The sequence below is a fragment of the Starkeya nomas genome, from assembly GCF_902703545.1.
Taxonomy (GTDB): Bacteria; Pseudomonadota; Alphaproteobacteria; order Rhizobiales; family Xanthobacteraceae; genus Ancylobacter; species Ancylobacter moscoviensis.
On record NZ_CACSAS010000001.1, the window covers coordinates 2,705,113 to 2,762,783 of the forward strand.

46 protein-coding genes (2 of these 46 only partly in view) are annotated in these 57,671 nt (G+C 68.3%); 28 read left to right on the top strand and 18 right to left on the bottom strand.

Annotation, left to right across the window (positions count from 1 at the left end):
- From STARVERO_RS13035 to STARVERO_RS13070, 8 genes are all read right to left on the bottom strand, one after another.
- Positions 1–327: the 5' end (the start) of an FGGY-family carbohydrate kinase gene (locus tag STARVERO_RS13035; protein ID WP_159599264.1), read on the bottom strand. Its footprint begins 1,176 nt before the window's first position; only the first 327 of its 1,503 coding nucleotides appear in the window; it begins with the start codon at positions 325–327; its stop codon lies off the left edge, out of view.
- Positions 328–395: 68 nt separating this feature from the next.
- Complete coding sequence (locus tag STARVERO_RS13040; protein WP_159599266.1) at positions 396–1,238, bottom strand: class I fructose-bisphosphate aldolase; 843 nt, start codon at positions 1,236–1,238, stop codon at positions 396–398.
- Complete coding sequence (locus tag STARVERO_RS13045; protein ID WP_159599268.1) at positions 1,235–3,013, bottom strand: glycerol-3-phosphate dehydrogenase/oxidase; 1,779 nt, start codon at positions 3,011–3,013, stop codon at positions 1,235–1,237. The genes STARVERO_RS13040 and STARVERO_RS13045 overlap by 4 nt, the downstream gene beginning before the upstream one ends.
- Positions 3,013–3,990 carry a sugar-binding transcriptional regulator gene (locus STARVERO_RS13050; protein WP_422802143.1) on the bottom strand — a complete coding sequence of 326 codons (978 nt, stop codon included), beginning with the start codon at positions 3,988–3,990 and terminating at the stop codon, positions 3,013–3,015. Before STARVERO_RS13050 ends, STARVERO_RS13045 begins: the two co-directional genes overlap by 1 nt.
- A gap of 10 nt (positions 3,991–4,000) precedes the next feature.
- Entirely contained in the window at positions 4,001–5,011 is a 1,011-nt protein-coding gene (locus tag STARVERO_RS13055; RefSeq protein WP_159599270.1) for an ABC transporter permease, read from the bottom strand.
- A 26-nt stretch (positions 5,012–5,037) separates the two neighbouring features.
- On the bottom strand, positions 5,038–6,570 hold the full coding sequence (locus tag STARVERO_RS13060; protein ID WP_159599272.1) for a sugar ABC transporter ATP-binding protein: 1,533 nt from the start codon (positions 6,568–6,570) through the stop codon (positions 5,038–5,040).
- Positions 6,571–6,650: 80 nt separating this feature from the next.
- Positions 6,651–7,673, bottom strand: coding sequence for a substrate-binding domain-containing protein (locus tag STARVERO_RS13065; RefSeq protein ID WP_144344530.1), 1,023 nt, complete (start codon positions 7,671–7,673; stop codon positions 6,651–6,653).
- Positions 7,674–8,165: 492 nt separating this feature from the next.
- A complete protein-coding gene (locus STARVERO_RS13070) occupies positions 8,166–13,541 on the bottom strand; it encodes an Ig-like domain-containing protein (protein WP_159599274.1) in 5,376 nt (1,791 codons plus the stop codon).
- A 348-nt stretch (positions 13,542–13,889) separates the two neighbouring features.
- Here STARVERO_RS13070 and STARVERO_RS13075 point away from each other — a divergent pair, with 348 nt between their 5' ends.
- Entirely contained in the window at positions 13,890–14,870 is a 981-nt protein-coding gene (locus STARVERO_RS13075; protein ID WP_159599276.1) for a LysR family transcriptional regulator, read from the top strand.
- Here STARVERO_RS13075 and STARVERO_RS13080 read toward each other — a convergent pair.
- From STARVERO_RS13080 to STARVERO_RS13100, 5 genes are all read right to left on the bottom strand, one after another.
- Positions 14,824–16,176, bottom strand: coding sequence for an HlyD family type I secretion periplasmic adaptor subunit (locus STARVERO_RS13080; RefSeq protein WP_159599278.1), 1,353 nt, complete (start codon positions 16,174–16,176; stop codon positions 14,824–14,826). The two genes, STARVERO_RS13075 and STARVERO_RS13080, sit on opposite strands and share 47 nt — an antisense overlap.
- Positions 16,176–17,882 (bottom strand): type I secretion system permease/ATPase, encoded by a 1,707-nt coding sequence (locus STARVERO_RS13085; protein ID WP_159599280.1) that lies wholly within the window; start codon positions 17,880–17,882, stop codon positions 16,176–16,178. Before STARVERO_RS13085 ends, STARVERO_RS13080 begins: the two co-directional genes overlap by 1 nt.
- Before the next feature lie 124 nt (positions 17,883–18,006).
- Entirely contained in the window at positions 18,007–18,702 is a 696-nt protein-coding gene (locus STARVERO_RS13090) for an amino acid ABC transporter permease (protein WP_159599282.1), read from the bottom strand.
- Positions 18,699–19,439 (bottom strand): amino acid ABC transporter permease, encoded by a 741-nt coding sequence (locus STARVERO_RS13095; protein WP_159599284.1) that lies wholly within the window; start codon positions 19,437–19,439, stop codon positions 18,699–18,701. The genes STARVERO_RS13090 and STARVERO_RS13095 overlap by 4 nt, the downstream gene beginning before the upstream one ends.
- A gap of 88 nt (positions 19,440–19,527) precedes the next feature.
- A complete protein-coding gene (locus STARVERO_RS13100) occupies positions 19,528–20,331 on the bottom strand; it encodes an ABC transporter substrate-binding protein (RefSeq protein ID WP_159599286.1) in 804 nt (267 codons plus the stop codon).
- A 352-nt stretch (positions 20,332–20,683) separates the two neighbouring features.
- On the opposite strand from STARVERO_RS13100, the gene STARVERO_RS13105 reads away from it, so the two are divergent.
- The 11 genes from STARVERO_RS13105 to STARVERO_RS13155 all read left to right on the top strand — a co-directional run bounded on the left by STARVERO_RS13105 (position 20,684) and on the right by STARVERO_RS13155 (position 33,879).
- Complete coding sequence (locus STARVERO_RS13105) at positions 20,684–21,889, top strand: acyl-CoA dehydrogenase family protein (protein ID WP_159599288.1); 1,206 nt, start codon at positions 20,684–20,686, stop codon at positions 21,887–21,889.
- Between the two features lie 28 nt (positions 21,890–21,917).
- On the top strand, positions 21,918–22,490 hold the full coding sequence (locus STARVERO_RS13110; protein ID WP_144344521.1) for a peroxidase-related enzyme: 573 nt from the start codon (positions 21,918–21,920) through the stop codon (positions 22,488–22,490).
- 23 nt (positions 22,491–22,513) lie between these two features.
- The gene (locus tag STARVERO_RS13115; RefSeq protein WP_159599290.1) at positions 22,514–23,134 is read left to right on the top strand and encodes a peroxidase-related enzyme; all 621 of its coding nucleotides are present in this window, start codon (positions 22,514–22,516) and stop codon (positions 23,132–23,134) included.
- Between the two features lie 464 nt (positions 23,135–23,598).
- A complete protein-coding gene (locus STARVERO_RS13120; protein WP_159599292.1) occupies positions 23,599–24,183 on the top strand; it encodes an NAD(P)H-dependent oxidoreductase in 585 nt (194 codons plus the stop codon).
- A gap of 37 nt (positions 24,184–24,220) precedes the next feature.
- Complete coding sequence (locus STARVERO_RS13125; protein ID WP_159599294.1) at positions 24,221–25,873, top strand: sugar ABC transporter ATP-binding protein; 1,653 nt, start codon at positions 24,221–24,223, stop codon at positions 25,871–25,873.
- Positions 25,873–26,871, top strand: coding sequence for an ABC transporter permease (locus tag STARVERO_RS13130; RefSeq protein ID WP_159599296.1), 999 nt, complete (start codon positions 25,873–25,875; stop codon positions 26,869–26,871). The genes STARVERO_RS13125 and STARVERO_RS13130 overlap by 1 nt, the downstream gene beginning before the upstream one ends.
- 29 nt (positions 26,872–26,900) lie before the next feature.
- Positions 26,901–28,289 carry an LLM class flavin-dependent oxidoreductase gene (locus tag STARVERO_RS13135; protein ID WP_159599298.1) on the top strand — a complete coding sequence of 463 codons (1,389 nt, stop codon included), beginning with the start codon at positions 26,901–26,903 and terminating at the stop codon, positions 28,287–28,289.
- Positions 28,290–28,324: 35 nt separating this feature from the next.
- Positions 28,325–29,662, top strand: a complete 1,338-nt coding sequence (locus tag STARVERO_RS13140) for a sugar ABC transporter substrate-binding protein (RefSeq protein WP_159599300.1) — start codon at positions 28,325–28,327, stop codon at positions 29,660–29,662.
- A gap of 75 nt (positions 29,663–29,737) precedes the next feature.
- Positions 29,738–31,078: a sugar ABC transporter substrate-binding protein gene (locus STARVERO_RS13145; protein ID WP_159599302.1), complete on the top strand. Its 1,341-nt coding sequence runs from the start codon at positions 29,738–29,740 to the stop codon at positions 31,076–31,078.
- Between the two features lie 9 nt (positions 31,079–31,087).
- A complete protein-coding gene (locus tag STARVERO_RS13150) occupies positions 31,088–32,470 on the top strand; it encodes an NtaA/DmoA family FMN-dependent monooxygenase (protein WP_159599304.1) in 1,383 nt (460 codons plus the stop codon).
- 38 nt (positions 32,471–32,508) lie between these two features.
- The gene (locus STARVERO_RS13155) at positions 32,509–33,879 is read left to right on the top strand and encodes an LLM class flavin-dependent oxidoreductase (RefSeq protein WP_159599306.1); all 1,371 of its coding nucleotides are present in this window, start codon (positions 32,509–32,511) and stop codon (positions 33,877–33,879) included.
- A 6-nt stretch (positions 33,880–33,885) separates the two neighbouring features.
- Here the strand turns inward: STARVERO_RS13155 and STARVERO_RS13160 are convergent, their stop codons facing one another.
- Both STARVERO_RS13160 and STARVERO_RS13165 read right to left on the bottom strand, forming a co-directional pair.
- Positions 33,886–34,296 carry a carboxymuconolactone decarboxylase family protein gene (locus STARVERO_RS13160; protein WP_159599308.1) on the bottom strand — a complete coding sequence of 137 codons (411 nt, stop codon included), beginning with the start codon at positions 34,294–34,296 and terminating at the stop codon, positions 33,886–33,888.
- Between the two features lie 40 nt (positions 34,297–34,336).
- Positions 34,337–35,686, bottom strand: a complete 1,350-nt coding sequence (locus STARVERO_RS13165; protein ID WP_159599310.1) for an LLM class flavin-dependent oxidoreductase — start codon at positions 35,684–35,686, stop codon at positions 34,337–34,339.
- A 192-nt stretch (positions 35,687–35,878) separates the two neighbouring features.
- On the opposite strand from STARVERO_RS13165, the gene STARVERO_RS13170 reads away from it, so the two are divergent.
- From STARVERO_RS13170 to STARVERO_RS13205, 8 genes are all read left to right on the top strand, one after another.
- Entirely contained in the window at positions 35,879–36,901 is a 1,023-nt protein-coding gene (locus STARVERO_RS13170; RefSeq protein WP_159599312.1) for a sugar ABC transporter substrate-binding protein, read from the top strand.
- Positions 36,902–36,965: 64 nt separating this feature from the next.
- Positions 36,966–38,495 carry a sugar ABC transporter ATP-binding protein gene (locus STARVERO_RS13175; RefSeq protein WP_159599314.1) on the top strand — a complete coding sequence of 510 codons (1,530 nt, stop codon included), beginning with the start codon at positions 36,966–36,968 and terminating at the stop codon, positions 38,493–38,495.
- A complete protein-coding gene (locus STARVERO_RS13180; RefSeq protein ID WP_159599316.1) occupies positions 38,485–39,561 on the top strand; it encodes an ABC transporter permease in 1,077 nt (358 codons plus the stop codon). The genes STARVERO_RS13175 and STARVERO_RS13180 overlap by 11 nt, the downstream gene beginning before the upstream one ends.
- Positions 39,558–40,538 carry an ABC transporter permease gene (locus tag STARVERO_RS13185; protein WP_159599318.1) on the top strand — a complete coding sequence of 327 codons (981 nt, stop codon included), beginning with the start codon at positions 39,558–39,560 and terminating at the stop codon, positions 40,536–40,538. The genes STARVERO_RS13180 and STARVERO_RS13185 overlap by 4 nt, the downstream gene beginning before the upstream one ends.
- Positions 40,539–40,550: 12 nt before the next feature.
- Entirely contained in the window at positions 40,551–41,939 is a 1,389-nt protein-coding gene (locus STARVERO_RS13190; RefSeq protein ID WP_159599320.1) for an LLM class flavin-dependent oxidoreductase, read from the top strand.
- A gap of 25 nt (positions 41,940–41,964) precedes the next feature.
- Positions 41,965–43,194: an acyl-CoA dehydrogenase family protein gene (locus tag STARVERO_RS13195; RefSeq protein WP_159599322.1), complete on the top strand. Its 1,230-nt coding sequence runs from the start codon at positions 41,965–41,967 to the stop codon at positions 43,192–43,194.
- A 37-nt stretch (positions 43,195–43,231) separates the two neighbouring features.
- The gene (locus STARVERO_RS13200) at positions 43,232–44,014 is read left to right on the top strand and encodes an HAD-IIB family hydrolase (RefSeq protein WP_159599324.1); all 783 of its coding nucleotides are present in this window, start codon (positions 43,232–43,234) and stop codon (positions 44,012–44,014) included.
- A gap of 195 nt (positions 44,015–44,209) precedes the next feature.
- On the top strand, positions 44,210–45,499 hold the full coding sequence (locus STARVERO_RS13205; protein ID WP_159599326.1) for a sugar ABC transporter substrate-binding protein: 1,290 nt from the start codon (positions 44,210–44,212) through the stop codon (positions 45,497–45,499).
- A 91-nt stretch (positions 45,500–45,590) separates the two neighbouring features.
- Here STARVERO_RS13205 and STARVERO_RS13210 read toward each other — a convergent pair whose 3' ends face one another.
- The 3 genes from STARVERO_RS13210 to STARVERO_RS13220 all read right to left on the bottom strand — a co-directional run bounded on the left by STARVERO_RS13210 (position 45,591) and on the right by STARVERO_RS13220 (position 48,939).
- Positions 45,591–46,784: a YeeE/YedE family protein gene (locus STARVERO_RS13210; RefSeq protein WP_159599328.1), complete on the bottom strand. Its 1,194-nt coding sequence runs from the start codon at positions 46,782–46,784 to the stop codon at positions 45,591–45,593.
- Positions 46,785–47,025: 241 nt separating this feature from the next.
- Complete coding sequence (locus STARVERO_RS13215; RefSeq protein ID WP_159599330.1) at positions 47,026–47,997, bottom strand: sulfurtransferase; 972 nt, start codon at positions 47,995–47,997, stop codon at positions 47,026–47,028.
- 138 nt (positions 47,998–48,135) lie between these two features.
- A complete protein-coding gene (locus STARVERO_RS13220) occupies positions 48,136–48,939 on the bottom strand; it encodes a MetQ/NlpA family ABC transporter substrate-binding protein (protein ID WP_144344500.1) in 804 nt (267 codons plus the stop codon).
- 428 nt (positions 48,940–49,367) lie between these two features.
- Here STARVERO_RS13220 and STARVERO_RS13225 point away from each other — a divergent pair, with 428 nt between their 5' ends.
- The 8 genes from STARVERO_RS13225 to STARVERO_RS13260 all read left to right on the top strand — a co-directional run.
- Entirely contained in the window at positions 49,368–49,571 is a 204-nt protein-coding gene (locus tag STARVERO_RS13225; RefSeq protein WP_159599332.1) for a hypothetical protein, read from the top strand.
- Positions 49,572–49,749: 178 nt separating this feature from the next.
- A complete protein-coding gene (locus tag STARVERO_RS13230) occupies positions 49,750–50,784 on the top strand; it encodes a methionine ABC transporter ATP-binding protein (protein ID WP_244616761.1) in 1,035 nt (344 codons plus the stop codon).
- Positions 50,774–51,439: a methionine ABC transporter permease gene (locus STARVERO_RS13235; protein WP_159599336.1), complete on the top strand. Its 666-nt coding sequence runs from the start codon at positions 50,774–50,776 to the stop codon at positions 51,437–51,439. The genes STARVERO_RS13230 and STARVERO_RS13235 overlap by 11 nt, the downstream gene beginning before the upstream one ends.
- 25 nt (positions 51,440–51,464) lie before the next feature.
- Positions 51,465–52,244: a MetQ/NlpA family ABC transporter substrate-binding protein gene (locus tag STARVERO_RS13240; RefSeq protein WP_159599338.1), complete on the top strand. Its 780-nt coding sequence runs from the start codon at positions 51,465–51,467 to the stop codon at positions 52,242–52,244.
- Between the two features lie 371 nt (positions 52,245–52,615).
- Positions 52,616–54,049 (top strand): basic amino acid/polyamine antiporter, encoded by a 1,434-nt coding sequence (locus STARVERO_RS13245; protein WP_159599340.1) that lies wholly within the window; start codon positions 52,616–52,618, stop codon positions 54,047–54,049.
- Between the two features lie 26 nt (positions 54,050–54,075).
- Positions 54,076–55,314: an arginine deiminase gene (locus STARVERO_RS13250; protein ID WP_159599342.1), complete on the top strand. Its 1,239-nt coding sequence runs from the start codon at positions 54,076–54,078 to the stop codon at positions 55,312–55,314.
- Between the two features lie 174 nt (positions 55,315–55,488).
- A complete protein-coding gene (locus STARVERO_RS13255; RefSeq protein WP_159599343.1) occupies positions 55,489–56,919 on the top strand; it encodes a basic amino acid/polyamine antiporter in 1,431 nt (476 codons plus the stop codon).
- Between the two features lie 91 nt (positions 56,920–57,010).
- A protein-coding gene (locus tag STARVERO_RS13260) for an Lnb N-terminal periplasmic domain-containing protein (protein WP_159599345.1) crosses the window boundary here: on the top strand, positions 57,011–57,671 show its 5' portion. 371 nt of this gene lie beyond the right edge of the window; the window shows 661 of its 1,032 coding nt (coding positions 1–661); the start codon lies at positions 57,011–57,013; its stop codon lies off the right edge, out of view.

Below are 57,671 nucleotides of genomic sequence, written 5' to 3' on the forward strand. Positions count from 1 at the left end.
GGCGATGGCTTCCGCCCGGCGGTCGATCGACTGGATGCCGAGCAGCCCCGTGCCGTCGCGGTCGAGGACATAGGCGCCGTTGCCGTGGCCGGCGGCGCCCACCGCGCGCACGTCGGCGGGGTCGATGCCGGACTTGGCGATGCAGCCGCGGATCGCTTCCACGGTGAAGCGGCGTATCTCGTCGATGCTGCGCTCGGCCTGGCCGGGCTCGGGATAGCTGGTCGACCCCGAGCGCTCCTCCACGGCGAGCTCATTGCCGGCGCTGTCGAACAGCACCGCCTTGACCATCGTGTTGCCGGCATCGATTCCGAGGAGATAGTCGCTCATGCATCCTCCCGATATGGCGGCAGGCCGATGCGCGCCGGCCTGCCTTGTCGTTGTGGCGGTCCCGGGTCTCAGGCCGCTTCGTAGATGGCGTTGGCCCGCTCGGCGTCGGCGCCGTCATGGATCATCGCCATCAGCGCCGCGACGACCCGGCTGGGGTTGTCGTGCTGGTAGACGTTGCGGCCGTAGACCATGCCGGCCGCGCCCTGCTGCATGAGCACGGCGGACTTCTGGAACACGCCCTTCAGCTCGCCCTTGCCGCCGCCGCGCACCAGCACCGGCACGCGCGCCGCCTCGACGACCTTGTGGAAGTCCTCGGCGACGTCGGTGGGATCGGCCTTGATGATGTCGGCGCCGATCTCCTGCGCGAGGCGCACGAGATTGACGATCTTGGAGGTGTCGCCGTCGACCTGATAGCCACCGGCCGCGCTGGGCGCCTGCATCGCCAGCGGCTCGATCATCAGCGGCATGGCGTATTTCTCGCACTCGCGGCGCAGCTTCGCGATGTTCTCGATGCACTGCTTGAACATCTCCGGCTCGTCCGGGATCATGTAGATGTTCACGACGACGGCGGCGGCATCCATCTGCAGCGCGGCGAGGATCGGCTCCTCGGCGTTCTGCAGCGTCGCCCACATGACGCGGTGACGGATGGTGTTGTAGCCATTGGCGATGTCCGTGCGCATCACCAGCGCCGGCTTCTCCTTGCCGTCGACGTTCTGGAGCAGATCGGCCTGACCGTAATTGACCTGGATCGCGTCCGGGCCGGCCTTCACGAGGTCGGCCATCACCTTGGTGATGTTCTCCAGGCCCGGATAGAAGGTCGGTTCGTTGGCGATGCCGTGGTCGATCGCCACGTCGAGGCAACGGCCGTTGCGGAACAGCCGGTTCATGCGGACCTTGTGGCTACCGCTCATGACACTCTCCTTTTCGCGTGAAATTCGTCCGCCGTCCGTTCCAGCCGGACGGCGTGATCGCGGGCGAGCCGCGTGATGAAGTCGTCGAGGCGCTGCTCGCGCTCGGCGCGGGACCAGCCCTTGGCGCCGGCGAGGACATCGGCCGCCTCCTCGGCGACGGACAGGCCGAGGCGCCCGGTGATGCCGATCGGGGTGCGGCGGAGCAGCAGGTCGGCCAGCGTCTCCACATCCTCGCGGCGGGCGAGATAGTCGAGCTCCTGCCGGCTGAATTCGGGAAGGCCGGCGAGCGGCGTGTCGCCCTGCTCGCCGAGTTCCTCGGCCATGGCGCGGGCGCTGGTGCCGTAGCGGTGCAGCAGCGCCTCGACGCGCGCCGGCGGCAGGCCGGTGGCGCGGGCGCAGGCCTCGATCCACGCGGCCCGCTCGCCGGCCGAGGCGGGATAGTGGCGCCCGCCGCCGATCGGCAGGTCGGCGGTCGAGACGCTGCGCGACAGGTGCAGCGCGTCCAGCACCTTGTCGGCGACCTGCTCGCCGAAGGCGCGGAAGGTCGTCCACTTGCCGCCGACCATGCAGTAGACGGGAAAGGGGCGCCCCGCCGTCGCCGGGACCACCGGGCAGGAATGGTCGCGCGAGATGCGGCCGACCACGCTGGCGTCGCTGGCGGGCAGCGGCCGGGTGCCGGCGAAGGTGTAGACGATCTCCTCGCGGCGGATCGGCAGATCGGGGAAGATCAGCCGCACCGAGTCGAGGATGTAGGCGATCTCGTCATCCTCGCAGCGCAGCCCATCGGGGTCGGAGACGGGAATGTCGGTCGAGCCGATGAGCACCCGGTCGAAATAGCGGAACAGGATGCAGACGCGGCCTTCCTGGTTCTCGTAGTAGACCATCTCGTCGCCGAGAGCGTCGTAGAGGCGCGGGTTGTCGACGATGAGATGCGAGCCCTTGGTGCCGCCGATCATCCGCGGGGGACGGGCGTTGGGGCGGGCCTCCGGCGGGGTGAGCGCCTCGTTGGCGAAGTCGATCCAGGCGCCGGTGGCGTTCACCACCACGTCCGGCTCGAGCGAGAACAGGCGGCCGGACAGCGTGTCGGCCAGCATGACGCGGCCGTCCTTCGTCCCGGTCATGCGGACATGATTGACCGCCAGCGCCTGCGGATTGGCCGCCATGGCGTCCGCGACCATCTCGAAGCCGAGGCGCTCGGGCTGGCTGATCTGCCCGTCGTAATAGGTGGCGCTGCAGGCGATCTCGCGATTGAAGTCCGGCCAGCGCCGGAAGGTGGCGGAGCGGCCGTGGAAACGGTGCTTCGGCATCGGCGAGGGCGCGGCGAAGATGTCGTAGAGCGTCAGGCCGATCTTCACGATCACCCCGCCGCGGCGCGCCTTCTTCTCGGTGAGGCGGAGAAAGCGCTGGAACGCGCTGGTGATGCCGGAGGTGTAGTCGAACAGCGGCACGGTGGTGGGCAGCGGCGAGACGAAATGCGGCGCGTTGGCCAGCAGCCGGTTGCGCTCCAGAAGCGATTCCCGCACCAGCGCGAACTCGCCGGTCTCCATGTAGCGCAGGCCGCCATGGATCATCCGCGAGAGCGCGCCGCTGGCCGCCTCGCACCAGTCGCCGCGCTCCACCAGCACGACGTCCAGACCCTGGAGCGCCAGCTCGCGGAAGGTCGAGATGCCGTTGATGCCGCCGCCGACCACGAGAACGGTGGTCCGTTCACGCCGGGCGAGTGCATCGAGCCTGGAAGCGCGGAGATCCGGCCTGGCGGCCTGCGAGGCGTTCATTACCTGTCCTTCTGGTCGAGACGGCCGACAATCTCGACGGCCGTGTGTTCGTCCGTCGCCAGCGCCTTGAGGTAGTGGCCCTTCAGCACGCTGATGATGGGAGAGACCTTGGCGCTGCCCGCCGCGACGCCGAGCGTCATCGGGATGCGGGCCAGCTCGTCCGGGGTCACGCAGACGAGGTGCCGGTTGAGCGCGTAGGGCGCGACCCGGCCGGCGCCGTCGAGCAGATGGGCGAGCAGCTCCGCCTCCGCCCGGGATTCGCGGATCGCCGCGATGTCGCCGGAGGCTTCCGAGGTGAGGTCGAAATAGCTGGAATCGACGGCGTGGATGGAGCCGATGCCGACCACCGCGACATCGGCGTTGCGGGCCCGGTCCAGCGCCTCGATGCAGGAGCGCACCTGCATCAGCGCGTCGCGCTCCTGCGGCGAGGCGGCGAACATCGGCACGTGGATCTGGTAGGCCCGCCCGCCCAGCTTGAGCGCCAGCTCCGAGGCGAGGTGGTTGACGTCGGTGTAGTGCTTGCCCTGCACGCCGCCGGTGGCCGGCACCACGCTGACGTCGAACTTCTGGTCGGTGTCGAGCGCCTCGACGAGCGCGCTCACGCCCTTGCCGCCGGTGACGCAGATGGTCTGCCCGTCGCGCAGGTGATCCAGCAGGAAGGACGCCGCCGCCTTGCCCGCCGCCTTCAGCCGCGAGGGATCGTCCAGCGTCGGGCACGGAGCGGCGACGACCTCGGCGAGGCCGGCGCGCTCCGCCAGCTTGCGGGCGGCGTCGAAGGCCGATTCGAACGGGCTGCGGATGGTGATCTCGACCATGCCGAGATCACGGCCCTGCTTGATGATGCGGTTGACGCTGGCCACCGACAGGTTGGTCCGCGTGGCGATGTCGATCTGCTTCATGCCCTCGATGAAGTGCATGGTCAGGATTCGATGCATCCGTCGGATGGCGTCGAAGCTTTCGCGGTCGGCCGTGCTCACCTTCGATCCCTTATTTCGCGCGATAGCGGTTGAGGAGATGATCGAAGGATACCGCTCCGAGCAGGATGATGCCCTTGATCATCTCCTGCCAGTAGGCGGACACGTTCAGCAAAATCAACGAGCTGCTGACGATGGACAGCAGCGCGATACCGAGCACCGCGCCGAAGATGGAGCCGGTTCCGCCCTTCAGGCTGGCCCCGCCGATCACCGCCGCGGCGATGACGTTGAGTTCCATGCCGACGCCGAAATTGGGCGTCGCCGAGCCGAGGCGGGCCATGTAGACGATGCCGGCGATCCCCGCCAGCACCGAGCACAGCACGGTGACGAGGAACTTCACCTTGTTCACCTTCACGCCGGAATAGGCGGCCGCCTTCTCGTTGCTGCCGGTGTAGAAGACCTGCCGGAAGGCGGTGGCGTTGCGCAGCAGGAAATCGAACAGCAGCGCGATGACCACGAACAGGATGATCACGAAGGGAATGTCGTAGACGCTGCCCTGCCCGATGAACTTGAACTCCTTGGGCAGCGAGAACAGCGACAGCGGCGAGCCGTTGGTGATGACCATGCACAGCCCGCGCACGATCACCATGGCGGCGAGCGAGGCGATGAAGTGGCTCAGCCCGATGCGGGTGACGCACAGGCCCATGCCCACGCCCACCGCGGCGGCGGCAGCGATGCCGCCCAGGCTCGCGAGCCACGGGTCCACCCCGCCGAGGAAGAGCTGGCCCGCCACCACCATCGACAGGCAGACCACCGCGCCGACCGAGAGGTCGAGCCCCCCGACGATCAAGAGGATCGTCATGCCCACCACGACGATGCCCTCGACCGAGAAGGAGAGCAGCATCGTCTTGATGTTGGAGACGGTGAGGAAATAGGGCGAGGCGAAGCTCATCACCGCGAACAGGATCACGATGATCGCCAGCAGCCCAATCTCGCGATGCCCGGTCAGCGTCACGAAGAGGGAGGGAGCCGGCGCGCGGGCGGTCTCGGTGGCGCCGCCGCTGGTCTGGTGTCCGATGGCCATGGGTGTTCTCTCGATCCTTCAGGGCGTCAGGCGGCCGCGCTCGCAGGGGGCTGCAGGCCGGAGGCAAGGGCGATGATGTGCTCCTCGGTCATCAGCGGGCCGTCGGCGACCTCGCCGGCGATGCGCCCCTCGTGGACGACGAGGATGCGGTCGCACAGCCCGATCAGCTCGGGCAGCTCGGAGGAGATGACGGCGATGCCGGTGCCGGCGGAGGCGAGCTCGCGCAGGATGTCGTAGATCTCGGCCTTGGCGCCGACATCGACGCCGCGGGTCGGCTCGTCGAGGAAGATGACGGAGGGGTTGACCGACAGCATCTTGGCGATGCCGACCTTCTGCTGGTTGCCGCCCGACAGCGAGGAGACGGGATCGGTGATGCGGCCCCGCTTCAACCCGACCTTGCGGCCGAGCGCGTCGGCGAAGGAGCGCTCGCGCGCCTGGTCGATGAGGCCGAAGCGCGAGACCAGCGAGGGGCGCAGCGCGGTGACGTTCTGCGCGATCGGCAGGTCGACGAAGACGCCGGAGGCCTTGCGGTCCTCGGAGAGGTAGACGACGCCGCTGCGGATGCTGCCGGCATAGCTTTGCTGGGTGAGCGGCACGCCGTTCAGCGCGATATCGCCGTGCGTGCGGGGACGCAGGGCGCACACCGCCTCGGCGATCTCGGTGCGGCCGGCGCCGATGAGGCCGGCGAAGCCGAGGATCTCGCCGTGGCGCAGCTCGAAGGACACGTCCTCGAAGCGCCGGCCGTCGGAGAGGCCGCGCACCGACAGCACGGGCGGCTTCTGCGAAAGGTCCTGCGCCTTGTGCGGGAACAGGCGGGACAGCTCGCGCCCGACCAGCCGGTTGACGACCGTCTCCGGCGACAGGGCGGCGATCGGGTCGGTGCTGACGTGGTTGCCGTCACGCATCACGGTGATGCGGTCGCACAGCGCGAAGATCTCGGCCATGCGGTGGCTGATATAGACGAGCGACATGCCCCGGGCGCGCAGGTCGCGCAGGATGGCGAACAGGCGCTGCGCCTCCGGCTCGGTGAGCGCGGCGGTGGGCTCGTCGAAGATGAGCACGCGGCAGTCGAGCGTCAGCGCCTTGGCGATCTCGACGAGCTGCTGCTCGGAAATGGACAGGTCGCCGACGCGGGTGTCGACGGGGATCGGCTGCAGCCGGTCCATCACCTCCTGCGCGCGGCGGCGCAGCGTGCCGAAATCCATGAGCAGCCGGCCGCTGGTGGCGGTCGCGCTCATGAACAGGTTCTCGGCGATGGACAGATCGGGGCAGAGCGCGATCTCCTGATGCACGAGGCCGATGCCGAGCGCCTGCGCCGCCGCCGGGCTGGCGATGGTCACTTCCTCGCCGTCGACGAAGATGCGGCCGGAGTCCGGCTGGAGGATGCCGTCGACGATGTTCATCAGCGTCGACTTGCCCGCCCCGTTCTCGCCCGCCAGCGCGTGGATCTCGCCGGGGCGCAGGTCGAACTGCGCGTTCTTCAGCGCCCGGACCGGGCCGAACGACTTGACGATGTTCTCCAGCCGCAGGCGCGGCGGAGCGGCCGTTTCGGAATCCATGCGAGCTTCCTCCGTTTACCGGCGGCTTGGCGCGGCTGCGGCATTCCGGGACGCGGCCCCGGAATGCCGCAGGGCACGGCTCAGTTCTGCGCGGCCTTCTCGCGGCGCGCCTTGTAGGCGGGCCAGCGGAAGTCGTCGGCGTTGTCCCGGGTGACGATGGCGAAGCCGTTGTCGATCACCGGCAGGGCGAAGGGGTTGGCGCCGGTGCGCTTGTAGTCGTTCATCGGGTCGATGAGCTCGGGATGGGCGGCCAGGAACAGGGCCATGAAGCCCATATAGCCCTGCACGCCCTGGTTCGGGTTGATGGCGCCGAACATGTCGCCGGCCTTGATCAGGTCGAGCACCTTCTCGTTGACGTCGACGGTCATGACCTTGATGCCCTTGTTCAGCTCGACGGCGGCCTGCGCCGCGCCGATGGCCGAGGTGGCTTCCGGCATGAACACCGCGCCGAGATTCGGGTTGGCCTGGGCGAGGCTGAGCACCGACTGATAGGCCTTGTTGGCGTCCTGGTTGGTGACCGAGCGGCCGACCAGCTTCATGTCGGGATGGGCTTCCTTCATGCGCTCGATGAAGGAGGTGACGCGCAGGTCGTGATTGCCCTGGCCGGGGTTTTCCAGCACGGCGTATTCGCCCTTGCCGCCCATCGCCTTGGCAATGGCGTCCGCGGCGGCGGCACCCTCGCGGCGGTTGTCGGAGGTGACGTAGGCGACGCGCGCGCTGTTCGGGGAGTCGGCGGCGAAGGTGACGACCGGGATACCGGCGTCATGGGCGCGCTGGATCGGCTCGATGAACGGATCGGCGTTCATCGGGTGCAGCAGGATGCCCTTGGGCTGGCGGGGCAGGATCTGCTCGAAGGAGGTGAGCTGCTTGGTCACGTCGTATTCCGGCGTGCCGCTGTACTCGGCCTTGCAGCCGAGCTGCTCGGCGGCCTGCTTGAACATCTCGAACACCGGCTGCCAGTATTCGATGCCGCTGACCATGACGTTCATGTAGTAGGTCTCGCCCGGCTGGCAGCGGAACTGCGGCTTGTCGGCCGCGAGGGCGGAGCCGGCGGCGAAGGGCAGCGCGATCGACGCCGCCAGGACGGCAAGTTTCATCTTCATTGGGCCATCTCCATGAGCGAGCCCGCCCGTGGCGGCTCAAGGCCGCGCCAGGCGCTGATTGTTTCATGGAAGCGGAACCGGACCCGGCATCGGCCGGACGGCACGCCTCCTCCCCACGACAGCCGCCGGACCCTGCCCGAAACGGCACGAGAAATTTTTCACAGTCTGATTTTTTTCTCGTGAGGCGCACGCTGATGGAGATCGGCGGTGATGTCAAGCGCCGCCTGCCAGCCCCCGACCGCTTGGAATGACTTCAGGGAAAGGAGCGGACATGCCTGAAGACACGGCCGCCATAGGCCGGCAAGGTCGGGGCAGGCGGAACCGTGCTGGCCGAGGCTGGCGGCCCAGTTCCGCCCGGCGCGACGCCGACAGGCAAGGGCTCGCCACCGGTGGACGCGCACCGCGCCTTTTCCGCCAATCCCAAAAAGAAAACCCCGGCAGGACATCGGTCCTGCCGGGGCTTCCTCGGCGATATCGGCGTGAGCCGTCGGGTCACACGAAGGTAAAGTCGTCCGCGCTCAGATGCGTCCTGACGATGCCTTCCAGCACCACGTAGTTGTCGCCGCTGTCGTCGAGCTGGATGGCCACGCCGGCCGCGGTGTTGACCATGGCGGCGACCACGTCGTCGAAGGTCTCGAAGTCGAGACCGTCGAACTCGATGGTGTCCTCGCCCGGCCGGAAGTCGACGATGATGTCCGCTCCGGAGTTGGCCGCGAACACGAAGGTGTCGTGGCCCGCGCCGCCCGTCATCACGTCATCGCCGGTGAAGCCGATCAGACGGTCGTCGCCCTGGCCGCCGTCGAGCTGGTCGTCGCCGACGCCGCCATAGAGGGTGTCGTTGCCGCCACCGCCGTACAGCACGTCGTCACCGGCGGCACCGCCGAGGATGTCGTCGCCCTGGCCACCCTGCAGGACGTCGTCGCCTTCGCCGCCGCGGAGCCGGTCATTGCCGGCGCCCCCTTCGAGAAGGTCGTCGCCCGCGCCGCCAGCGAGGGTGTCGTTGCCCTGGTGGCCACGGAGGACGTCGTTGCCGGCGCCGCCGTCGAGTTCGTCGGCGGCCATGCCGCCATAGATGACGTCGTGGCCGGCATCCCCGTAGATCTTGTTGGCCGCCACCGCATTGCCGCGCAGTTCGTCGTCACCGGCGGTACCACGGGTCCAGCCCTCATAGGGATCGACTTCCTTGACGTTGACGGTCACCGTCGCGCTCGACGTGCCACCCTTGCCGTCGCTGACGGTGTAGGTGAACTTCGCCTCGCCGGTGAAGCCGTCGGCCGGGGTGAACACGACGTGGTCCCCCTGCAGCTTCACCGTGCCGCCGGTGCCCGACTGCACCGAGACGACGCTCAGCGGGTTGGCATCGGCGTCGGTGTCGTTGGCCAGCAGCAGGGCCGTCGCGAGCGAGGCGGCGGCACCGGCATTGACCTCGAAGCTGTCATTGGCCGCCACCGGCGCCCGGTTCGGCTGCGGACGCACCACCACCGTCACGCTCGCCGTGTCCTGCCCGCCCTTGCCGTCGGAGACGGTGTAGGTGAACGAGGCCTCGCCAGTGAAGCCGGCCGCCGGCGTGAACACCGCCTTGCCGTTGACCAGTTGCACGCTGCCATGGGTGGCGTCCTGAACCGACACCAGCGTCAGCGTGTCGCCGTCGGTGTCGCGGTCATTGGCCAGCAGGCTGCCGGCGGCGATGTCCACCGGCTTGCCCTGCAGCACGTAGAGCCGGTCGTCCGTCGCTTCCGGTACGTGGTTGACCGGCGCGCCGACGGCGATCTCCACCTTCGCGGTGTCATGACCGCCCTCGCCGTCGGAGACGGTGTAGGTGAACGACGCCGCGCCGTTGAAGCCGGCTGTCGGGGTGAACAGCACGTTGCCCGCCGCGTCGAGCGTCGCGGTGCCGCCCACGGCATTGCCGACCGAGAGGATGCTCAGCGTATCGCCGTCCGCGTCGGTGTCGTTGGCGAGCAGCAGCGCCGCGCTCAGCACCAGCATCTGGCCGGCCTGGGCGGTGAAGCCGGTGTCGTCGGACGCCAGCGGCGCGGTGTTGTCGCCCGGCTGCGGGCCCGCGTCGTCGGCCAGCGACACCACGGAAACGTTGTCGAACGATACGCCCGCGCTGTCCCAGGCGAAGAGACCGACCGTGCCCTTGGTCTGGGCATGGTCCTCGATCGCGTAGGCGAAGAGTTCCATCCCGTCGACCGAGGCCTGGATCTTGTTGTCCTTCACTTCGACGCGAAGATCGAAGGCCTCGCCCGGCGTGTACTTCGCCGGGATCTGGGTGAGGTACTTCTCGACGCCGTCCTTCACCTGGATCAGCTGGAAAAGGCTGCCAGCGCCGTTGTAGGGGTTCCAGTCGTAGTCGCCGTTCGCGTCCAGCTCGAGCTTATAATAGTTGTTCTCGTCCTGGTAATAGAACAGCACGCCGACCGCGCCGTTGTCCGGTGTGGAGATGGTGGTTTCGACCGCGTAGTCGCTCCACCCCTTCGCGTCCGGGTCGTTGTAGAGGGCATAGGTGCCCTTGCGCAGCACGTTCACGCCGTCGCCGAGCGGGCTCCAGCCCTTGTCCCACGGGTCGGTGTTGGACGCGCCGTTCCACTCGAGCTGGCGGCTCTTCAGGTCGGAGAGCTGGACCAGCGCGCCGTTCCGCAGCTCCCACTGCGAGGAGGTGCCGTCCGCGCCGACGCCGCCGAACTCGCCTTCGTCGACGATGGTCCAGTCGGAGAAGTCGGTGCCGCCGAACGCGTCGGACAGCAGCACGCGGTCCTTGGCGACGGCGTCGACGGTGACCGTGTCGGTCGAGGTCTTGCCGGCGGCGTCGGTGACCGTCAGCGTCAGCACGTTGCGGCCGGTGCCCACGGTGGCGGACGCCGTCTTGCCCTCGGCGACGACAGTGCCGTCGGCGTCCTTCCAGACATAGCTGACGATGTCGGCATTGCCGTAGGAGCTGCCGGCGTCGAGGTCCACCGCGACCAGGCCGTCACCGTCGCTGTCGAGCAGGCGGACGTCGCTGCCGGCATGGGCGGTGAGCGCCACCTTGTTGACGCTGATGTTGTCGAACTGCGCGCCCATCTGGTTCTGCGAGTTCTCGTTGCTCGAATAGAGCCCGATCGTGCCGCCGGTGAAGGGGGCGGTATCGACGACCGCGCCGAACATGTCCTCGCCGTCGAGGAAGGCGCGGATCTCGCCGTCCGACACCGTGACCTTGAGCTGGAAGTCGCGGTTCCACGGCGTGCCGCCATGCTCGGTGGCGAGCACCGTGGCGACGCCGTCCTCGACCTTCACCACCGACCGGCTGTTGCTCTGGGATTCGAGCACCACGCGGTAGTAGTTCTTGTCGTCCTGATAGTAGAAGACGAGGCCGATATCGTCGCCGTCATTGACCTTGAGCGTCGCCTCGACGGTGTAGTCGGACCACGACTTGGCCTCGTCGGCGTTCCAGAACAGCACGTTGTTGGCGTTGTTGGAGCGCTCATAGGCGCGCCCTTCGAGGCCCGCCTGACCGTCCTCCGCGGTGTCGCGCGAGTTCGCCGTGCCCTTCACCATGTAGCTGCCGACACCGCCGCCGAGCGCACCGGCGCTGGCCGTGGAGTGGCCGAACGTGTCGGGCATGCCGGACGCGCCGAAGTCGATCTGCGTGGAGAACGGCGAGGGCGCGGTGTCGACGATGCCGCCGGCCTTGGCGCCGCCGAGGGCGGAGATCTCGTCGTCGGTGTAGACCTTGTCGGTGACGAGGAAGCTCGACACGTAGAGCGGCGAGACCTCCCGGTCATTGTCCGAGAACAGCAGCACGCCCTTGCTCAGGTCGATGGAGAAGCGGCTGTCGTCGATGGTCTGGACGCCGACCTTGACGCCGTCGACGTACTTGGAGAGCACGTAGCCGGCATCGGTCTTGTCGACGGTGATGGCGACGCGGTGCCATTCGTCATAGCTCATCGCGCCCTCATAGACGCCGCTGATGCCGAGGCCGGCGGTGCCGTCCGAATTGTTGCGCAGGAAGAACTCGGCGTCGGAGGCGTTGGCGGTGTCGGTCTGGAACAGCGAGGTGAAGCCGGACGCCGTCTCTTCCGGGATCAGCAGGTCGAACACCAGCGTGTAGCTGTCGAGCGAGGTCTGGCCGGGCGGCAGCTGGGTCGGCTGGACCCGCAGGCCCTGCGCGAGATCGAAGCCGGGAAGCTGCGTGACCGAGGCGCCCTCGCCGAGGGCGGCGATGCCGAACTCCTCGGTCGTGCCCTGGTTCACCTCGACCGAGCCGGGGGCCGACCAGCCGTCGAGGTTGCCGTCGTTGAAGTTCTCGACGAGCAGCGTGCCGGCGTTGGAGACCACGATGCGCACGTCGTCGCGGGAGACGTTGCCGGCACTGTCGGTGACGGTCAGGGTCAGCACGTGATCGCCCGCGCCGAGCGCCAGCGTCGGGGTGGCGCCGGTGGCGATCTCGTTGCCGTCGCGGTCGGTCCAGACATAGGTCAGGCCGGCGTCGTTGTTGGGATTCAGCGTCCAGTCGCCGTCGAGCGTCACCGAAGCCTTGTCCTGGCCGGCGGCGGCGCTCACGAACTGGTCGTTGCCGGCCTTGGCGATCGCCGGCACCTCGGGCGTGCCGAGATCGATGCCGGTGTAGGTCTCCTCATGGCCGCGATAGGGGCCGGTCAGGTCGTCGCGGTCGAGTTCCTCGCCGCGGCCGGGAACGACGTACTCGTCGAGCTCGGAGAAGTAGGTGGTGGTGTACATCGCCCCGTTGTCGGGATCGATGGTGATGAGGCGGATGGCGCCGTGGCCGCCGGTGTTGCCGTTGGCCGGATCGCCGTTGCCGGTGGTCTCGTCGGCGACGCCGTACTGGTAGTTGACCATCATCTGGTAGACGGGGTTGCCGAACTGGTCGTAGCTGACCAGCGTTTCCGCGCCGTCGCCGAAGATGTGGCCGGAGAAGGTGAAGGTGACGTTCGGGTACTTCTGCACCAGCGCGCGGTACATCGCCTCGCCGTCGCTCGCGCCCTCGGCCGAGTTGCCGAGGCCGTAATTGTAGCCCGTGCCCTCGTCATAGAGCGGCGAGCCGGTGGCGTCGTGGCGGCCGGCCCAGGTCATGTAGGAATGGGTGTTGATGATGACGCGGGCGTCGAGGTTGTCCTCGATCACCTCGCCGGCCCAGCGCACCACGTCCTCGCGCGCGCCGAATTCGAGGTTGAGCACCAGCCACTTCGTGCCGTCCGGCGCGGTGAAGGTCTGGTAGCTGTTGCGGGCGCTGTCCGGCTCCTGGTCGTAGACGCCGCCGAAGGTATCCGGATTGTTCGCCGCCTGCTGCTCGGGCGAGAAGTAGAGGTCGAGGTTGCTGGTGTAGTCGCTGGCCGAGCCGCCGGACGCCTGGTCGTGGTTACCGGGCAGCACGGAATAGGGGATCTTGCCGTTGAGGATGCCGAGCGCCTGCGCCGCGTATTCCCATTCGGCCACCGTGTTCGAGCCGGTGACGTCGCCGACATGGTTCACGAACTGGATGTTCAGGCTGTCCTTGTTGTCGACCAGCCACTGGGTCATGCCCTTGAAGGTGTCGATGGCCCAGGCGTTGGTGTAGTCCTGCGTGTCGGGCAGCACCGCGATGGTGTAGGCGTTCTCGCCGGCGACGCGCACGCGGACATTGTCGGTGACGCTGGTGCCGCTCGAATCCGTGGCGGTGATCTTCAGATCGGAATAGCCGAGCGTCTCCAGGAAATCGATCGTGAGCTGGCTACCTTCGACGGTGACCGCCGCGACCGAGGGATCGGAGCCGGAAACCGTGTAGGTGAGCCCCTCGCCGCTGAAGACGGTGTTCAGATCGATGACCCGATTTTCAGAACCGCGCGCGGTAATGAAATCGAGAATCGGCTTGGTAATGGTAACCATAGGTCATCTATTCCCGTTCGATGCGCCCGGTGCGGCGCTGTTGCCATGGCCGCCGTAGCTAGATGTCGTGGATGACAGGTTCTTGAAACCTGGGGCTTCACATCCAGTCTCATTCGCAATGCGGCCTATGGGTATTTTCGATGGCGGCAGATCGGGCGGGATTCATCGAGCGAATTCAGCGCTTTTGGGGTAACGCCGAACTGTCACAAATCCATCCGGGAGCCTGCGTTAATCCCCCCTTCGGGACCAGCCGGTCCGAGGACGAGCGCCGACGCCCTGCCCCCGCATGGCATGCCGGCTTCGCAATCGGAGCGGCGCCCGGCAGGCGAAGAAGCGATGGAGACACGCATGGTATCGGTCACGCAGCTGCGCGCGTTTCATTTCGTGGCCGCCGCCGGCGGCTATTCGCAGGCGGCGCGCGAGATGGCGGTCAGCCAGTCCACCCTTTCCGGCCAGGTGCGCCAGCTCGAGACCGCCTCGGGCGTCGCCCTGTTCGAGCGCAAGCCGCGCGGCGTCACCCTCACCCATGACGGCGAGGCGCTCTACAAGGTGACCTCGCGCCTGTTCGCCGCGCTCACCGAGGCCGGCATGCTGCTGAAGAGCCCGCAGGTGGAAGGCGGGCGGCTGAGGGTGGCCTCGGACGGCGTGGTCCACTGCCTGCCGATCCTGCGCCTTCTGAAGATGCGCCGGCCCAAGCTCGCCTTCTCGCTCATCGTGCAGAACTCCGACAGCGTGATCGAGCAACTGCTCGAATACCGCGTCGACATCGGCATCACCGCGCAGCTGCCGGCTGACGAACGGCTGCATGTGCGCCCGCTGACGCACATGAAGATCGGCATCTTCCTGCCCGAGCGCCATCCCTGGGCGGCGCGCCCGGAACTGTCGCTGGCCGATCTCGAAGGCTGCCCCTTCGTGCTGCGCGAACGCGGCTCGCGCACGCGGGCGGTGTTCGAGCAGAACCTCGCCCAGAAGGGCGTGACGCTCGGCCCGGTGCTGGAGGTCTCGACGCGCGAGGGCGTGCGCGAGGCGGTGGCCGCCGGCTTCGGCGCCGGGGCCATCTGCGATCTCGAGTTCGGCTTCGACTCGCGGCTGCGCTACGTGCCGCTGCGCGACGCCAGCATCTGCATCGACGAGTATGTGGTGTGCCTCGACGAGCGGCGGCGCCTGCCGATCATCGCCGACTTCTTCGCCTGCGCCGAGGCGGCGTTCGCGCTGCCGGCGGTCGCCGGTGCCGCGCTCACGGGACCGACGCCCGCGAGCCCGGCGCTCGCGGCTCCGGTGCTCACTCTTCCCGCATCGCCCGCGCGATCTGGTCCCGCAGCGGCTTGACGAGATAGCTCAGCGCCGTGCGCTCGCCGGTCTGCAGGTGCACCTCCGCCGGCATGCCCGGCATGAGCTGGAGCCCGCCGAGCCGGGCGATCTCCTCCGGCGGCAGCTCGACGCGGGCGAGATAGAAGCTGGTGCCGGCCTTCTCGTCCTTGGTCAGATCGGCGGCGACCCGCGCCACCGAGCCGTGCAGCTCCGGCGTGGTCTTCTGGCTGAAGGCCGAGAGGCGCACCATGGCCGGCTGGCCGATCGACACCTGATCGATATCGGCCGGCGAGATCTGGATCTCGACCACCAGCTTGTCCTTCTCCGGCACGATCATCATCACCGTCTCGCCCGGCGAGATGACGCCGCCGACGGTGTGGACCGCGAGTTCGTGCACGACGCCGGAGATGGGCGCGCGCAGGTCCACGCGGGTGAGCTTGTCCTGCGCGGCGATGCGGCGCTCCTGCAGCTCCGCCCATTTGCCTTCGAGCTCGCGCAGCTCCTTGATGACCTCAGCGCGCATGTCCTGATCGATCTGGATGATCTTCAGCTCGGTCTCGCTGGCGCGCCCCTGCGAGCGGGCGAGATCGGCCTGGAGCTGGCCGCGCTCGCCCTCGATCCGCACCTTCTCGCGCTGCAGGGAACGCAGCCGGGTCAGCGGCGTGAGGCCCTTGGCGTGCAGTTCCTCCGCGCCGGCGATTTCCTCCTCGATATAGCCCAGCTCGGCGTTCTTGGCGGCGATCTGCGCGGAAAGGCCCGCCGCCTCGTCGTAGAACTGGCCGATCTGCGCCTTCAGCTGTGCGACCTGCCCGTCCACCGCCGAGCGGCGCGAGACGAACAGGCTGCGCTCGCCATCGATCGCGCGGGCGACGTTCTCCTGCCCGCGCCGGCCGGCGAGATAGGACGGATCGTCCATGCCGGGGCGGCCGTCGCGCTCGGCCTCGAGACGGGCGCGGCGGGCGGCGAGCTCCACCATCTGCGTGTCGACGACGCCGAGATTGGCGAGGGTCACGGTGTCGTCGAGGCGCAGGACGACGGTGTTCGCCTCCACCTTCTGCCCGTTCTGGACGAGGATCCGCCCGACCACGCCGCCTTCCGGATGCTGGACGCGCTTGGCGTAGCTGTCGACCACCACCGTGCCGGCGGTCACGATGGCGCCGTTGAGCGAGGCCATCGCCGCCCAGCCGCCGCCCCCGACGACGAGGAACACCATGACGGCGATGCCGAGCCGCAGATGCCGGTCGACGCCGTCATCGGCGGTGCCGACCGGCGCCGGGCGCCGCGTGGCGAGGCGGCCCAGACGGGCGAGGAGCTTCTTCATCATCACGCGGCCACCGGCTGCTTGAGAACACGGCCGAGGATCTCGGCCTTGGGGCCGAAGGCCTGCTGCTGCCCGCCGCCCATCATCAGCACGAGATCCACGGCGGACAGGGCGCTGGGGCGATGGGCGACGACGATGACCACGCGCTGCGCCTCGCGCGCCCATTTGATGGCGCGGGTCAGCGCCGCCTCGCCATCCGCGTCGAGGTTGGAGTTGGGCTCGTCGAGCACGATCAGGAAAGGCTCGCCATAGAGCGCGCGAGCCAGCGCCACGCGCTGGCGCTCGCCGCCGGAGAGCGAGACGCCGCCCTCGCCGAGGCGGGTGTCGTAGCCGCTCGGCAGGCGCAGGATCATCTCGTGCACGCCGGCCCGCTCGCAGGCGGCGATCACCTTTTCCGGGGTGGCGTCGGGCTGGAAGCGCGAGACGTTCTCGGCGATCGTCCCGTCGAACAGCTCGATGTCCTGCGGCAGGTAGCCGAGGTGCCGGCCGAGGGCGTCGCTGTCCCACTGCTCCAGCGCGGCGCCGTCGAGCCGCACGCCGCCCTTCGAGACCGGCCAGGCACCGACGAGGCCGCGCGCCAGCGTCGACTTGCCCGAGCCGCTCGGCCCGATCACGCCGACGGCGCTGCCGGCCGGAACGGAAAAGCTCAGGCCGGCCACGGTGGGCCGGGGCTGGCCGGGCGGCGCCACGGCGAGCGCCTCGACATCGAGGCGACCGACCGGGGCCGGCAGCGGCATGGGCGTGGGCGCGGCGGGGAACTCGGCCGACAGGGCGGACAGGCGCGCATAGCTCTGGCGGGCGGCGACGAAGCCGCGCCAGTTGGAGATGGCGAGCTCGACCGGAGCCAGCGCCCGCGACGACAGGATCGAGGCGGCGATCATCACGCCGGCGGAAGCCTCGCCCTCGATCACCAGCAGGGCGCCGGCGGCGAGCATCAGCGACTGGAGCAGGAAGCGGAACACCTTGCTCATCGACGACAGGTCGCCGGAGACGTTCACCGCGCGCTGGTTGTCGTCGAGATAGGCGGCATGGGCCTCGTTCCAGCGCTGACGCAGGATCGCCTTCATGCCCATCGCCGCGACCGGCTCGACATTGCGGCAATAGCTGTCGGCGAGGCTGTTGCGCACCGCGGAACGACGGGCGGCGATGCGGGTCGGCCCCTTGGTGGAGAACTCGGTGATCAGCATCAGCGTGCAGAGCACCACGATGCCGGCGAGCCCGAGCAGGCCCAGAACGGTATGGAAGATGAACAGCACCGCGAGATAGAGCGGCATCCACGGCAGGTCGAAGATGGCGACCGGCCCCTGCCCCGAGAGGAACTGGCGGAGCTGGTCGAGATCGCGCAGCGGCTGCTGCGCGTTGGCGTCGCGCCCGCGCCGGAGCGCCAGCTGCGACATGAGATCGAAGGAGATGGCCCGCAGCCGGGAATCGAGGCGCATGCCGAAGCCCACCAGCACGCGCGCCCGCAGCAGATCGAGCAGGCCCTGAAAGGCATAGAGCCCGGCCGCCAGGATCAGCAGCGCAACGAGGGTGGGAACGCTGCGGCTGGCCAGCACGCGATCATAGATCTGCAGCATGAAGAAGGGGCCGGTCAGCATCAGCAGGTTGATGACGCAGCTGAGCGCGCCGATGCCGATGAGCACGTTCCGGCAGGACGCGAAGGCGGAGCTGACCGGCGACGCCGGATGGGTGCCGCTCGTCACTTTCATGGGGCAAGGACTCTTATAAGCTGTTCCGGGCGCGAACGGTCGCCCCGGCGAGCCGCCTCTCTAGTGCAGCGACCTGACAGCTCCATGACGGTGCGCGGGCCCCGGCGGGGAGACCCGCGGAAGGCTAGCCGGCCCCTTCGGCGGCGGCGCCGCGGCGGTTCGCCAGCGCGGTGGCGAAGCGGTCGAGCGAGACGCACAGGCACCAGTAGACGACGCCGACGAAGAGGAAGACCTCGGTCGGATAGACCATCGCCCGGTTGTTCACCTGCGCGGCGACGAAGGACAGTTCAGGAACGCCGATGACATAGGCGAGCGAGGTGTCCTTCACCAGCGAGGTCCACTGGTTGACGAAGGACGGCGCCATCGCGTGCAGCGCCTGCGGCAGCACGATCAGCCGCAGCACCCGCCAGCGGCCGAGCCCCAGCGCGAAGCCGGCCTCCCACTGGCCCGCCGCGATGCTCTCGATGCCCGCCGCCACGGCATAGGAGAGATAGGCGCCGCCGATCAGCGACAGCGCCACCACCACCGTGCCGATCTCCGGCACCGAGAAGCCGAAGAGGATGGGCAGCAGGAAATACGTCCAGAAGATCAGCATGATGACCGGGATGGCGCGGAAGAAGCCGAGCGCCACCACCAGCAGGCGCTTCGGCCAACCCGCGCTCATGGCGAGGCCGATGCCCAGCACCAGGCCCACCAGCCCCGAGGCGACCGCCGACAGGGCCGACAGGACCAGCGTGAGGGCGAGGCCGCCGACCGGCCCGTTCGGCCAGGCGCCGACGAGCAGGTAGTCCAGATTGTCGGAGATGACCGAGAAATTCATGGCCGTTGGGTCGCCCAGGCAAAGCGGCCGCTGCGTGCCACGGCGTGGCCGGCGGCCTCGGTGACGGCGACGGCGGCGACGTAGAGGATGGTCGCGATGCCGAAGGCCTGGAAGGTGAGGAAGGTCTCCGTCTCCACCTGCCGCGAGGCGTAGGAGAGCTCGGCGAGCCCGATCGCCATGGTCAGCGAGGTGTTCTTGATCGTGTTGAGATACTGGCCGACCACCGGCAGCCAGGCGATGCGCACCGCCTGCGGCAGCACCACCAGCCAGAAGACGAGAGCCGGTCTCAGGCCGAGCGCCATGGCCGATTCGCGCTGCGCTGGATCGACGCCGTTGATGCCGGCGCGGAACTCCTCGGCAATGTAGGCGCCGGCATAGAGCGTCAGCCCGAAGAAGCCGGCTATGGTCTCGAAGGCGGGCCAGTGCAGCGACACCAGCGCGATATCCAGCACATGCGGGGTGTTCAGCCAGGTCATCAGGCCGGAGGGCATCAGCGCCGAGGCGCCGAAGTACCAGAAGAACAGCTGCACCAGCAGGGGCGTGTTGCGGATGATGCTGACATAGGTGTCGGCGAGGATGACGAGCGGCCGGCGGCCGCTCAGCTTGAGGCCGCACACCGCGATGCCGAGCCCGGTCGCGGCGACGGAGACCGCCGCCGATAGCAGAAGGGTGACGGCGAAGCCCTCAAGGAGCCAGCTGAGATAGCGCAGGGCCATCGGCTCGCCGAAGACACCCATGTTCGCCTCGTGGACTGGAGATGGAAAAATGCCGCGCGGGAGCGCCGCGCGGCGTCCGGAAGGCCCTGCCGGAACGGCAGGGCCCGCCTCACTTCTTGTCGCCGATCTTGAACAGGCGCGGCAGCGACTGCTTGGTGTTCGGGCCGAACCAGGCGTCGTAGATGGCGGCCGCCTTGCCGCTCGCCTCCAGCTCCAGCAGCGTCTCGTTCACGACATCCGCCAGCCGCTTCTCGCCCTTGGGAATGCCGACGCCGATATAGTCGTCGGAGATGGTGAAGGGCGGGATCTCGTAGTTCTCGCGGTCCGGCACATTGGCCAGCAGGCCGACCAGCTTCGGACCGTCCTGGGTGATCGCCTGCACGTTGCCGTTGCGCAGCGCGGTGAAGGCGAAGGGCGTGTCGTCGAAGGCGACCACGACCGCCTTCGGGAAGTCGCGGCGCAGCACGATCTCGTTGGTGGTGCCCTTGTCGGCGCCGATGCGCAGGCCGTTGAGCTGGTCGGGCGAGGTCAGCGTGCCCTTCTTCGCCAGGAACTGCTGGCCGGAGGAGAAATAGGGAATGCTGAAGTCGAGCTGCTTGGCGCGTTCCTCGGTGATGGTGAAGTTGGCCAGCACCAGATCGACCTTGCCGGAGGTCAGCAGGGGAATGCGATTGGCCGGATTGGTCGGACGCAGCTCCAGCTTCACGCCGAGCTTGTCGGCGAGGACCTTCGCATAGTCCACGTCGAGGCCGACGATCTGCTTGCTGTCCGGGTCGACGAAGCCGAAGGGCGGGTTGCTGTCGAAAGCCGCCACGCGCAGGACGCCGGCCTGCTTGATGTCGTCGAGGCGGTCGGCATGGGCCGCGCCCGAGGCGAGGAACGAGGCGATCAGGAGGAGGAAAAGTCTGCGCATGGGGTGCGTGTCCGTCTGATGGGAACAGGAGTCACGCGCAGCCGGGAAAGGCGGATGGCGTGAGGCTGCCCGATTTCCAGGCTGCCATTGCCCATTCTTTGCTCATAATCTATAAAATCAATAGACTAAATTTGCATAGCACTACCGCAGTGTGGGCGTGGCTCGCCAGTTTCGGTTCGGAATGCCGCTCGACGTCGGGGCCCCCGGGCGCAGAAGAGGCAGGCCGACGGGGGGCGATCGACGCCTTCATCGAGGCATCGGACGATGAAATATAAAATCTATAGAATTTATATATTGCTTTTTGAGCCGATCGGCCGGATTGTGTCTCGATCCTATTCGAGTGGAGACGGCCATGGCGCTTCAAGACGCTGCGATACGGCTGGCCACCAAGGCCGCCCCTCTCAAAGAAGAACTTCTGCACAAATTCCATGATCGGGCCCCGGTCTACGACCGGGAGAATCGCTTCTTCTCCGAGGATTTCGAAGATCTCAGGGCGGCGGGCTATTTCAAGGCCGCCGCGCCGCTCGAATTCGGCGGCGGCGGACTGACGCTGCCGGATATACTTCGCGAGCAGGCACGCCTCGCCTATCACGCCCCGCCGACCGCGCTCGCCGTGAACATGCATCTCTACTGGGTGGGAACCGCCGCCTATCTCTGGCGCCATGGCGACCATTCGACGGACTGGATTCTCGAGGAAGCCGCCGCCGGCCGCATCTTCGCCGCCGGCCATGGCGAGCCCGGCAACGATGTCGGCCTCGCCGGCTCGAATGTCGAAGCGCGGCCGACGGGCGACGGCGGCTACAGCTTCCACGGCCGCAAGATCTTCACCTCGCTGTCGCCGGTCTGGGACTGGCTCGGGGTGCATGGCCTCGACAGCAGCGACCCCGCCAATCCAAGGATCGTCCACGCCTTCATCCGGCGCGAGGACCCCGGCCATCATACGGTCGAGACCTGGGACACGCTCGGCCAGCGCGCCACCCGCAGCGACGACACCGTGCTCGACGGCGTCGTGGCGCGCCGGGAGCACGTGACCCGCGTGCTTCCCGCCGGGCCGCCGGCCGACCCCTTCATCGACGGCATCATCTCCTCGGCGGTGCTGCCGATCGGCGCCGTCTACTACGGCATCGCCCGCCGGGCCTTCGACATCGCGGTGGAAGGAGCACGCCAGCGCGTGTCGCCGGCGCTGGGCGGGCGGACCTACGCCCATCATCCGCAGACGCAGGTCGAGATCGCCAAGGCCTCGGTCGAGCTCGACAGCATCTGGGCCTATCTCGACCGCGTCGCCGTGGAATGGGTGCAGGGCGTCGATCACGGCGCGCTGTGGCCCACCAAGCTGCTCGGCGCGAAGCAGCACGCCGTCGACGGCGCGCGGCGGGTGGTGGACCGCGCGACCAAGGTCGCCGGGGCGCAGTCCCTCACCAAGCGCAGCGAGCTGGAACGGCTGACGCGCGACGTTCGTTCAGGCCCCTTCCATCCGCCGAACAGCGACGCGACCCACGACCTCATCGGCCAGATCCATCTCGGCGTCTTTCCGCCGGTGGCGCAGGCCGCCGAATGACGCGCCCGCTTCCGCAAGGGACACTGCCATGCTCGACACCATCGCCCCGCGCCCCGACACCCCGGAATGGCGCCTGCCGCCCCCGCCGCCGACCGAGCTTGCGGACGACATCCGCGCGCTGGCGGCCGCGAACCACAACGAGAACTGGATACGCTCGCTCTCGGTGAACGGCGCCACCGCCAGGCGCTTCGTCGGCTATTTCGCCAGCCTGTTCGACGCCGGCACCGGCTTGCTGCCGCTCGCCGAGCGCGAGCTGATCGCGGTCGTGGTCTCGGCCACGAATGGCTGCGGCCTGTGCGAGATCCACCACACCAACGCGCTCGCCGACGCGCTGGGCGACGCGGAGAAGGCCCGGCGCATCGCGCTCGACCCGCATCTGGCGCCTCTGACCCCGCGCGAGCACGCGCTGGTCGACTTCGCCACCAAGGTGACGAAGGCGCCGAAATCGGTCTCGACGGCCGATCTGGACGAGCTGCGCGCCGCCGGCCTGAGCGACCCCGAGATCCTCGAGGCGCTGGAGACCAGCAGCTGGTTCAACCACACCAACCGCATCTTCATCTCGCTCGGCGTCCGGCCGGACGAGGCCTATTTCACCCGCTGACCGCCCGGAACCGGAGAGACGCCATGGCCACCGCTTCCCTCGCCGCGACCCGCCCTGAATCCGATGCCTTCTCCGCCGAAACCCCCGAGCCGATATCGCTCCTGGGCATTCGCGACGAGGCCAGCCTGCCGGCCCATCTGAAGGAGATCTACGACGATTTCCGCCGCCACTACGGCTTCATTCCGAACTGGCTGCGGGCGCTCTCCGCCAATCCGGACACCGCCTACCGGCTGGTGACCTTCTACAGGCACCTGTTCGACCCGGCGCGGAGCCACCTGTCGGCGGCCGAGCGCGAGCTGATCGCGGTGGTGACGTCCGCCGCCAACCACTGCAGCTACTGCGTGTTCAACCACACCCAGGCGCTGGCGGCGGCGACCGGCGACCCCATCCGGGCGCGCCGCATCGCGCAGGGCTATCATCACGTGCGCCTGTCGCACCGCGATCAGGTGCTCGCCGAGACGGTCGAGCTGCTGACGCTCGACCCGGTGTCGCTCGGCGAGAAGGGACTGGCGCGGCTCGGCAATTTCGGCTTCTCCGCCGCGGCGATCCTGGAGATTCTCGAGATATCGGCCTTCTTCAGCTACGCCAACCGACTGACCATCGCGCTCAACGTCGTGCCCGACGAACGCTTCTTCGCGAACTGACGGCGCCACCGGCGCGCAATGGACGGCTCGGCCGGCGATCCGACAGGCAACGGCGCCCGGATCGCCGGCTTTCACGCAACAGAGGGGATGATTCGAGATATCGAATTCTTCGACGATACGTCGCCGAATTGCACGCTAATGTTGCATAAATCTCCACTAAACAACCGATATACGCCGGTACCTGGATCAGATTACTGACGCCCTCCGCCCCGATACCCGGCATTTACGTCACAGGGCGCATCTTAGTTATTGACTCAGTCTATGTATTTTATATTTTATCGAACCCGTATCGTCCGCCCCGCCGGGGATGGCGGGACCGCAACCGACTTACGCGCGATCGGCCCTCGCCCGCTCCAAGGGGGGAGTAAGGCGAGGCGCCACGCGCGGCCTGCACGCATCCGACACCAGACGGAATGACGGCCGCGAACGACCGCCGTGCCGCCACCCTTCAGGGAGACCACCCCATGGCCCATGCCAGTTCCGCCCCAGGCATCGTCGTCCTCTCCGCCAGCCCGAATGTCGCCACCTCGACGACGCGCCGCGCCGTATCGCGGCTGTTCGACCATGTGGCCGCGCAGGGCGGCGGCGCGGGGCACCGGATCATCGACATTCCGCTGCTGCCGGGGCTCGCGGCGCCCGACCGCGCCTCCGCCGGACCGGAACTGGAAGCGGCCCTGCGCGCCACCGAGACGGCGAGCCTGATCCTCGCCGCGACGCCGGTCTACAAGGGCTCCTACCCCGGCCTGTTCAAGCACTTCGTCGACCTCCTGGACTACCGGGCGCTGGTTGGCGTGCCGGTCGGCCTGCTCGCCAGCGGGGGCAGCGACCGCCATGCGCTGGTCATCGAGCACCAGCTCCGCCCGCTGTTCAGCTTCTTCCAGGCGCAGGTGCTGGCGACCGGCGTCTTCGTCACCTCGCGCCACGTCGAGGCGGACGGCCGCGTCGAGGCGGAGATCGACGAGCGGCTGCGGCGCCTCGCCCACGAGATCGTGGTCGCCCTCGGCTACGCCCCCGCGCTGACCGCCCACCGGGTGCGCGACGCCGCCTGACGCCACCCCGCCCCTTCCCCGCACCGAGAGAGCCGCGATGAACACCCATGCCGCCGTCCCGCACGTTCCGCCGCGCACGGGCGTGACCTTCGAGGCCGCGGGCATCTCGAAATCCTACGGCCCCAACGTCATTCTCGACGACATCGGCTTCGAGGTTCCCGCCAATCAGGTGGTGACGCTGGTCGGCGAGAACGGAGCCGGCAAATCGACCATCTTCAACATATTGAGCGGCCTGACGGCGCCGAGCACCGGCTCGATGCGGCTCAACGGCAGGCCCTACGCGCCGCGCAGCTATGGCGAGGCCGTCGACCACGGCGTCTCGCGCGTGTTCCAGGAACAGGCGCTGATCCAGAACGTGCCGGTCTACGAGAACCTGCTGCTGGGCCAGGATCATCGCTTCCTGCGCTACGGGCAGATCGTCGACCGCGCGGCCATGATCGAGGTCGCCGAGCGCATCGTCGACGAGGCCGGCATCGATGTCGACGTCCGCCGGCGCACAGGCGACTACGATTTCTCCAAGCGGCAATCGATCGAGATCGCCCGCGCCTGCCTCGCGCCGACCATCGTCGGCGGCGTGCGCACGCCCCTCGTCCTGCTCGACGAGCCGACCTCCGCGCTCGACCGCCGCGACGAGGAAGCCTTCTTCCGGCTGGTGAAGCGCATCCGGCAGTTCGGCTCGCTGCTCTTCGTCTCCCACCGCCTTTCCGAGGTGCTGGAGATTTCCGACCTGATCTACGTCCTGAAGGACGGCAAGCTGGTCGCCAAGCTGGATCCCCGCACAGCCGACGAGCCGCTGCTGCACAGCCTGATGGTCGGCCGGGAGCGGGCGACGGACTATTATTACGAGCGCCGCCAGCGCGATGTCGCCACGCAGCCGGTGGTGCTGGCCGCCGAGGGCATCGACATCGACGGCAAGGGCGAGGTGCTCGATATCGAGGTGCGGGCCGGCGAGGTCGTGGGCATTGGCGGCCTGCTCGATTCCGGCAAGTCCGCGCTCGGCAAGGCGGTCGCCGGCGTCGTCCCGCCGGCCGCCGGCAAGGTGGCGCTGGCCGGCGCGCGCGGCCGTACCCCGGACATCCGGCGCTTCGTCGGCAAGGGGCTCGGCTATATCCCGGCCGAGCGCCTGGCCGAGGGCATCATCCCCTCCTTCAGCGTGTCCTGGAACCTCTCGACCGGCAGCGGCGGCGACCTGTTCAGCGGGCCGCTCGGCTTCTGGCGCCGGCGGCGGGAGGTCGCGATCGCGCGGCGCTACATCGACAGCCTCGCCATCCGCTCGGCGACGCCCGACCTCTCCTGCCGCCGCCTTTCCGGCGGCAACCAGCAGAAGGTGGTGCTCGCCCGCTGGCTCGCCCGCACGCCGAAGGTGCTCATCCTCGACAACCCGACGCGCGGCGTCGACGCGGGCGCCAAGCAGGAGATCTACCGGCTCATCCGCGAGCTTACCGAGGCGGGGGTCGGCATCGTCCTGATCACCGACGAGCTGCTCGAACTGATCGGCCTGTCGAACCGCGTCCTGATCATGCAGCGCGGCCGGATCGTCGCGGAGGTTCCCGCGCCGGCCGACGCCAAGCCCACCGAGCACCAGCTCGTCGTGCAGATGCTGCCGCAGGGCTCGTCGGGCGAGGCTCCGTCCAGGGCGCCCGCTACCGCCCCTGCCCCCTTCCACCCCGCCGCGCTGGAGACGGTGTAATGAGCCTCGCAGTCCCTTCCGAGAACGGCAAGCCGCTGCGCGGCCTCCTCGATGCGTTCCGCAGCGTCGAGAAGAGCCTGTGGTTTCCGATCGGCGTCGTCCTCTTCCTGTTCGTCTTCTTCTCGCTGGCGACGGATTCCTTCGCCACCATCCGCAACTTCACGGCGATCAGCGGACAGGCGGCGACGCTGCTGATCGTCTGCCTCGGCGCCACCTTCGTGGTGCTGATGGGCAGCATCGACCTGTCCGTCGGCGCCATCGTGCTGCTGGTCGGCGCCGGCAGCGTGCAGATCCTCAACAGCTTCGGCATCGGCTACTGGGTGCTGCCGCTGGCCGCGCTGCTCGGCGGCCTGCTCGGCTCGATCAACGGCGCCGTCTACGCCTATGGCCGCATCCCCTCCTTCATCGTGACGCTGGGCACGCTGTCGGTGTTCACCGGCATCGCGCTCACGCTGCTGGACGGGCGGGCGATCCAGTTCACCGCGCCCGGCTTCGAGCAGATCGCCATCGGCCAGTTCATCCCGCGCCTGCCCAACATCGCGCTCTGGTCGCTCGTCGCCTGGGCCATCGTGGTCGTGGTGGCGGTGCGCACGCGCTTCGGCCGCTACATGTATCTGATCGGCGGCGGCGAGCAGGTCGCGAGCACCTCCGGCCTGCCGGTCCGTCGCTACAAGATCTACGCCTTCGCGATTTCCGGCGTGCTGGCCGGGCTCGGCTCAATCCTCGCGGTGGCGCGCCTCGGCGCCGCCGGCCCCTCGCTCGGCTCCGACCTGCTGCTCAACAGCCTGGCGGCCATCGTGGTCGGCGGCACCTCGCTCGCCGGCGGCGTCGGCGGGCCGCACCGCACGCTGATCGGCGTCCTCATCATCGCGATCCTCGACAACGGCCTGAACCTGATGGGCGTGTCCCAGTACCTGCAGATGATCATCAAGGGCCTGGTCGTCATCGCCGCCGTTCTCGTCAGCCGCAACGCCACCCAGGAAGCCGTGGTCAAGTAGACCGCCAGCATCGCCAGGAGATTTCACGAATGGCCAAAAGGCTCGTCTTCAACGGCTTCTCGATGAACGCCGTGTCCCATGTCTTCCATGGCCTGTGGCGGCGCCCGGACACGCGGCAGACCTCGTTCAACGAGCTGGAAACCTGGGTCGACCTCGTCCGCATCCTCGAAAAGGCGAAGTTCGACGCGCTGTTCGTCGCCGACGTCATCGGCGTCGATCCCGCCTACAAGGGAAGCTGGGACACCTACATCAACGAGGCCGTGCAGATCCCGATCAACGATTCCGGCGCGCTGATCGGCGCCCTGATCGGGGCGACCGAGAATCTGGGGCTGACCCTCACCAGCTCGATCCTGCAGGAGCACCCCTTCAACTTCGCGCGCAAGCTCTCCACGCTCGATCATCTCAGCAAGGGGCGCATCGGCTGGAACATCGTCACCAGCGTCAGCCACAACGCCGCGCAGAATTTCGGCCTCGACCGCATCGTCCCCCATGACGAGCGCTACGCCTGGGCCGACGAATATGTCGAGGTCCTCTACAAGCTCTGGGAAGGCTCCTGGGACGAGGGCGCGGTGATCAACGACGCCGCCGCCAACCGCTACGCCGACCCTTCCAAGATCCATCGCATCCACCATGAGGGCCGGCGCTACAAGGTGCTCGGGCCCCATCTGAGCCAGCCGTCGCGCCAGCGCACGCCGGTGCTCTTCCAGGCGGGAGCGTCGCGCGCCGGCCGGGCCTTCGCCGCCCGCAACGCCGAGGGCACCTTCATCGTCGCGGTCAATCCCGAGGGCGCCCGCCGGCAGATCACCGAGACCCGCGCGCTGGTCGCCGCGGCCGGCCGCGATCCGCACGACCTGCTGTTCATCCAGGGGCTGAACGTCGTCGTCGGCGGCACCGAGGAGGAAGCCCGGCGCAAGGCGCGCGACTATGACGAGGACGTCAGCGTCGACGGCCTGCTCGCCCATATCAGCCGCGACCTCGGCATCGACCTCGGCCGGCTCGACCCGGACCGGCCGGTGGAGGAACTGGAGATCGACGGCGTGCAGGGCGTGATCCGCGCCTTCGAGGAAGGCCACCCGGGCCAGAAGGCGACGGTGCGCGACCTCGGCCAAGCCTACGCCCATGCCTGCCGCATCACCGGCACGCCGGAGACCATCGCCGACCAGCTGGAGGAATGGCAGCGCGCCGGCATCGACGGCGTCAACCTCATCTACAGCACCACGCCCGGCTCCTTCATCGAATTCGCGCAGGAGGTCATTCCCGTCCTGCAGGCGCGCGGCCTCGCCCAGAAGGACTACGGCCCCGGCACCTATCGCGAGCGGCTGTTCGCCGGCAGCGGCGCCCGCCTCAACGCCCGGCACCCGGCCGCCGCCTACCGCAACGCCTTCGCCGAACAGCGCCTGCGCGAGCCGGCCGAATAGGCCCCGCGCCCCTCGATCACCAGAAAGGACCGATCATGCCGACCTTCAACCCCCGCTGGCTCCGCACGCTCGACGAGCGCAAGACGGTCGACGAGCTGATGGGGCGGCTCGACACGCACGGCGTCTCGCGCCGCGATTTCCTGGCGCTGGCCTCGGCGGGCGTCGCCGCCTCCACCTGGGCGGCGAGCATGGGGCTGCCCTCGGTCGCGGTCGCCTCGCCGAACGGCAAGCTGGCCTTCCTCTCGGCCTTCCTCGCCAACGAGTACAACGTCATCCTCAACAAGGCCTTCGAGAAGGCGACGGGCGACCTCGGCTTCAGCTATGTCGGCCTCGACAGCCAGTTCGACAGCCAGCGCCAGCTCAACCAGTTCGAGCAGCAGGTGGCGGCCGGCTCGCAGTCGGTGATCTTCAACCTCGCCGACGGCAGCGCCATCAAGGGCGCCTCGCGCATCGCCGGGGATTCCAAGGTCTATATCGGCAATGTCTGGGACTCGCTGCCCTGGTTCACCCCCTTCGAGGCGAACGACTACTACACGCTCTACGCGGTGCCCGAGGAGTTCGACGCCCACAAGGCCGTGACCTCCGAACTGCTGAAGGCGGTCACGGAGAAGTTCGGCGGCGGCAATATCGTCGGCGTCACCGGCACCAACGGCAACCTGACCGACCGCCAGCGCAGCGCCGGCCGCGACGCCGCCTTCAAGGATTTCCCCAAGACCAAGCTCGTCGACCAACTGCCCGGCAAGTGGAACCGCGAGGACGCGCTGAAGGCGACCGAGGACCTGCTGACGCGCAACCCCAACGTGGTCGGCGTGGTCGCGCAGAACGACGATGTCGGGCAGGGCGTCATCGCCGCGCTGAACGCCGCCGGCCTGCGGCCGGGCGAGGACGTGCTCGTGGTCGCGGCGGACGGCACCAGCCTCGGCGCCAAGTCGATCGCCGCCGGAACCCAGCTCGCGACCAGCGGCAACAGCCCGGCCTATGCGGCGGCGCTGTTCGCCGCGCGCATCTACGACGTGACGCATGGCTGGCAGCCGCGCGCCTCCGAGCGCCTGCTCAACTGGCGCTCGCTCACCATCACCAAGGACAATGTCGGCGCCTATATCGAGCGCTACGTCGACAATGGCGGCGTCGAGCCCTTCGACTACCGCCGCATCTCCAAGGTGCTCCACCCCGACGACTGGGACCCGCAGGCCGAGGTCTTCCCGCTCGACATCGACAAGGCATGGGCCGGCATCCCCAAGCCGGAAGGCTGGACCTATCCGCAGGCCTATCTCGACGCCAAGTCGAAGGGCGAGTGGGAGGTCGTCGCCGAGGAATATCGCGACCACTACAAGATCAAGTTCGACGGCCCGTCCCCGAACAGGAAGTCGTAACCCGCCAAGCAGGCTGCGCTGTCGCCGGGCGCTGCCCTGTCGATGCGTCCCGTACAGGATCCGAGGACACCTACCGTGAACAAGAAGCATGTTTCCCGGCTGTTCCCCGACTTCACCGACAAGAAGGTGGTCGACAGCCATATGGGTCGGCTGGATACGCACGGCGTCAGCCGGCGGGACTTCCTTGCGCTCGCCTCGGCCGGGGCCGCCGCGAGCCTCGGCGCCGCGAGCCTGGGGATGCCGACCGCCGCCGTGGCCTCGCCCGACGGCAAGCTCGCCTTCCTGACCGGCTTCATGTTCAACGAGTGGAACACGACCTTCGATCGCACCGCCAAGACCGCGGCGGCGGAGTTCGGGATCGCCTACACCTCGCTGGACAGCCAGTTCGACGCCCAGCGCCAGCTCAACCAGTTCGAGCAGCAGGTGGCGGGCAATGTCGGCTCGGTGATCTTCAACCTCGCCGACGGCAGCGCCATCAAGGGGCTGGCCAACACGGCGAAGGAGAACAAGATCTACATCGCCAACATCTGGGATTCCCTGCCCTGGTTCACCCCTTTCGACGCCAGCGAATACTACACGATGTTCGCCGTCTCGGAGGAGGTGCGGGCGCATCGGGAGGTGACGGAGAAGCTGCTCGCGGCCGTCACCGAACGCTTCGGCGGCGGCAACATCATCGGTGTCACCGGCAGCAAGGGCAGCCTGCTGGAGCTCCAGCGCAATCGCGGACGCGACCAGGCGTTCGCCAAGTACCCCAAGACGCGCCTCGTCGACGAACTGCCGGGGCTGTGGAACCGGGAGGATGCGCTGAGGGTCACCGAGGACCTGCTGACCCGCAACAAGGACGTCGTCGGCATCGTGACGCAGGACGACGACATCGCGCAGGGCTCCATCGCGGCCCTCAACGCCGCCGGCCTCGTTCCCGGCAAGGACGTCCTCGTCGTCGGCGCCAGCGGCACCGGGCTCGGCTCCAAGGCGATCCAGTCGGGCACCTATCTGGCGACCAGCGGCAACGCGCCCGCCTTCGGGGCGGCGCTGTTCACCGCCCGCCTCTACGACGTGACGCATGGCTGGCAGCCGCGCGCCTCCGAGCGCCTGCTGAACTGGAGCACCGTCACGCTCACCCGCGACAACATAGACGGCTGGATCGCGCGCTACGTGGACAACGGCGATGTGGAGCCGTTCGACTACAAGCGCATGTCCAAGGTTCTGCACCCCGACGACTGGGACCCGCAGGCCGAAGTGTTCCCGATGGATATCGACAACAACTTCCACGGCACGCCCAAGCCGCCGGGCTGGACCTATCCGGCCGCGTATGTCGCGGCGCGCGATCAGGGAGAGCACGAGAAAGTCGCGGCGGAATATGCGGCGCACTACAAGATCAAGTATGACGGCCCGTCGCCGAACAAGAAGGCGTGAGGCCCGGCGATGACGAAACGCCTGATCTTCAACGCCTTTGCCATGAACAGCCCGTCGCACGTCTATCACGGCGTGTGGCGGCATCCGCAGACGCGCCAGACCGAGTTCAACGACTTGTCCACCTGGGTGGAGCTGGTCCGGGTCCTCGAGAAGGGCCGCTTCGACGGGCTGTTCCTCGCCGACGTGATGGGCATCGACGAGATCCATCGCGGCACCTCCGACATCTATGTCGAGCAGGCGATCCATTTCCCGGCCAACGATCCGGCCATCCTGTCCGCCGCTCTGATCGGCGCGACGGAACATCTCGGGCTGATGTTCACCAGCTCGATCCTGCAGAGCCATCCCTTCGAATTCGCGCGGCGCGCCTCCACGCTCGATCATCTGAGCCAGGGCCGGGTCGGCTGGAACATCGTGACCAGCACCAGCCGCGCCGCCGCCCGCAACTTCGACTTCGAGGACCGGGTTCCCCACGACGAGCGCTACCGCTGGGCCGAGGAATATGTCGAGGCGGCCTACAAGCTGTGGGAGGGCTCGTGGGAGGACGACGCGGTGCTCGCCGACAAGGCGCGCGGCGTCTACGCCGATCCGCGCAAGGTCCACCGCATCAACCACCGCAGCGAGCGCTACCGCATCGACGGGCCGCATCTGTGCGTGCCCTCCCCGCAGCGCACGCCGCTGCTCATCCAAGCGGGATCGTCGGTGGCCGGACGCCGCTTCGCCGCGCGCAACGCGGAAGCCACCTTCATCGTCAGCCTGACGCCGGACGGAGCACGGGTGGCGGTCGACGACATCCGCCGGCAGGCCGTCGCCTTCGGCCGCGATCCCTCCGACATCCTGTTCTTCCAGGGTCTGTCCTTCGTGATCGGCAGCACGGAGGAGGAAGCGTGGCGCAAGTCGCGGGAGCTCGACGACTACATCGACACCGACGCGCTCGCCGCCCATGTCGGCCGCGACCTCGACGTCGATTTCGGCCTGCTGGACCCCGACAGGCCGGTGGCCGATTTCAACATCCAGGGCCTGCAGGGCTTCGCGCGCTTCGTCGAGGAGGCGAACCCCGGCAAGGTGGTGCGCCTGCGCGATCTCACCACCGCCATGTCCTATAACGGCCGCATCGTCGGTACGCCCGAGACCATTGCCGACCGGCTGGAGGACTGGCGCGCCGCCGGCATCGACGGCGTGAACGTCGCCTACCAGCGCACGCCCTCCGCCTTCATCGAGTTCGCCGAGCACGTCATGCCGGAACTGCGCCGGCGCGGCCTGGCGCAGGAGGATTACGCCGACGGCACGCTGCGCGAGAAGCTGTTCGCCGGCCGCGGCGCACGGCTCACCGAGCGCCATCCCGCCGCCCGCTTCCGCAAGCTTTCCGCTCCCGTCGCGGAACCCGCGCTGTAGCCGCTCGCGGCGCCCCTACGTCCTCGAAAGGAAGAGCCATGCCCAAGGCCCAGACACCGCGGCAGATGAAGCTGGGGCTGTTCATGATGGCACCCGGCCACCATGTCGCCGCCTGGCGCCAGAAAGACGCGCAGGCCGACCTCGGCGCCAATTTCAGAGCCTATGCGCAGCTTGCGCGGCAGGCCGAGGCGGCGAAGTTCGACATGATCTTTCTCGATGACGTCGTCGCGGTGAAGGACATCAGCGCCGACACCGGCACCCGCGTGGCCCGCGTGGCCTATTTCGAGCCGACGACGCTGCTCTCGGGCCTTGCCGCCGTGACCGAGCGGATCGGCCTCGTCGCCACGGCCTCGACCACCTACAGCGAGCCCTATGCGCTGGCCCGCCGCTTCGCCTCGCTCGACCTGATCAGCGAGGGGCGGGCGGGATGGAACCTCGTCACCTCCAACACCGAGGCGGAGGCGAAGAACTTCGGCAGTGCCGGCCACCCCCGCCACGACCACCGCTACGATCGTGCCGAGGAGTTCATCGACGTCGTTCTCGGCCTGTGGAACAGCTTCGCCGACGACGCCTTCCGGCGCGACAAGGAAAGCGGCATCTATTTCGACCACGAGAAGCTTCGCGTTCTCAACCATCGCGGCCGGCACTTCTCGGTGCGTGGGCCGCTCAATGTCGCGCGCTCGCCGCAGGGCCACACGGTGATCGTGCAGGCGGGCTCCTCGGAGCCCGGCAAGGAGCTCGCCGCGCGCACCGCCGAGGTGGTCTTCACCGCCCAGCAGACGCTGGCCGACGCGCAGGCCTTCTATGCCGACCTCAAGGGCCGGCTGGCCCGATACGGGCGCCGCGAGGACCAGCTCAAGATCATGCCCGGCATCTTCCCGGTGGTCGGCCGCACCCGCGCCGAGGCACAGGCCAAGTTCGACGAGTTGCAGGAGCTGATCCACCCGGCCGTGGGCATCAACCTGCTCTCCGCCATGATCGGCGACTTCGACCTCTCGCAGTATCCGCCGGACGGGCCGGTGCCGGAGCTTCCCGAGACCAATGGCGGCAAGAGCCGGCAGCACCTGCTGTTCGACCTCGCCCGCAAGGAGAACCTCACCATCGGCCAGCTCGCCCGCCGCATCGCCGGCGCGCGCGGCCACTGGCAGGTGGTGGGGACGGCTGGCGACATCGCCGACCTGCTGGAGGAGCGCTTCCTCAACGGCGGCGCCGACGGCTTCAACATCATGCCGCCCACCCTTCCCGGCGGGCTGACGGACTTCGCCACGCTGGTGCTGCCCGAGCTGCGCCGGCGCGGGCTGTTCCGCACCGAGTACGAAGGCACGACGCTGCGCGAGCATCTGGGGCTGGACGTCCCGCGCTGGCAGCGGCAATCGGCCTCCACTTCGGCCTCGACCGCCGCCGAGTAGGCACTGTCATCCGGCGACGAGGAACGCCTCGTCGACCGGCACCTGCAGCGCCGTCACCAGCGCGTTGGTCTGGGCGGCCATGCCGATGATCGCCACGAGATGGGCGTGCTGGTCGTCGGTCATCCCCTTGGCGCGGGCGGCGGCGGTGTGCGAGTGAACGCAGTAGGAGCAGCCATTCGCCGTCGACACGGCGATGTAGATGAGTTCGCGGGTCAGCGGATCGAGCGGCCCCTCCGCCACCATGATCGCCTTCAGGCTTTCCCAGGTGCGCTTCAGCGCCGCCGGGTCATGGGCGAGAGCGCGCCAGAAATTATTGATGAAATCGGATTTCCGGGTCGCGCGGATGTCGTCGAACACCGCCTGCACCGCCGGGTTCACCGCTGCTTCCTCGTCGCTCAGCAGCCGGACCGTCGCCATCGTCTTCGCCTCCATCCATGACCCTGCATCCCTAGCACCTTCAGCCGTGAACGGCCTCCCGCGCAGCGGGGAAGAAGCGGTTCTCCGGGCGCGGCAGCCCGAGATGCTCGCGCAGCGTCGTGCCCTCATATTCACGCCGGAAGATGCCGCGGCGCTGGAGCTCGGGCACCACCTTGTCGACGAAATCGTCGAGACCGGCGGGAAGGAACGGGAAGGTGATGTTGAATCCGTCCGAGCCCTCGGTCTCCAGCCATTCCTCCATCTCGTCGGCGATGGTCTGCGCCGTGCCGACGAAGGCGAGGCCGGAATAGCCCCCGAGCCGCTGGGCGAGCTGGCGCACGGTGAGGTTCTCGCGCCGGGCCATCTCGATCACCCGCTCGCGGGCGCTGCGGCTGGCATTGGTCTCCGGCACCTCGGGCAGCGGCCCGTCCGGGTCGAAGCGGGAGGCGTCGTGGCCGAGGGCGATGGAGAGCGAGGCGATGGCGCTGTCGTAATGGACGAGGCTGTCGAGCCTGGCCCGCTTCGCGCGTGCCTCCTCGACGCTGTCGCCCACGACGACGAAGGCGCCCGGCAGGATCTTGAGGTGCTCACGCGGCCGCCCGAGCCTGTCGAGCCGGCCCTTCACGTCGGCATAGAAGGCGCGGCCGGTCGCGAGATCCGGCGCCGCCGCGAAGATCGCCTCGGCGGTCTCGGCGGCGAGCTGGCGGCCCGGTTCCGACGCCCCCGCCTGCACGATCACCGGCCAGCCCTGCACGGGACGGGCGATGTTGAGCGGCCCGCGCACCGAGAAATAGGGGCCCTTGTGGTCGAGCATGTGCAGCCGCGACGGATCGAAATAGAGGCCGGACGACGCATCACGCGGGAAGGCATCGTCGGCGAAGCTGTCCCACAGGCCGGTGACGACGTCGTAGAACTCGCGCGCGCGGACATAGCGCTCGTCGTGCTCCATATGGTCGTCGAGACCGAAATTCAGCGCTGCGTCGGGGTTCGAGGTGGTGACGATGTTCCAGCCGGCCCGGCCGTTGCTGATGTGGTCCAGCGAGGCGAAGCGACGGGCGAGGTGATAGGGCTCCTCGAAGGTGGTCGAGGCGGTCGCCACCAGCCCAATCCTCGTCGTCACCATCGCCAGCGCCGAGAGCAGGGTGAAGGGCTCGAAGGAGGTCACGGTGTGGCTGCGCTTGAGCGCCTCCACCGGCATGTTCAGCACGGCGAGATGGTCGGCCATGAAGAAGGCGTCGAACCTGCCCTCCTCCAGCTTCTGCGCCAGCCGGACGATATGCCCGAGATTGAAGTTGGCATCCGGCCAGGCGCCCGGATAGCGCCAGGCGCCGGTGTGGAGGCTCACCGGCCGCATGAAGGCGCCGAGATGAAGCTGCTTGCGTGTCGTCATGCCGATGATGATCCCCGTGAGGCTGCGATCGGCGCGGGAGGCGAGCACCACCACCGCGAACTGCTGGCGGCAGATGGGAAGCCGGGCGGCACAATGCCAGTTCGCGGCCGGCAGCTTTTATGTTGATTTAGTCTATGGATTTTATATTTTGATCATAACACCATTCCACACGGCCAGTCAGGTTGAGAATCGATGGAAAGCTCCGCTCCCGCCCGCATCGCGCGCCGCTCGCTTCTCAAGACGGGCGCGGCCCTAGCCGGCGCCCTCACGCTTGGCGGCCCCGCCCTGGCGCAGGCGGCCGCGCCGGCCGCCGCGGATGCTCCCGTGCCCTCGCTCAAGGGCAAGACGATCGCCATCAGCGTCGCCGGCACCGATCATTTCTTCGATCTCAAGGCCTATCAGGCGCAGATCGAGACGGTGAAGGAGCTGGGCGGCACGCCGATCGGGCTCGACGGCGGACGCAACGACAAGGCCATCGTCAGCCAGCTCCAGACGCTGCTGACGCAGAAGCCGGACGCGGTGATCCAGACGCTCGGCACGCTCACGGTGGTCGATCCCTGGCTGAAGAAGCTGCGGCAGGCCGATATCCCGGTCTTCTCGGTCGACCTGCCCTCCACCAACGTCATCAACACGGCGACGTCCGACAATTTCTCGCTCGGCGCCCAGCTCGCCCTGCAGCTCGTCTCGGACATTGGCGGCAAGGGCAACATCGTCGTCTTCAACGGCTTCGCCGGCGTTCCCGTCTGCGAGATCCGCTACAACCAGCTGCGCCATGTGCTGAAGTACTATCCCGAGGTGAAGATCGTGCAGCCGGAGCTGCGCGATGTCATCCCGAATACGGTGCAGGACGCCTACGCGCAGATCACCGCGCTGCTGAGCAAATACCCGGAAAAGGGTTCCATCTCGGCCATCTGGTCGGCCTGGGACATCCCCCAGCTCGGCGCGACGCAGGCGCTGATCGCCGCCGGCCGCACCGAGATCCTGACCTATGGCGTCGACGGCACGCCGGAAGTGCTGGCGCTGGTGAAGGACCCGAAAGCGCCGGCCAGCGCGGTGGCGGCCCAGCAGCCCTCGTTGATCGGGCGCACCGCCGTGCTCAACGTCGCCCGCTATCTGAACGGCGACACCTCCCTGCCGTCGCAGACCTTCCTGCCGGCGATCGTCGCCAACAAGAAGAACGCCGCCGACGTGCAGAAGCAGCTCGGCCAGGTCTGAGGCAGCCGCCTCGCTCCGAGGCGCATGGAGCCGGAGGCGGCAACGCCTTCGGCCACCGGGCAGCATGATGACAATTCTCGCTCCTACCCTCGCCATGCGCGGGCTGGTCAAGACATTCGGCCCCACCCGGGCGCTCGATGGCGCCTCGCTCACCGTCGCGCCGGGAACGGTGCACGGGCTCGTCGGCCAGAACGGCGCCGGCAAGTCGACGCTGATCAAGGTCCTCGCCGGACTGGTCGCGCCCGACGCCGGCGACATCGAGGTCGGCGGCACGCCCCTCGGCCCTCTCACCCCGCGGCGCGCCGAAGAGCTCGGCATCGCCTTCATCCATCAGGACCGGCTGCTGGTGCCCACCGCGACGGTGGGCGAGGCGCTGTTTCTCGGCCAGGAAAGGCTGGGCTCGCGCCACGGGCTGTGGCGCGGCCGGCTGGAGCGTCGCGCCGCCGGGCTGCTGGATCGCTTCTTCGGCATATCACTGCCGAAGGGGGCGCTGATCCAGGACCTGACGACGGCGCAGCAGCAGATCATCCAGATCACCCGCGCCCTGCTCGCCGACCCGAAGATCATCGTCTTCGACGAACCCACCGCCTCGCTTTCCCGGCGTGAGGTGGACCATCTGTTCGACGCCATCGGCCAGCTCAAGGCGCACGGCCTGACCAGCATCTACATCTCGCACTATCTCGCCGAGATCGAGCGCATCTGCGACGCGGTGACGGTGATGCGCAACGGGCGGGACGTCGCCCATGTCGACCCGCGCACGACCGGCACCGCGGAGATCACCCGGCTGATGGTCGACCGCGACGTGAAGGACCTGTTCCCCCGACACAATGCGACGCCCGGGGCGCAGGCGCTGAGCGTCTCCCGCCTTGCCGCGCCGCCGGCCTTCCGCGACGTGTCCTTCACCCTGCACCAGGGCGAGGTTCTGGGCCTGACCGGCCTGCTCGGCTCCGGCACCAAGGAGCTGGTGCGCAGCCTGTTCGGCCTCTCGCCCGCAAGGGCCGGGCGGATCGAGGTCGACGGCCGGCCGGTGCGGCTCGGCAGTCCCGGCGCGGCCGTCCGTCAGGCCATCGCCATGGTGCCGGAGGATCGCCGCGCGCAGGGCGTCGCGCTCGCGCTCGGCGTGCGGGAGAACACGACGCTCGCCAGCCTTCCGGCCTTCAGCCGCTTCGGCTTCATCGACCGCGCCCGCGAGCGTCTTCGCGTCTCGCAGCTGATCGACGAGCTGAAGATCAAGACCTCCGGGCCGGAGGCTGCCGTGCGGACGCTGAGCGGGGGCAACCAGCAGAAGGTGGTGATCGCCAAATGGCTGGCGCGCCAGTCCCGCATCTATGTGCTGGACGAGCCGACAGTCGGCGTCGACGTCGCCGCCAAGGCGGAGATCTACCGGCTGATCGCCCGCCTCGCCGAACAGGGCGCGGCCATCCTGCTGCTCTCCGCTGATCTCGACGAACTGCTCGGCGTCAGCGACCGCATCCTGGTGATGTATCGCGGCGAACCCGTCTCCGAGCACATCCCGTCGGAGACGACGAGCGCACAGCTGCTGGCCGCCTCCGTCTCCGGCACCCGAGCGGAAGGCACCGCCCATGTCGCTTGAATCCTCGTTCGAATCCTCGCTCGCCGCCTCGCAGGCGCTCCATTTGCCCCGCGCGGGCAGGCAGGCCCCTCCGCCGGAAGCGGCTGCGTCGGCCCCGGGGCTGTCGCGCGGCGCGCTCGCCGGCCTGCTGCGCTTCGCCGGCCTGCTGGCCCTGCTCGCCGTGGTCGCCTTCTTCGCGGTGCGCGTTCCCTCGTTCCTGACGCCCGGCAATATCGGGCTCATCCTCTCGCAATCCGCCGTGCTCGGCATTCTCGGCCTCGGACTGACGCTGGTGCTGATCACCGGCGGCTCGGACGTAATCCGCGGCGGCATCGACCTGTCGCTGGCCGGCACGCTCGGGCTCGCCGCCGCGGTCTTCGCAACGCTCAACCAGGCAGGCTACGGGGATGCGGCCTGCGTCGCCGCGACGCTCGCCACCGGCCTCGCGGTCGGCGCGCTGAACGCGCTGTCGGTGACGTGGCTGCGCATCCTGCCCCTGCTGGCGACGCTGGCGGTGATGAACATCTGCGCCGGGCTGGAGCTGGTGCTCACCGAAAACACCACCGTTCCCGCCGCCTCGCCGCTGATCGACGCGCTGAACCTCGCCGGGCCGTTCGACCTGCCGGTCATCGGGCTGGTCCTCGTCGCGGCGTGGCTGGTCCTCGCCGTCACCCTGCGCTTCACGCCGGTCGGGCTGCGGGCCTATGCGGTGGGCGGCCACCCCGAGGCCGCACGGGCGGCGGGCATCGCCCTCAACCGCTATGTCGCCGGCTCGTACATCGTCGCCGGCCTGTTGGGCGGGGTGGCGGGCATCCTCTCCGTCGCCTTCCTCAACGCCGCGACCTCCGGCTCCGCCGACATGCTGCTGCCGGTCATCGCGACCGCCTTCCTCGGCCGGATGTTCTCGCGCCGGCTGGTGCCGAGCGTGACGGGAACGCTGCTGGCGGCGGTGTTCCTCGGCGCCCTCGCCAACGGTTTCCAGCTCCTGCACGTCTCGTCCTACTGGGTGAACGGCATCGAGGGCGCGCTGATCCTCGCCGTCGTCGGCGTCACCTCCGGTCTCGCCCAGCGGGGAGCGCGCCCATGAGCCTCGATATCCTCGACAGCCGGCGCACCGCCGCGCCGGACCTGCTGCGCTTCGGCGTACCGCTGGCGCTCGCGCTCGTGCTGGTGGTGTTCTCCCTGCTGGCGCCGGGCTTCCTCACGCTCTCCAACATCGTCGGCGTGCTGGTGAACAATGTCGCGCTGGCGGCGATCGTCTCCATCGCCATGACGCTGACCGTCGCCTCGGGCGGCACGGACCTTTCCGTCGGCACGGCGGTGGATCTCGGCAGCCTCGCCTTCGTCTCCACCATCATCGCCGGCCAGCCGGTCTGGATCGCCGCCCTCATCGGCGTGCTGGCCGGCGTCGGCACGGGACTGTTCAACGCGCTGCTGATCGCCGGTCTGTCGATCACGCCCTTCCTGGCGACACTGGGCACGCTGTTCATCGGCCACAGCCTGCAGCAGCTCACGACCGATGGCGGCAATCCGGTCTATGTGCCAACCGGAAGTATCCCGCCGGCGCTCGCCTTCATCGGCCACGGCTCGGTCCTCGGCGTACCGCTGGCGCTGTGGCTGGTGGCGGTCCTCGCCATTGGCGCCTGGCTGCTGCTGGCGAAGTCGCGCTTCGGCCGGGAGGTTCTGGCGGTGGGAACCGAGCCGCAGGTGGCGCTCTATTCCGGCCTGCCGGTGCGCTCGGTGCTGGCCTTCATCTACATCGCCAGCGCGGCCATCGCCTCGATCGCCGGCATCCTCATCTCGGCCAACGTCAACGCCTACGTGCCCTATTCGGGCAACGCGTACCTGCTCAACAGCATCGGCGCCGCCTTCATCGGCACCTCGCTCAGCCGCACGCGGCGCGCCAACATCCCCGGCACCCTGCTCGGCGTGCTGCTGCTCGGCTTCGTCTCCAACGGGCTCCTGCTGATCGGCTGGAACTTCTACTGGCAGCAGGTCGGCAGCGGGCTGCTCATCTTCCTCGCCCTGCTGCTCGCCTTCACCGGCCGCCGCGACACGGCCTGAAGGCGCTCCACTGTGTCCAGACCGATCCTCCTCAACGCCTTCGTGATGAACACGCCGAGCCATCTGTCGCCCGGGCTCTGGCGCCATCCCGACGACAGCTCCACCGCCTATACGCGCCTCGACCACTGGATCGGGCTCGCGCAACTGCTGGAGCGGGGCCGCTTCTCCGCCATGTTCCTCGCGGACACGCTCGGCACCTACGAGGCGTTCGGCGGCTCGATGGCACCGGCCTTCCGGCACGGGTTGCACGCTCCGGTCAACGATCCCCTGCTGCTGGTGCCGGCGATGGCCGCCGCCACCCGGCACCTTTCCTTCGGCGTCACCTGCTCGGTGAGCTACGAGCATCCCTTCAGCCTCGCCCGCCGCTTCTCCACCCTCGACCACCTCACCGGCGGGCGGATCGGCTGGAACATCGTCACCTCCGCCCTCGACAGCGCCGCGCGCAATTTCGGCCGCCCCGAGCAGCTTCCGCACGACGCGCGCTACGAGCGCGCCGAGGAGTATCTCGAGGTCTGCTACAAGCTGTGGGAGGGCTCCTGGGCCGACGACGCGGTGCGCCGGGACAAGCATGGCGGCCTCTATGCCGATCCCTCGCGCATCCGCCCCATCGACCACCACGGCGCGCATTTCGACGTCGCCGGCCCACATCTGGCCGAGCCCTCGCCCCAGCGCACGCCCGTGCTCTACCAGGCCGGCGCGTCGCGGCGCGGGCGGGCCTTCGCGGCGCGCCACGCCGAATGCATCTTCGTCGGCGCCCCGTCGAGGGTCGCGCTCAAGAGAACCGTCGACCATCTGCGGGCAGCACTCGCGGAAGCCGGGCGCGATCCCGCCAGCGTGCCCATCGTCGCCGAGCACACCGTCATCACCGCGCCGACCGCGGCCGAAGCCGAGGACAAGCGGGCCGACTACGCACGCTACGCCTCGGAGGAAGGCGCCCTCGCCATGATGTCGGGCTGGATCGGCGTCGATCTCAGCCGCTACCGGCTGGACGATCCGTTCGAGCATGTGGAAAGCAACGCCATCCAGTCGGCGGTGGAGGCCATGAGCGCCGCCGATCCCGGCCGGGTCTGGACCATCCGCGAGATCGCCGCCTGGTGCGGCATAGGCGGGCTGAGCCCCGTCACCACCGGCACGCCCGCAGCGGTCGCCGACGAGCTCGAGGACTGGATCGTCGCGACCGGCATCGACGGCTTCAATCTCTCCTACGCGGTGATGGATGGCGGCTTCCGCGACTTCGTCGAGCTGGTCGTGCCGGAGCTAGAGCGGCGCGGGCGCCATCCGGCACGCTACGCGCCCGGCACCTTCCGCGAAAAGCTCTTCGGCAACGGCCCGCGCCTTCCCGCAACCCATCCCGCGGCCGCCTTCCGCTTCGGCGTCGAGCCGGCCCGGCGGACGGCCTGACCCCGATCACATGAGAGATGACACGATGACAGCGACGCAGATCGAACAGGCCTGGGGCGCCGGACCGAGCCCGCGCTACGAGACCCTGGCGGCGCGGTTCCGCCCGCTCTTCGAGCGCATCCGGGCAAATGCGGTCGAGCGCGAGCGCAGCCGCACGCTGCCCCATGCCGAGATCGGCTGGCTGAAGGAAGCCGGCTTCACCGCCGTGCGCCTGCCGGAGGCCGAAGGCGGCGCGGACGCGAGCCTGCCGGAATTCTTCAACCTGCTGATCGAGCTCTCCGCCGCCGATTCCAACCTCACGCAGGCGCTGCGGGCGCATTTCGGCTTCGTCGAGGAGATCCTCCACACCGACGTGCCGGGGCGGCGCGAGATATGGCTGCCGCGTCTGGCGCGCGGCGAGACCGCCGGCAGCGCCCGCAGCGAAGCGGGAGACGCGGCCCAGGCGGCGTTCGAGACGACGCTGCGCCGTCGCGAGGACCATTGGCGGATCGCCGGCCGCAAGTTCTACACGACCGGTTCGCTCTATGCGGAATGGATCCACGTCGCCACCACCCGCGCCGAGGATGGCGGCTCGGTGACGGCGGTGGTGCGCCGCGACGCGCCCGGCGTGCAGGTGGTGGACGACTGGGACGGCTTCGGCCAGACGCTGACCGCGAGCGGCACCGCGCTCTTCGACGAGGTGGACGTGCAGGATGCCGATCTGGTCGAGGACGCCTCGATCTTTGGCTACACGCTGCCTTTCTACCAACTCGTCCACCTGTCGACGCTGGCCGGCATCGCGCGGGCGGCGGCGCGCGACGTCGCCGAGGCCGTCGCCCGGCGCCAGCGCAGCTACTCCCACGCCGCCGGCCCCCTGCCCCGGCTCGACCCACAGGTGCTGCAGGTGGTCGGACGCGTTCGTGGCGCCGCCTATGCGGCGGGAGCCATCGTCATCAAGGTGGCGGAGGCGGTGGAGCGGGCAGCGAACTCCGGCGACGGGAAGGCCACGCTCGATCCGGCCGCGCTGGCCGTCGCCGAGCTCGAATCCGCCCAGTCCGTCAGCGTGATCACCGACCTCGTCTTCAACGCCACAACCGTGCTGTTCGACGCGCTCGGCGCCTCGGCGACGCTGCGCAGCGCCGGGCTCGACCGGCACTGGCGCAATGCCCGCACCCTCGCCTCGCACAATCCGCGTATCTACAAGGACCGCATCGTCGGCGACTTCGCGGTGAACGGCACGCTCCCGCCCCAGTCGTGGCGGATCGGCCGGGTGTAGCTTCCCGCGTCCAATCATGGGGGAAGGAAAGACGGACATGCGGCCCATCGACAGCGCCGGAGCCGGAGAGTTTGCCGAGGTCGGCTTCGTGCTGACGGACATGGACGAGACGCTCACCTTCCACGGCCGCCTGAGCGCGCGGACCTATGCCGCGCTCGAACGGCTTCAGGCGGCGGGGGTGAAGGTGATCCCGGTGACGGCGGCGCCCGCCGGCTGGTGCGACCAGATGGCGAGGATGTGGCCGGTGGACGGCGTCATCGGCGAGAATGGCGGCTTTTTCTTCCAGCGGGACGAAAATGGCCACGGTCTCGACCGCCATTTCTGGCACCCGCCCGAGGAGCGCCGACGGGTAACGCGGGAACTGGAGCGGATCGCCGCGCGCTTGCAGGCGGCGCTGCCGGCGGCGCGCTTCGCCGAGGACCAGCCTTTCCGGCTGACCAGCATCGCCTTCGCCCAGCCGGACGACCCGCAGCAGCGCGCAGACATCGTCGACCTCCTCCGCCGGGAGGGAGCGGGCGTCACCGTGAACAATCTCTGGGTGCTCGGCTGGCTCGGCGGCTACGACGAGCTGGCTGCGGCCCGCCGGTTTCTGGAAAGCCGCTACGGCCTTTCCATCGAGGCCGACCGCCGGGCGGTGGCCTATGTCGGCGATTCGACGAACGATGCGCCGATGTTCAGCTTTTTCGAGCACAGCTTCGGCGTCAGCACGGTGCGAAACTATCTCGCCGAGATTCCGAAGGCGCCCCGATGGATCACGCGCGGACCGGGCAGGGACGGCTTCGTCGAGGTCGCCGATGCCGTGCTTGCAGCGAAGCGCTGAAATCACGCAGAGCGCCGCCGGTAACGGGCTCCCTCTATTTCGCACGTTCGTCCGATCTCCGGCGCCATCGTTACATTCCGCTTGCTCCCTAAATTATCTATTTATACGATAGACTATATGTATATCTGAGCAAGGTGGAGTGAAATGTCCCGGTCGATAGATCCCACGCGGTTTCCCGATTTCGAAAACAGGAAGGTGGTCGATGAACACCTCGAACGCCTCGGCACCCACGGTGTCTCGCGGCGCGACTTCCTGGCCCTCGCCTCGGCGGGAGCCATCGCCGGCGCCACGGCCGGCATCGCCGGGCTGCCGTCGGTCGCCGTGGCGTCGCCGGACGGCAAGCTGGCCTATCTCGCCTGGACCTCGCGCGTCGAGTACATGATCCAGGCGAGCAAGGTGATCGAGGCCGCCAGCAAGGCGCTGGGCCTCGGCTACACCTTCCTCGACGGGCAATTCGACAGCCAGCGCCAGCTCAACCAGTTCGAGCAGCAGGCGACCATCGGCTCCGGCGGCATCATCCTGCATGCCTCGGACGGCAGCGCGCTCAAGCGCATCGCCCAGCTCTCGCAGGACAATCAGGTGTATTTCGCCAATGTCTGGGCCACGCTGCCGTGGTTCACGCCGTTCGACGCCAGCGACTATTACACGCTCTACGCCGTGCCCGAGGAGTTCTCGGCCCATCGCGGCGTCACCGCCAAGCTGCTGGAAACCGTCACCAGTAATTTCGGCGGCGGCGACATCGTCGCCGTCACCGGCGTGCCGGGCTTCTCCACCGACACGGTGCGCAGCCGCGGACGCGACGACGCCTTCAAGGACTTCCCGAAGACCAGGCTGGTCGGCCAGCTCCCCGGCAATTTCAACCGCGAGGACTCGCTCAAGGTGACCGAGGACCTGCTGGCCCGGCACAAGAACATCGTCGGCGTCGTGGCGCAGAACGACGACGTGGCGCAGGGGGTGATCGCGGCCCTGCGCAGCGCCGGGCTGCAGCCCGGCAAGGATGTGCTCGTGGTCGGCGCCGACGGCACGAGCGAGGGCGCGCGGGCAATCGTCCAGGGCACGCAGCTCGCCACCAGCGCGAACAGCCCGGCCTATTTCGGCGCCTTCTTCACCGCCCGGCTCTACGACGTCACGCATGGATGGAAGCCCCGCGCCGCCGAGCGCCTGCTCTACTGGCGCTCCGTCACCACCACGCGCGACAATGTCGACGTCTACCTGAAGCGCTATGTCGACAATGACGGGGTCGAGCCCTTCGACTACCGCCGGCTCTCCAAGGTTCTGCACCCTACCGACTGGGATCCCCAGGCCGAAATCTTCCCGCTCGACATCGACCAGGAATGGGCCGGCATTCCCAAGCCGGACGGCTGGACCTATCCGAAGGCCTATCTCGACGCGAAGACCAATGGCGAGTGGGAGGCGGTGACGGCGGAGTACCGCGACCACTACAAGATCAACTTCTTCGGCCCCTCGCCCAACGCCAAGTCCTGAGGCAACTCCAGAGACAGGGGTCTGGCGCAGGCCCTGATCTTCATGAAGGCTCCCGGCGGCCGCGCCTGCGCGTGGCTGCCGGCGCGGCATTTCAGCCCGGCGCCAGCCGCCGGCGCAGCGGCAGTCCCGCGAGCAGCCCGACGAAGGCGGCGGCTAGGAAGACCCATCCCGACAGCGCCCCGGCATGGATGCCGGACAGCAGCACCCCGACCGTGCAGCCGAGCGCCGTCATCGCGCCCCATCCCATCAGCAGCCCGCCGGCGAGACCGGCCACGATATCGCGTCCGCGCGGCCGGCGCGGCGTGAACTGTCCCGCGACCAGCGCGGAAGCGAAGCTCGCCCCGACGAGCCCGAGCACGAACAGCCCGTTCTCGGAGAGCAGCGCCTGCTTGATCACCGTCGCGCAGCCGCGGAAGCCGTCCAGCCCGTGCAGCGTCTCCGGCAGGATGCCCCAGCCACTCGCCGCGCTGCGGGCGAGGCTGCCGATCTCCGCCGTCACCCCGAGCGGGCCGACGCGCAGATAGCTCGCCGCCGAGATCGCCCCCACCGCCAGCCCGGCGACCGCCGCCGGCCAGCGCGCGACGAAGACCGCGTGGGCGAGCGCGGCGAGACCCGTGCTCCCGTGCACCGCAATGGACACTGGCGGCCGTGCCCGCCAGAGACTCAGTGCCGCGAGCAGGGCCAGCGCCGCGAGGCTCGCCGCCAGCGTGCCGGCATAGCCGAGATGGTGCGGCAGCCAGACTACGGGCGCCTCGGAGATCACCGTGAGATAGAGCGGGTTCCAGGTGAGAAACCCCGCCGCGAAGCCGGCCACCGTGCCGGCGAGCGCGAAGGGTGCCGTCGGCGAGCCCTCCCCCAGCCGGTAGAGATGCGCCGAGATGCAGGAGCCGGACACCGCCATGCCGAGGCCGAAGGCGAAGGCGGCAACCGCGAGCGCCCCGCTCACCGGGCCGATATGCGCGTCCGGCGGCAGCCGCTCGGGCGCCGGCACCGGAAGCCACGCGCCGATCACCAGCGCATATCCGACGACGCCGACCGCCAGCGCCAACAGCAGCGCCAGCACACCGCGCGGATCACGCTGCTCGATCAGATCGCGGGTGTTGCAGAAAAAGCAGAAGCGCGAGCGCTGGAGCACCACGCCGAACGCCGCGCCGAAGGCCAGCGAGAGGCCCAGCCCGCGCCGGGCGGCATCGCCATCCGACAGATGAAGCACACCGGCGAGGATCGCCAGGGCAATGAGCACGGCCAGACCGAGAGCCGACCGACGCAGAACGGTTGGACGCATGGGAGAATTCCGGACGGGCGTCCACCGGACGTCGTCCCGGCCGACGCGGACGAAAAAGGCGCGGGAACCGGTCCCGCGCCGAAAGGAGATGGAGGGAATACGCACGAACAGGCATATGCACGTCAGGCATATGCACGTCAGGCACTTGGAGATCAGGCACGCCGCGCCCGCGCGCCGCCTGCCCGCTCCGTCGACGCCGCCCGGGTGCGCCGCCCGAGCCCCCGGTTCGGCGGCGTCGCCGTTACTTGCCCTGCCACACCGTGCCGGCAAGATTCACCACCGGCACGCCGACCGAGTTGCCGTACTCGGTCCACGAGCCGTCATAGTTCTTCACCTCGTAGCCGAGGATGCGCGAGAGCGCGTACCAGGTGTGGCTGGAGCGCTCGCCGATGCGGCAATAGACGATGACCGGCTTCGAGCCATCGACGCCCGCGTCGGCATAGAGCTTCCTGAGCTCTTCCTTCGACTTGAACTTGCCGGTCTCGGGATCGACCGCCTTCGACCACGTCACGTTCTTCGCGCCCGGCACGTGGCCGGCGCGGATGGACAGCTCCTTCGAGCCTTCCGGCGCGAAGAGCTTGCCGGAATATTCGTCCGCCGAGCGGATATCGACGATCACCGCGTTCTTCTTGCCGTCGACCGTCTCCAGCACATCGGCGAGGCGGACGCGCAGTTCCGGCTTGGCCGGCGGCAGCGTGAGGTCGGACCTGGCGAAGCTCGGCGCCTTGGTGTCGAGCGGAAGGGCCTGCTTTTCCCAAAGCTTGCGCCCGCCGTCGAGCAGCTTCACCTGATCGCCGAGGCCATACTGGTTGAACACCCAGGCGCCCCAGGCCGCGAACCAGTTGTTGTTGTCGCCGTAGAGGACGATGGTGGTGTCCTTGGTGACGCCGGCCTTTTCCAGCAGTTCCTCGAATTTCGCCGGGCTGACGATGTCGCGCTTCACCGGATCGACGAGATCGGTGTGCCAGCTGATGTTGACGGCGCCGGGAATGTGCCCGCGCTCGTAGACGCCGGGATCGACGCTCACCTCGAAGACCCGCACCTTGGGGTTCTCGAGGTTTTCGGAAAGCCACCCGGCATCGACGAGCGGCCCCTCCTGGGCCGCCGCCGGCGCCGCGAAGGCCACGCCCGCCACCGCCAGACCCGCGATGGTCAGCGCGGCGAACGACCGGCGGCCACGGACGAAGATGCCGCTGATACGGCTCGATGACATGAGAGAATCCCCGCCTTAAAGCCGCCCGCCGGAGCGGGCGGCGTGATGAAAAGGAGGAGAAACTTCACCTTGGGTAATGCATCGTGTCAATAGTCTATATAAAAAATAGACAATAACCCTTGAAGCTCACTCCAGACCTCACCAGGCGGGAAGGATGGCGCCCTTGAAGCGGGTGTCGAGGAAGTCCTTCACCGCGTCGGACTGGTACGCCTTCACCAGCTTGACGATGACCGGCTTGCTCTCCTCGCCGGCGCGCACGGCGACGAAATTGCCGTAGGGATTGTTGGTCCGGCTCTCCTGCACCAGCGCGTCCTTGCGCGGGTCCAGCTTGGCGGCGAGCGCGTAGTTGGTGTTGATCACCGCGCCGTCGAGGTCGGGAAGCTGCTTGGGCAGCAGCGCGGCGTCGAGCTCGTGGAACTTCACCTTCTTCGGGTTCTCGGTGACGTCGAGAACGGTCGGCAGCAGGCCCTTGCCGGGCGCCAGCTTGATGAGGCCGTTGTCCGCCAGCAGATTCAGCGCGCGCCCGCCATTCGACGGATCGTTCGGGATGCCGATCTGGGCGCCCTCGGGCAGGGATTTGAAATCCTTGAACTTCACTGAATAGAAGCCGATCGGCTCGACGATGGTGAAGCCCGCCGGCACGATCTTGTAGCCGCGATTGGCGATCTGCGAATCGAGATAGGGTTTGTGCTGGAAGGCGTTGGCGTCGAGATCGCCGCGCGAGAGCGCCTCGTTGGGCAGCGTGTAGTCGGAGAAGGCGACGATCTCGATGTCGAGGCCATCCTTGGCGGCGACCTTCTTCACCACCTCGGCGAGTTCCTCCTCGTCGCCGCCGATGACGCCGAGCTTGATCTTGTCGGCGGCGTGGGCGGGAAAGAAGGCCGCGGCGGCCAGCACCGCGCCGAGGGCGGCGCCGAGCCAGCGGTTGGACAGGGCGGTCATGGGTTCTACTCCTGAATCACGAAGGCGCACGGCGCCGATTGCCCCAGCAAGGCGGGAGCCGGCGAAATTATCTAGTGACTTTATGGAATACTAGACATGCATATTTGTTATGCGCAATGAGCACAGATTGTGCACGTGCCGGCCGTGCAATAATCTACTATCTTGATTGACTTCTGACGCCGACCTGCTATATGTCGCTGATCCGGAGGCACCCGTGTCGCTGGATCGCGGGATTTGACACCCGGCAGCTTGCACCGCGACACCAACGCTAAAGCGCCACGGAGCGACTTCGTGGTCGGGCAACGAGCTGAGGAGCTGAGCCATGACCATGTGTTGTCGACGTCCCAAACGGGCCTGAGGCCCTTTCTCCGCCCCTTAGCCGAGACTGCCGGATGCCCGCGAGGCCTCCGGTCATTGGGATATCTGCCATGACCTCCGTGACACAGCCGGGCGCCGATGCGTCCTCCACCGCCTATGAACCCACCCTCGACGAAATCCTCGCCGACCCGCTCGTCGGCCTGATCCTGCGCCGCGACGGCCTGACCGCCGGCACGGTGCGGGCCCGGCTCGACCGCGAGCGCCGGCGCATTGCCGCCCGCGCCTCCGCGCCGGGTCTGGCGCGTGCCGCCTGAGGGCCGTATCACACCCGCCATGCTTCAGGACGCTGCCGCCTCCCCGTTTCCACCCGTACTCCGGCGCGATCTCGCGCCGGGTTCCCCGCATCCGATCCCCCACGGAACGACGGCCGGCACGGCCGCCGGATCGGACCGGCGGGCAGAAAGCGGGCGCGAGGGGAGAGGCGCGGCCATCGTGCTCGACCGTGTCTCCAAGACCTTCTCCGCCCGCGGCAACGATCCCGCCGTCGCGGCGCTGAAGGACATCTCACTCGCTATTCCGCGCGGTGAAATCTACGGCGTGATCGGACGCTCGGGCGCCGGCAAGTCGACCCTGATCCGCACCATCAACGGCCTGGAGCGGCCGAGCAGCGGCGACGTCATCGTCGACGGCGTGACGATCAACCGGCTGGACGAGCGCGCGCTGCGCGGCGAGCGGCGCAAGATCGGCATGATCTTCCAGCACTTCAACCTGCTGTCCTCGCGCACCGCCTTCGACAATGTGGCACTGCCGCTGGAGCTGGTCGGCCTCTCTCGCACCGCCATCCGCGAGAAGGTGCTGGGCCTGCTCGATCTCGTCGGGCTCTCCGACAAGAAGGACCGCTACCCGGTCGAGCTCTCCGGCGGCCAGAAACAGCGCGTCGGCATCGCCCGCGCCCTTGCCACCGACCCGAAGGTGCTGCTCTCCGACGAGGCGACGAGCGCGCTCGACCCCGAGACCACCCGCTCCATTCTGAGCCTGCTCGCCCGCGTGAACGCCGAGCTGGGCGTCACCATCGTGCTGATCACCCACGAGATGACGGTGATCAAGGAAATCTGCCACCGCGTCGGCGTCATCGAGGCCGGCAGCATCATCGAGGAAGGGCCGGTCAGCGAAGTCTTCGCCCATCCGCGCACGACCACCGCCCGTTCCTTCATCGGCAGCCTGCCGGGCCGCGAGGTGCCCGCCGCGCTGGCGGGACGGCTCGGCGCCGACCCGGCCACGGCGACGCAGACCGTACTGCGCCTGACACTGACCGGCGACGCCGCCAGCCAGCCGCTCGTCACCCGCATCGCCCGCGAGCTCGGCATCGACATCGCCCTGCTCGGCGGGCAGATCGACAGCATCGGCTCCCACCCCTTCGCCCTGCTCTATGCGGGCGTGCCCACCGGCGCCTGGGCGAACGGCGCGGTCACGGCGGCGCTGGAGGCGGCGGGCGTCGACACGGAGGTGATCGGCCATGTCGCCTGAACTCGCCAACCTCATCCTCGCCTCGACCCTCGACACGCTCTACATGGTCGCGGTCGCGGCGCTGATCGGCACGCTGGTCGGCCTGCCGCTCGGCATCTTCCTGGCGACCAGCGGCAAAGGCGAGCTGTTCGAGGCGGTGGCCGTCAATCGCGTGCTCGGCCTCGTGGTGAACGCGGCGCGCTCGACGCCGTTCATCATCCTCGTCGTCGCCATCATTCCGTTCACCCGCCTCATCGCCGGCACTTCCATCGGCACCACCGCCGCCATCGTGCCGCTGTCCATCGCCGCCGCGCCCTTCATCGCCCGCATCGTCGAGGCGGCGGTGCGCGAGGTCGATCAGGGCCTGGTGGAAGCCTCGCTCGCCATGGGCGCGACGCCGTTGCAGATCGTGCGCAAGGTGCTGATCCCCGAGGCGCTTCCCGGCCTCGTGCTGGGCGTCACGCTGGCCATCGTCAGCCTGCTGTCGAACTCCGCCATGGTCGGCGCGGTCGGCGGCGGCGGCCTCGGTGATCTCGGCATCCGCTACGGCTACCAGCGCTTCATGCCGGAAGTGATGGTCATCGTCGTCATCGTCCTCATCCTGCTCGTGCAGTCGGTGCAGACGCTCGGCGAGACGCTGGCGCGGCGGGTGAACCGGCGCCTGCGACGCAGCTGACCCCTCACCCGGCCGGAGGCCTCCGATGCTCAACCGCTCCTTCCTCGTCGCCCTGTCGCTTGCTGTTCTCGTGGGCACGGCCTCCGCCGAGACCATTCGCGTGGCGGTGACGCCGGGCCCGCACGCGCAGATCCTCGAAGCGGTGAAGCCGGTCGCCGCCGCGAAGGGGCTCGACATCGAGATCCTTGAATTCTCCGACTACGTCGTGCCCAACCAGGCACTGGACGCCGGCGAGATCGAGGCCAATTCGTTCCAGAACCAGCCCTATCTCGACAACCAGAAGGCCGACCGCGGCTACCGGATCGAGCCGGTCGCGCCCACGGTGAACTTCCCGCTCGGCGTCTATTCCCGCAAATGGAAGAGCTGGGACGAGGTACCGGAAGGCGCCAGCATCGCCATCCAGAACGACCCCACCAATGGCGGGCGCTCGCTGCTGCTGCTTCAGGACAAGGGCGTGATCCGACTGAAGGACGACGTCGGCTTCAAGCCGACCGTGATCGACATCGTCGAAAACCCGAAGAAGCTGCGCTTCGTCGAGCTGGAGGCCGCCCAGACGCCACGCGCCCTCGATGACGTGGACGCCGCCGCGATCAACACCAACTATGCCGTTTCCGCCGGCCTCGACCCGGTGAAGGACCCCATCCTCAAGGAGGACGCCAAGGGGCCCTATGTGAACCTCATCGCGGTGCGGGCCGTCGACAAGGACAAGCCGTGGGTGAAGACGCTCGTCGATTCCTACCGCTCGCCGGAGGTGAAGGCGTTCGTGCTGGAGACCTTCAAGGGCTCGGTGCTGCCCTCCTGGTGAACCGCCGGCCCCGGCGGGGCCCTTCCCGCCCGACCGGAGCCGCGCTCCCGTCCGGCTGACGGCTGGCTCTGCCGCAGCGCGATATCGATCATCCCCGTACCGCCTCCATCGCTCCCGCCGGAGCGCGGGCGCATATGTGCGCGATCCGAAGATTTCCAGCACCCAAGAGGCTGGATCAGGCTTTTGCACCAGCTAACAAATTCGCATGTTTTCCTTGTCGGACAAGATGCGCCTTCTTCGCAACTGCAACACAAACAAATTCAATATTGGGATTAATTGACAATAATTGGGACGCCTAGCCCATTTCTTGAAATTACTGCTAGTCTATAGCTCTGGACAGACTATGCCTTCCTGATTTCAAGAGGTGCAACATGGCTGACCCATCGGCGGGCAAACTCTCGCTTCCCACTTTGACCGCCATGGTTGTCGGCTCGATGGTCGGGGCAGGCATCTTCAATCTTCCCGGCCGCTTCGCCACGGCGACCGGCCCGTTCGGCGCCATCATCGCCTGGCTCATCGCCGGCACCGGCATGTACATGCTGGCGCGGGTCTTCCAGGCACTCGCGGAGAAGCGGCCGGACATCGACTCCGGCGTCTTCGCCTACGCCAAGGCCGGCTTCGGCGACTATATGGGCTTCCTGTCGGCCTTCGGCTACTGGCTGGGAAGCTGCCTCGGCAACGTCTTCTACTGGGTGCTGATCGGCTCGACGCTCGGGCGCTTCTTCCCCGACATCTTCGGGGACGGCAGCAGCGCCACCGCCATCATTGTGTCGCTGATCGGCGTCTGGGCCTTCCATTTCATGATCCTGCGCGGCGTCGAGCAGGCCACCTTCATCAACAGCATCGTCACCATCGCCAAGATCGTGCCGCTGATCGTGGCGATCCTCGGCTTCGTGTTCTTCTTCAACTACGACCAATTCGCCGCGAACTTCTTCGGTGGCGTCGGCATGCCGGAGAAGACGCTGCTGGCACAGGTGCGCGACACCATGCTGATCACGGTGTTCGTGTTCATCGGCATCGAGGGGGCGAGCGTCTATTCGCGCTACGCGAAGACCCGGTCGGATGTCGGCGTGGCCACCATCCTCGGCTTCGTCGCCGTCACCGGCCTGATGGTCGCCGTCACGCTGCTGCCCTACGCGACCGCGCCCCGTGCGGCGATCGCCGAGGTGCAGAATCCCTCGCTCGCCGGGGCGCTGGAGCTGGTGGTCGGCCATTGGGGCGCGGTACTGATTTCCATCGGCGTGCTGGTTTCGGTGCTCGGCGCCTATCTCGCCTGGTCGCTGATCTGCGCGGAAGTGCTGTTCGCCGCCGCCCAGTCCAACGACATGCCCCGACTCTTCGCCGCGCAGAACCGCAACCGCGTGCCCGCCAATGCGCTGTGGCTGACCAACATCGTCGTATCGCTGTTCATCATCTCCACCTACTGGTCGCGCGACGCCTTCAACTTCATGCTCGACATGACCAGCGTGACGGCGCTGATGCCCTACCTGCTGGTTGCCGGCTATGGCGTGCTGCTGGCGCGCAGCGGCGTCGGCTACGAAACGACGCCCGGCGAGCGCGGCCGCGACCAGATCTTCGCCTGGATCGCCGTGGTCTACACGCTGTTCATGTTCGTCGCCGCCGGCCTGAAATACGTGCTGCTGGTGACCGTGCTCTTCGTGCCCGGCACCATTCTCTACGTCTGGGCCCGCAGGGAACAGAACGCCCGGCTGTTCACCCCGGTCGAGCTCGTCATCTTCGCCGTCACGCTGCTCGGCGGCGCCATCGGCGCCTACGGTCTGCTGACCGGCCTCATCACTCCCTGACAAGAAAAGCCACGAGGAGCCCCACGATGGAAACGACCTTCGGCGTCCATTCGGAAGTCGGCCAGCTGCGCAAGGTCATGGTCTGCGCCCCCGGCCGCGCCCACCAGCGCCTCACCCCGAGCAATTGCGACGCCCTGCTCTTCGACGACGTGCTGTGGGTGGATGTCGCCAAGCGCGACCATTTCGACTTCATCACCAAGATGCGGGACCGCGGCATCGACGTGGTGGAGATGCACAACCTCCTCACCGAGACGCTCGCCGTCCCAGAAGCCAAGAAATGGATCCTCGACAATCAGGTGGTCCCGAACCAGATCGGCCTCGGCTTCGTCGAGGAGGTGCGCTCCTATCTCGAGGGCCTGCCGAACCGCCAGCTCGCCGAGACGCTGATCGGCGGCCTGTCCACCTACGAATTCCCCGAGACCATTGGCGGCGAGACGCTGGCGCTCATCCGCGACGCCGCCGGCGTCAACGAGTATCTGCTGCCGCCGCTGCCCAACACGCTCTACACCCGCGACACCACCTGCTGGATCTATGGCGGCGTCACCCTCAACCCGCTCTACTGGCCGGCGCGGCACGAGGAGACGATCCTCACCACCTCGATCTACACGTTCCATCCGGACTTCGCCGGCAAGGTGAACGTGTGGTGGGGCGACCCGACTAAGGACTGGGGCCTCGCCACGCTGGAAGGCGGCGACGTGATGCCGATCGGCAAGGGCAACGTGCTGATCGGCATGAGCGAGCGCACCTCGCGCCAGGCGATCAGCCAGGCCGCGGCGGCGCTGTTCGAGAAGGGTGGCGCGGAGCGTGTCATCGTCGCCGCCATGCCGAAGCTGCGCGCCGCGATGCATCTCGACACGGTGTTCACCTTCGCCGACCGCGACTGCGTGCTGCTGTACCCGGACATCGTCAACGGCATCGAATGCTTCTCCTACCGGCCGGACGGCAAGGGCGGCGTCGAGCTCTCCAAGGACAAGGGCGGCCTCGTCGAGACCGTGCGCGAGGCGCTCGGGCTCAAGGAGATCCGTGTCGTCGAGACCGGCGGCAACGACTACATGCGCGAGCGCACGCAGTGGGACAGCGGCGCCAACCTCGTCTGCGCCTCGCCGGGCGTGGTCTTCGCCTATGACCGCAACACCTACGCCAACACGCTCCTGCGCAAGGCGGGCATCGAGGTGATCACCATCGACGGCTCCGAGCTCGGCCGCGGGCGCGGCGGCGGCCATTGCATGACCTGCCCGATCGTCCGCGACGCGGTGGATTTCTGAGGGCGCACCTACAACCAGCGTCATGGCCGGGCTTGACCCGGCCATCCACGTCCTCGCCGATGTAGGATGCACACGCCAAAAGCGTGGATCCCCGGGCCGGGCCCGGGGATGACGGGGCTTTCGGATGGCGCGGCGAGCCTGCACGTGGTTAGGACCAGACTCTCAGGCGACGCGATGACCCAGCCCGCCCAACAGAAATTCGCCCTGCCGACGCTGGCCGCCATGGTGGTCGGCTCCATGGTCGGGGCGGGCATCTTCTCGCTGCCGCAGACCTTCGGGCGCGTCACCGGCGGCCTCGGCGCGCTCATCGCCTGGGCCATCGCCGGCGGCGGCATGCTGATGCTGGCCTTCGTCTTCCAGACGCTGTCGCGCCGCAAGCCCGAACTCGACGCCGGCGTCTACGCCTATGCCAAGGCCGGGTTCGGCAATTACCCCGGCTTCCTCTCGGCGCTGGGCTACTGGACGGTCTGCTGCCTCGGCAACGTGTCCTACTGGGTGCTGATCAAGTCGACCTGGGGGGCGCTGTTTCCCATCCTCGGCGACGGCAACACGGTCGTCGCCGTCGCCCTGTCGTCAATCGGCATCTGGGTGGTGCATTTCCTGATCCTGCGCGGCGTGCGCGAGGCGGCCTTCATCAACACCGTCGTCACGGTCGCGAAGATCATCCCGATCCTGATCTTCCTCGTCTTCGTCGGCTTCGCCTTCCAGGCGGGCATCTTCGCGGCGAATTTCGACGGCGGGCCCGGCCTCGAGGCCGAGGGCCTGTTCGCACAGGTGCGCGGCACCATGCTGGTGACGGTGTTCGTCTTCGTCGGCATCGAGGGGGCCAGCGTCTATTCGCGCTATGCGCGCAAACGCTCCGATGTCGGGCTCGCGACGGTGCTCGGCTTTCTCGGCGTGCTGTGCCTGCTCGTGCTGGTGACGATGCTTTCCTACGGAGTGCTGCCGCGTCCCGACCTCGCCGAGTTGCGCAACCCTTCCATGGCGGGCGTTCTGCGCGCGGTGGCGGGGCCCTGGGGGGCCGTGTTCGTCAGCGCCGGCCTCATCGTCTCGGTGCTCGGCGCCTATCTCTCATGGTCGCTGCTGGCGGCGGAGGTTCTCTATTCCGCGGCGAAGATGGAGAGCATGCCGGCCTTCCTGGCGGTGGAGAACCACAACAAGGTACCCGCCGCCGCGCTCTGGCTCACCAACATCCTGATCCAGCTCTTCCTCGTCCTGACGCTCTTCGCCGAGGAAGCTTTCCTGCTGGCGCTGAAGCTCACCTCCTCGATGATCCTGCTGCCCTATTTGCTGACGGCGGCCTACGCGCTGAAGCTCGCCTGGACGGGGGAGACCTATGCGCAACAGCCGCGCGAGCGCAACGGCGACCTGATCCTCGCGGCTCTCGCCACGATCTACGCGATCGGCCTGATCTATGCGGGCGGGCTGAAATTCCTGCTGCTGTCGCTGGTCATCTACGTACCGGGGACGATCCTGTTCGCCATCGCGCAGAAGGAACGGGGCCACCGCCTCTTCACCCCCGGCGAGACCATGCTTTTCGCCGTCGCCGCCATCGGCGCGGCCGTCGCGCTCTACGGGCTGGTGACCGGGCTTATCCGCGCCTGACCGTCGCCCCCTCCGGCGACAGGCGGGTGGAAACGCGGTAGGCATCGAAAGGTCTGTCCCGCCGCCCGGCGGGCACCGTATTGGCGGGTGAATGAGCGCAAACACGACCCGAAGCGAAGGAAGGCCCCCGCACGCGACGGGCACGGCCGGACGAAGGGGAACGGCGGGCATCGTCCTCCTCCTGGCCGGAACCGCGCTGCTCTTCCTGTGGGTCTGCGCGGCGGCGTGGTTCCAGTTCGAGCCACCGCTACGCTGGGCGGTGATCGCACTGGCCGTGGCCATTGGCGGGACCATCACCCTTCTGGCATGGCGCCGCCGCACCGCCGGCTGGATGGCGCTGGCGGTGGCCCTGTGCGCGACAGCGGTCTGGTGGGCGTCCATCACGCCTTCCAACGACCGCGACTGGGCGCCGGACGTGGCACATGGCGTCACCGGCGAGGTCCGCGGCTCAGACGTGGTGCTCCACAATGTACGGGCCTTCGACTGGCGGACCGAGCATGACGGCACGCCGCGTTGGGAGAGCCGCCGCTACGACCTCGATGCGCTCGAGACGGTCGAGCTCTTCAGCTCGGTCTGGGGCAATCCGGCCATCGCCCACACGCTGATCGGCTTCGGCTTCAAGGATGGCGCGCGCGTCGTCTTCTCGGCGGAGATCCGCCGCGAGCGCGGCGAGGAGTTCTCCGAGATCGGCGGCTTCTTCAGGGAATTCGAACTGGTGATGATCGCCGCCGATCCGGACGACATCATCCACC

What these genes read in the sequence shown, in the direction of transcription:
- STARVERO_RS13040 (WP_159599266.1), bottom strand. Translation starts at nt 1,238, where the DNA reads ATGAGCGGTAGCCACAAGGTCCGCATGAACCGGCTGTTCCGCAACGGC.
- STARVERO_RS13045 (WP_159599268.1), bottom strand. Translation starts at nt 3,013, where the DNA reads ATGAACGCCTCGCAGGCCGCCAGGCCGGATCTCCGCGCTTCCAGGCTC.
- STARVERO_RS13055 (WP_159599270.1), bottom strand. Translation starts at nt 5,011, where the DNA reads ATGGCCATCGGACACCAGACCAGCGGCGGCGCCACCGAGACCGCCCGC.
- STARVERO_RS13060 (WP_159599272.1), bottom strand. Translation starts at nt 6,570, where the DNA reads ATGGATTCCGAAACGGCCGCTCCGCCGCGCCTGCGGCTGGAGAACATC.
- STARVERO_RS13065 (WP_144344530.1), bottom strand. Translation starts at nt 7,673, where the DNA reads ATGAAGATGAAACTTGCCGTCCTGGCGGCGTCGATCGCGCTGCCCTTC.
- STARVERO_RS13070 (WP_159599274.1), bottom strand. Translation starts at nt 13,541, where the DNA reads ATGGTTACCATTACCAAGCCGATTCTCGATTTCATTACCGCGCGCGGT.
- STARVERO_RS13075 (WP_159599276.1), top strand. Translation starts at nt 13,890, where the DNA reads ATGGTATCGGTCACGCAGCTGCGCGCGTTTCATTTCGTGGCCGCCGCC.
- STARVERO_RS13080 (WP_159599278.1), bottom strand. Translation starts at nt 16,176, where the DNA reads ATGATGAAGAAGCTCCTCGCCCGTCTGGGCCGCCTCGCCACGCGGCGC.
- STARVERO_RS13085 (WP_159599280.1), bottom strand. Translation starts at nt 17,882, where the DNA reads ATGAAAGTGACGAGCGGCACCCATCCGGCGTCGCCGGTCAGCTCCGCC.
- STARVERO_RS13090 (WP_159599282.1), bottom strand. Translation starts at nt 18,702, where the DNA reads ATGAATTTCTCGGTCATCTCCGACAATCTGGACTACCTGCTCGTCGGC.
- STARVERO_RS13095 (WP_159599284.1), bottom strand. Translation starts at nt 19,439, where the DNA reads ATGGGTGTCTTCGGCGAGCCGATGGCCCTGCGCTATCTCAGCTGGCTC.
- STARVERO_RS13100 (WP_159599286.1), bottom strand. Translation starts at nt 20,331, where the DNA reads ATGCGCAGACTTTTCCTCCTCCTGATCGCCTCGTTCCTCGCCTCGGGC.
- STARVERO_RS13105 (WP_159599288.1), top strand. Translation starts at nt 20,684, where the DNA reads ATGGCGCTTCAAGACGCTGCGATACGGCTGGCCACCAAGGCCGCCCCT.
- STARVERO_RS13110 (WP_144344521.1), top strand. Translation starts at nt 21,918, where the DNA reads ATGCTCGACACCATCGCCCCGCGCCCCGACACCCCGGAATGGCGCCTG.
- STARVERO_RS13115 (WP_159599290.1), top strand. Translation starts at nt 22,514, where the DNA reads ATGGCCACCGCTTCCCTCGCCGCGACCCGCCCTGAATCCGATGCCTTC.
- STARVERO_RS13120 (WP_159599292.1), top strand. Translation starts at nt 23,599, where the DNA reads ATGGCCCATGCCAGTTCCGCCCCAGGCATCGTCGTCCTCTCCGCCAGC.
- STARVERO_RS13125 (WP_159599294.1), top strand. Translation starts at nt 24,221, where the DNA reads ATGAACACCCATGCCGCCGTCCCGCACGTTCCGCCGCGCACGGGCGTG.
- STARVERO_RS13130 (WP_159599296.1), top strand. Translation starts at nt 25,873, where the DNA reads ATGAGCCTCGCAGTCCCTTCCGAGAACGGCAAGCCGCTGCGCGGCCTC.
- STARVERO_RS13135 (WP_159599298.1), top strand. Translation starts at nt 26,901, where the DNA reads ATGGCCAAAAGGCTCGTCTTCAACGGCTTCTCGATGAACGCCGTGTCC.
- STARVERO_RS13140 (WP_159599300.1), top strand. Translation starts at nt 28,325, where the DNA reads ATGCCGACCTTCAACCCCCGCTGGCTCCGCACGCTCGACGAGCGCAAG.
- STARVERO_RS13150 (WP_159599304.1), top strand. Translation starts at nt 31,088, where the DNA reads ATGACGAAACGCCTGATCTTCAACGCCTTTGCCATGAACAGCCCGTCG.
- STARVERO_RS13155 (WP_159599306.1), top strand. Translation starts at nt 32,509, where the DNA reads ATGCCCAAGGCCCAGACACCGCGGCAGATGAAGCTGGGGCTGTTCATG.
- STARVERO_RS13160 (WP_159599308.1), bottom strand. Translation starts at nt 34,296, where the DNA reads ATGGCGACGGTCCGGCTGCTGAGCGACGAGGAAGCAGCGGTGAACCCG.
- STARVERO_RS13165 (WP_159599310.1), bottom strand. Translation starts at nt 35,686, where the DNA reads ATGACGACACGCAAGCAGCTTCATCTCGGCGCCTTCATGCGGCCGGTG.
- STARVERO_RS13170 (WP_159599312.1), top strand. Translation starts at nt 35,879, where the DNA reads ATGGAAAGCTCCGCTCCCGCCCGCATCGCGCGCCGCTCGCTTCTCAAG.
- STARVERO_RS13175 (WP_159599314.1), top strand. Translation starts at nt 36,966, where the DNA reads ATGATGACAATTCTCGCTCCTACCCTCGCCATGCGCGGGCTGGTCAAG.
- STARVERO_RS13180 (WP_159599316.1), top strand. Translation starts at nt 38,485, where the DNA reads ATGTCGCTTGAATCCTCGTTCGAATCCTCGCTCGCCGCCTCGCAGGCG.
- STARVERO_RS13185 (WP_159599318.1), top strand. Translation starts at nt 39,558, where the DNA reads ATGAGCCTCGATATCCTCGACAGCCGGCGCACCGCCGCGCCGGACCTG.
- STARVERO_RS13195 (WP_159599322.1), top strand. Translation starts at nt 41,965, where the DNA reads ATGACAGCGACGCAGATCGAACAGGCCTGGGGCGCCGGACCGAGCCCG.
- STARVERO_RS13200 (WP_159599324.1), top strand. Translation starts at nt 43,232, where the DNA reads ATGCGGCCCATCGACAGCGCCGGAGCCGGAGAGTTTGCCGAGGTCGGC.
- STARVERO_RS13210 (WP_159599328.1), bottom strand. Translation starts at nt 46,784, where the DNA reads ATGCGTCCAACCGTTCTGCGTCGGTCGGCTCTCGGTCTGGCCGTGCTC.
- STARVERO_RS13215 (WP_159599330.1), bottom strand. Translation starts at nt 47,997, where the DNA reads ATGTCATCGAGCCGTATCAGCGGCATCTTCGTCCGTGGCCGCCGGTCG.
- STARVERO_RS13220 (WP_144344500.1), bottom strand. Translation starts at nt 48,939, where the DNA reads ATGACCGCCCTGTCCAACCGCTGGCTCGGCGCCGCCCTCGGCGCGGTG.
- STARVERO_RS13225 (WP_159599332.1), top strand. Translation starts at nt 49,368, where the DNA reads ATGACCTCCGTGACACAGCCGGGCGCCGATGCGTCCTCCACCGCCTAT.
- STARVERO_RS13235 (WP_159599336.1), top strand. Translation starts at nt 50,774, where the DNA reads ATGTCGCCTGAACTCGCCAACCTCATCCTCGCCTCGACCCTCGACACG.
- STARVERO_RS13240 (WP_159599338.1), top strand. Translation starts at nt 51,465, where the DNA reads ATGCTCAACCGCTCCTTCCTCGTCGCCCTGTCGCTTGCTGTTCTCGTG.
- STARVERO_RS13245 (WP_159599340.1), top strand. Translation starts at nt 52,616, where the DNA reads ATGGCTGACCCATCGGCGGGCAAACTCTCGCTTCCCACTTTGACCGCC.
- STARVERO_RS13250 (WP_159599342.1), top strand. Translation starts at nt 54,076, where the DNA reads ATGGAAACGACCTTCGGCGTCCATTCGGAAGTCGGCCAGCTGCGCAAG.
- STARVERO_RS13255 (WP_159599343.1), top strand. Translation starts at nt 55,489, where the DNA reads ATGACCCAGCCCGCCCAACAGAAATTCGCCCTGCCGACGCTGGCCGCC.